The following is a 57671-nucleotide window of genomic DNA, read 5'->3' as shown; positions in this document are numbered from 1 at the left end:
AGAAAAATACGACATCAAGCGCGAAGACATTGATGAATTTGCTTCGAATAGTCATGTGAAGGCATTAAAAGCAGCAGAGAGCGGACGTTTTGCAGAAGAAATTGTGCCATATACAGTGAAAAACAGAAAAGGAGACGTTATTATAGAAAAAGATGAGCATCCAAGACATACCCCGGTCGATGTATTATCCAATCTTCCGCCGCGATTTAGAAAAGATGGTGTAGTGACCGCTGGAAATGCAAGCGGTATCAATGACGGAGCAGCTTCATTAATCGTAACTTCTAGTCATTATGCAGAAAAACGAAATATCAAACCACTGGCAAGACTTGTCTCCTACGGCATTGTCGGGGTAGATCCTAAACACATGGGAATCGGGCCGGCCCCGGCGATACGGCAGGCACTGAAGAAAGCTAATATGACAGTATCAGATTTAGATCTGATTGAAATTAACGAAGCATTTGCGGCGCAGTATCTTGCTTGCCAGAAAGAACTTGATTTTGATCCGGAGAAAGGGAATATAAATGGTGGTGCAGTGGCGCTGGGACACCCGTTAGGGGCAAGTGGAGCACGCATCAGTCTTTCTCTGTTGTATGAACTCAAGCGGCAAAACAAACGATACGGAGCGTCTGCACTTTGTATCGGAGGCGGTCAAGGCATCGCTGCAATATGGGAAGCGCTCTAAATGATGAACATATAATACTAGTATCATAACTGTCTTGTAAACACAGTGATGGAAAGAATGGGCTGTATCCTTGTTAAGATGCAAGATACAGCCTCCTCTTATTTGGTACATCAGCAATGTGTATCGCTGTGAAGGGAGAGGAGAACAAAGCGGCTTCTGTCTAGAGACTTGGCACCAGCGAAATCTTGTTAGAGCAATTGAACGTGAATACATTAAGCTGAAGTGATTGAATGCTTGTTCTTTGTAATAATATTACTCATATAATGCTGATGCAGCAAAAAATGCATTCTTACCGCACAAAGGCAGGTTATGATGGAGCCTTAACAAAAGCGAAAGCATTTCATTTTTATATAACGAATGCTATGTCTTATGATCAGTCCTTGTAAATAGCCAGCATGTGAAAGATTAAGATGGCATTTTATGCTATTATACTATCAGACAGTGCGTTCATCGGCCTATCCGCTGGATGGCGCTTAAAAATGAATAGAATGATAGTGAGGAGAAGACAATTGGAGGATAAGAGTCGTGTTACGTTTACATATGAAATAAAAAGTAAGTCAAAAACAGGCCTGAAAGTGCTGGCTGGAGTGTTTTTGCTCATTGCTGCTGCTTTCTTTGTTTTTGGCTTATCTATGCTGTTTTCCGATGTGCCGGGTCTTTTCTTTTTATTTCTTTTTGTTGCCGTTGTTCTACTGGCACTAGCGAGGTACACATGTGTGCATGCAAATTCCATGCAGGCGATGAAACAGCTTCTGGTGTTTAAAGAGGAGACGATTCATTATTTCTATGAAAATAAAGCAGCGGACAAGAAAATCGATGTTCATATTCCTTATAGTCAAGTGACATCTCTATACCTGGCTCGAGGACACCGTTTATATTCAGCTGAATTTTTTAAAAACATTATGGTGTATCCGATATTAATTGTCGAGTGGAAAAATGAAGCAGATAAAGATTATATTGCTCAAGGAATGAACGTGAAAAAATTAGGGGAAGTCTTGAATCTTGTTCCTAAATCAATCCCGCTGAAAGCGATGAAGTACGATTTAACGTTCTGCCCGATGGTCTTGATGCCTCAAGTTATAGCAACATCCGAGTTAATCGAGGCGGACAGGGAGCGGCCGCTGGATCTTCCTTTTCGGATGGCGGGAAGGTTTTATGAAAGTCCTCCTGCATGGGAGCCTCCGGAACAGAAGGAAAAGAAACGAAAACGAGAGCGGCAGAATAAGTGGTTAAAAAACGGTGTAGTTGGTTTTCTGGCAGCTTTTTCATTTTTTGTATCGCTGTTTATGATGCCCAATTGGGAAATTGTAGACGGCAGTTTTCGTTTTGAAGATACGTTTGCTATTGACGTTACATATATAATCGTGCTGCTTCTGTTTGTTTATTTACGCTATACCATCATCCATAGGGATATCTATCCGATGAAGCGTGTACTGCTCCCCATTGGGCTGATTGGCGGTATTTTCTTGATTGGGGGAGTTCTTGCAAACGTACTGATGACCGTTTCGGACGGATTTATGGATGCTGTGTTCATTCAAGTTTTTATGTCTGCTGTGCTGGTGGGAGTTACGTATATTATTTACGTGATGGGATGGTTTGTGTGGCTGCTGCTGTATATGTTAGGTATCATAAAGTAAAACATGTCACATGTGTTCTTCTGTGTTACGAATCCACTTCACTAAAAAGGTGAGGTGGATTTTTGCTGCAGCAGCTGTTGAATGAATTGGACTAACGGACAGGCTGGGACGAATAGGATGGTAAAAAGACATCATCTGTGAGGTGTTCGCTGCTGTGCAAATTCATGTCGTGGCACCTGGTGACACATTATGGACGGTATCACAGCGTTATCGCAGTGATATCCATCAAATCATTTTAGTAAACCAGCTTACCAACCCAGATGTGTTGGCAGCAGGGCAAGCCCTGGTGATTCCTGAACCTGGCCGTGAGTATGTTGTACAATCCGGGGACACGTTGTGGAACATTTCTCAGCGTTTTGGTATCTCTGTTTCCGCACTGGCATCTGTTAATCAAATCATGAATCCAGCTCTTATTTATGCTGGACAAATGCTTGTTCTGCCTTTTTTTCCTCATGTCGTTCAGCCAGGAGAAAGTTTATGGGTATTATCCCGGCGCTACGGGGTATCGGCGGAGGAAATCATGCAAGCCAATCAGATTCCCAATCCGTCGATGATATTCATTGGACAAACGCTGTATATTCCGCGCAGGTCGAGGCCTGTCAAAGACATCATGGCCTACATTACGAATCTAGGAGAAGCAGGCAGACGAGAAGTGTTAGAAGTTGGAAGGAACTTGACGTATCTTGCTCCTTTTTCTTACTCCATCAAAGAAGATGGGAGTCTTACGGCATTGCAGGACGAGGCTGTTCTGCAAGCCGCCAGAGCGAATAATGCAAGCTCTCTGCTTGTTGTGACGAATTTGTATGAAGGAAGCTTTAACTCTGATCGAATTGCTGCGATACTGCGAGGTACGAACCTTCAAGAAACATTGATTACAAACATTTTGCAACTTATGCAGGCAAAAGGGTATACAGGCGTTCATTTCGATTTGGAGTATATTTATCCAGAAGACAGGGAGAATTACAACCAGTTTTTGCGCCGCGTTGTTTCCAGACTGCGGCCGCAAGGGTATTCCGTTTCGACGGCGCTTGCGCCAAAAGACAGCGCCGAACAAACGGGTTTATTATATGAAGCGCATGATTATAGAGCTCATGGAGAAATCGTTGATTTTGTGGTGCTGATGACATATGAGTGGGGATGGGCTGGCGGCAGGCCGCTTGCAATCGCTCCGATTCACGAGGTAAAAGAAGTGCTGGACTATGCAGTAACGGTCATACCGCGTGAAAAAATACTCATGGGTATCCCGCTTTATGGAAGAGACTGGCGCATCCCTTGGGTGGAAGGTACATTTGCACGCACGGTAAGCCCGCAAGAAGCGGTTCAGTTAGCACAGCAATATGGGGCCTCCATTCAGTATGATGAAACGTATCAATCCCCTTACTTTCGTTATAGAGATGAAACAGGACAGGAACATGAAGTTTGGTTTGAAGATGCACGCAGTATCCAGGCGAAATACAAAACGATCGAAGAGTACGGATTAAGAGGCGGGAGTTTTTGGGTGCTTGGCGTGCCGTTTCCGCAAAGCTGGCCTGTATTGCGCGGCCAGTTTACCGTTCGAAAAAGATAGATGGTGTTCTTACAAGCACCCCGGATGTTTTCTAGGGTGCTTATTTTATTTGTTTTGTAAACAAAGAAAGAGCGGATAAGACAAAAGAGGAGGGATAGGAAACACGTTTTATAATCAGCGCGGTGATGCTATGATAGATATGCATACTGGTATCAAGCTGGTTTCAAAACAAACAGGACTGCCCGAAAGTTGTCCAATCACACGTTTTAAAAAGGCAGGGGGATGACAAATGATCAACATGGCGGTGATAGGAACAAATGTTATTAGTGAACGGTTTATGAATGCAGCCAGACTGGTGAAAGATGTACATATATATGCTGTTTACTCACGAAGCGAAGAGACCGGCAGCCGCTTTGCCAAGCAGTGTGATATTCCGAAAGTCTTTACTCACTTAGAGGAAATGGCCCGGGATGAAATGATCGATGCGGTGTATATTGCAAGCCCTAATGCACTGCATGCTTCACAAGCTATTACATTGATGAATCATAAAAAACATGTGTTATGTGAAAAACCAATCGCATCCAATGCTCGGGAAGTACAGGAAATGATCAATGCCTCCGTGAACAATAAGGTTGCGCTGATGGAAGCGGTAAAGAACACGCTGGTGCCAAATTTCAAACAGATACAAGAGAACCTGCATAAAATTGGGACGATCAGGCGTTATGTTGCGAATTACTGCCAATATTCTTCCCGGTATGATGCATACAAAGAAGGTACGGTATTAAACGCATTTAACCCTTCCTTGTCTAACGGAGCGTTAATGGATATCGGTATATACTGTATTTATCCGATGGTTGTGTTATTTGGCATGCCATCATCACTAAAGGCTCACGGGCACTTGCTCGAAGCGAATGTAGATGGAGAAGGCAGTATTCTTTTTGATTATGAAGAGATGGAAGGCGTGGTGATGTATTCAAAAATCACCAATTCTCATATGCCATCTGAAATTCAAGGCGAAAAAGGCAGTATGATTATTGACGCGATGAATGTCCCAAGCTGCGTGGTCATTCATTATAATGACGGAACGAAAGAAGAGATCACTGCTGTTCAGGAGGATAGAGACATGTATTATGAAATAGAAGAATTTCGTCATATTATCAAAAATAAGTCACTGGAATCATCTATCAATTCGCACACCACTTCCCTGTATACAGCGAAGATTATGGAAAAGGCAAGAAAGCAAATAGATGTAACGTATCCAGCTGATCGTTATGATTAAATGAATGGGAGTTGGATTCTAAGGGCTGCCTCAAGGTCGTTTAACGTATGGGAGGTTATCTAGCAGCTGGAATATGCGGGGCTTCTTCGGGAAAAGCGGCAGGGTGAAGCCCCTCCTGCAATGAGCGGTTTTTGCTTGCGGAAGGGCTGAATAGCCGCCTGTGGAAAGCGGATATATTCCAGCTGCATTTACTTTATCTGTAAGTCTCCGGCAAGAAGCAATACTTGAATCGCTACATGGACATCAAAGAAACCGTCACTGGTGGATAGGTCAACCCCGCCGATATCTTGCAGACGGTTTAAACGATAACGGGTGGCACCAAGCGACATTTGCATCGTTTGTGCCGTATTTTTTAAATGGCCGTTACTCTGCACGTAATGGTACAGAGTTGCAGCCAAATCAGCATTGTATTTCTTATCATAGGAAATGATGTCGCCCAGTAGCTCCCAAGCAAATTGCTCTAGTTCAGGAAAGTTATCGAATCCAATGAATTTTCCAAGCGCACCTAGTTCGTGATAAGACTTCACGCTGCCTTGGTTTTTACTTACTGCTAGAATGTTTAGCACTTTTTCCGCTTCATTGACCCCTTTTTTTAAATGGTGGGTTCGACTGCATAATGTGCTGATGCCAAGTTTGACATCGATATCGTTTTTATCAGCAAAGGTTTCGTTTATTAACCATGTTCCGCAGTTCACTTCTGAAACAAAGTGCTGTGTGAAGGCTTTGGGTATAACAGCAATGATTTGCTGCAATTTGGTCATAATCACACAAGCAGTGTTTTTTTCTTCTATCAATTTATAAATCTTTTCCACACACGCTGTTTTTACATCGATAAATGATTCATCTAATCGTCGTGTATGATGCTGGTTATTATTTAGTTGAAAAACAAAGACATATTGAGGCTGTTCAATGTTGTATCCCATAAGCGACAGACGATAGATAATATCTTTATTATTGAATTCCCCTTCGAGAACTCCATTTAAGAGTTCTTCTTTTACACGCTGTTCGTGTTCAAATGCCGTTGTTTCGTTTAGTATTTGAATGCCGCATATCGAAGAAGCTCTTTCAATCGTTAAATAATCTAATTCGGAAAAATCCTTTGACTGCTCTATAAATGATAGAAAGCCAAATAGCTTATTTCTCACAAAAATGGGGGAAATTAACCGTTTATTTTCTTGGTGCTGATCGTTTGGTATGTCTAAGACCATCGTCTTTTTTTGATAAGCGGCAGAATCGACCATGTGTTTCCATTCATTTTTTATAAATGATGAGCTTATGTGATGCGGTTGTACGGAAGGACTGGCTGCAAAATGGAGGCTGTAAATATCTTCAAGAACGACAGGACGGTTGATTTCCTTTTCTGTTAGTGTGATAAGCTCTTGTAAGTTGCTGCCGTGCAAGACAGCGTTGGATAACCTTTCGCTGATCTGTAACGTTTGTTTAAATACGGTTTTTTGTTCCTCGATGCGTTTTACAGCGTTATCCAATTCTTTTCCAATATGTTCTTCCTTATAATAGGCCAGCTCTTCTTTGATATCCTCTCCCCAATCTTCTATCGGTTTAGCTACCCAATGGCAATGGGGGTCTCCTTTACCTCGGCATTCGATTTCTTTGAAAATAACTTCCCTGCCGAGAATGCAGCTGACATACCCACCCGCATATCCTGTTAGAGTAAAGCAAACAGCTTCGTCTGATAGGCCAAAATGGTGAATATGCTGCTCCGCTTCTTGTGAATATTTCCAAAAACCTTCAGAATAATAGTCTTTTGTAACGGGGTCAATGTGCAAATCGGTGACAGAAATGTCTAAATCTGCAGTGCTGCCGTGAACGTGTGCGCCTACACGAAACAAATCCTCCAAGGACAGCGAATCATAGGCATCCTTATGTTTTATGTGGTTGGCAAAGTTTTCGCCGCAGCTCCATCCATAGCGAAGTAAAAAGCCTCTAGCACGGTTCACGCCCAGAACAGAGAGCAGATGGTTTCGTAACGTACTTAAGATTTGTCCTGACTCTGGTAAGTATTGTTTGATTTCTTCTGGTTGAAATACTTGTTCCAAGGCTTATCACCACCTTCTTTAGTTTTGAAACATTTATTAAAAATAGATAGAATTTTAACAATAATTTTACTATTTACAACAACAAAAAGGAAGTAATATAAAGTCAACCCATCTAAATAAGACACTTTTGTAAGCGTTATCAAAAAGAGTCAAGTATCTATGCGAAAAAGGAGGAGTTTCTATTGAGTAAATTTAGAGAACAAATTGCAACATGCACACAGCCAATCGCTGACTTGTTAGAGAAGACAACGAATCCTCTTCATATTGCTATTTTAGAAAATTTCCGCCGCCATATTCATTTAGAAGGTGCAGGTGAGTTTGAAGAAATTGTTTCCCCGGATATGACCGTTGATGATCCGACATACCGGATTACGTGGGGAAAAGAACCACAAGTTGTGGATGGTAAAGATGGAGTTGTTGGGTTTTACAACGTGGCATCGGAATCGGTTCTGTGGCATTCAGATGATTTATTGGCTGTAGCGGATTGGGGTATTGCTGATGAGCTGACGTTCCATCAATTAATCAAGGGCCAAGGGTTGTTGGATCTTGGGTTTGACGTGGATGACTCAGAGAAAATTTATCATTATTCCAGCCGTCAAGTGTTTTTGTGGCCGTATGATCCAGAAACCGCTCGTTTAAAAGGTGAACATTTATATGAAGACAAAAGCACGGTCGTAATCGAAGAGGTAGCCGAAGAAGATATTATTACGCCAGAAGAAGTAGCTCAAATCCACCGGGAGGTATTAGAGAGGCTGGAAGCAGGACGTCCGGATAAATATTGGACGCTTGATGTTGTAAAGCAGCAGCTGGCAAATAAAGTGTAAGTAAGTCTAAACATATGCTTTTAACTTATTATTTAAGGAGGCAGCAAAATATGACGACCGCTCATAACTATATTGCAGTAGAAAAACAGTTAGATGTAAGACGAGATGCTTTCGCGGTGGAAGAGGGGTATCTTCATTCGTCAGAGGAAGTATCTCCATGGGTTCCATTTCCAGGCAACGATAAAGTATTTATTCGTCACTTATCTTTTGATATTCGCAGCAATTCCGCAGTGAATATTCTGCGAGTAGACGCTGGCGGTTCTCTTGGCAAACATCGTCACCGTGGTCCGGTAACAGGATACACGTTAGAGGGAAGCTGGTATTATAAGGAATATGACTGGGTGGCAAGGCCTGGGGATTTTATTCGGGAAAGTCCGGGAAGAACACACACGCTCATGTCTGATAACGGAATGAAAGCATTGTTCCACTTAAATGGTTCCGAAGAGTTTCTCGACGAAGATGACCGTATTTTGTTTACGGTAGATGTGTTTTGGTTTATTGATCATTACATGAGTTATTGTGAAGAAAACAACATTCCTATTAATGAAAAGTTGTTCCTGTAAGAGACGTTCTTTTATGAAGACTTGGCTGGGTTTGGTGTTAACAAATAACTATCTTCAGTCGCCGCTTTGCATCAGAAGCGGCGGCTTTTATTTTTGGAAGAAGATATGTAAATTCTTCTTTTCCTAAATAAAAAAGTATTTGTATCCACTTGCACGTTTAAGCCTGCAGCTGCATATGCTGCAGTAAAGCTGCTTGTTGTCAGCAGGTGAAAAAAGGAATTGACAATGTACTTGTTTTGCTATTATTCTAAATTTAAACATCAATACTATGCGGATGATAATTATGGGAGAGCGCAGGACGACTGCCACCGAAGGAGCAAGTTCCAAAAATGACCCTTGGAGCTAATCTCTCAGGTTTCTGTACCATAATTGGACGCATCTCTGGAGAGACCGTTGTTTGAAACGGCACCCAAGGGGAACGCTTGTAAGCAAGCTAAACTCTCAGGTAAAAGGACAGAGAAAGGGATATTCCTTCCCTTGCTCTGTCCTTTTTATATTTTTAGGCAGGTATAACGCTGTACAAGAAAGAGTGCAGCGAAAATCCGTGTACGTACAAAGCGGGACCGCAGTCTGCATGTAAAGGACATTGGCGTTCACCGCGCTTTCTCTAGACAACGCAACAGGTTCGAAAGTATGGAAGGGGAGGACATTCGTCCATCCGAAAAAATGGACGCTATATCGAAGCAGCGTGGAGCGTTGTTTTGATGAACGAAAGAATACATACATAACACATGCATAACGGAGGGGATTTAGTTTGGGTACGAAGACGAATTTACAGCGCACACCGTTATTTCCTGTCTATGAAAAATACGGAGCGAAAGTGATTGATTTTGGCGGCTGGGAAATGCCGGTACAGTTTTCAGGAATTATGGAGGAGCACAACGCGGTACGTCAGCAAGCTGGTCTGTTTGATGTTTCTCACATGGGAGAGGTGATTGTAAAAGGCAGAGATGCTACGCAATATCTGAATTATCTCGTTACAAATGATATATCGTCATTACGTGTCCATCAAGCGCAATATACCGCGATGTGTTATCCAGATGGCGGCACCGTAGATGATTTAGTAATTTACAGGCTCGAAGAAGAAGCATATTTGCTTGTACTGAATGCGGCTAATATAGAAAAAGATGTGGACTGGATAAAAAAGAATGCAAAAGGCGAAGTGGACATTGAAAATGTGTCAGATGAGACAGCACTTATTGCTATTCAGGGACCAAACGCTGAATCCATTTTGCAAGCCCTCACAGATACTGATTTATCAAGCATTCGATTTTTTCACTTTTTACCACAAGCAGCAATCAGCGATATCGGCCATGTGCTTGTATCCCGAACAGGTTATACCGGAGAAGATGGATTTGAACTGTACGTGAAAGCAGATAAAGCTGCAGATTTATGGGAGAAAATCTTGCAAGCAGGAGAAGGCAAAGGGCTTGTGCCGTGCGGACTTGGCGCACGTGATACGCTTCGTTTAGAGGCTTGTCTGTTATTGTATGGTCAAGACCTTTCCCCAGATATCAGCCCAGTCGAAGCAGGAATTGGTTTTGTTGTCAAAACCAATAAAGACAATGATTTTATTGGAAAAGACAGCTTAACCCAACAAAAGGACCAAGGAGCAGCCAAGAAACTGGCTGGCATTGAAGTAACTGGGAAAGGAATTCCAAGACAAGGGTATCAAGTGTTCTCCGAAGATGAGAAAGAAATTGGGTACATCACATCTGGTACGCATTCCCCAACCTTCAAAAAAGGAATTGGGCTGGCACTCATTGAGGCGGACTACGCGAAACCAGGAACGGTGTTGAAGGTAAAAGTGCGAAAAAAGTTCGTAGAAACAGTCGTTGTGAAAAAGCCGTTTTATAAACGTAAATCCTAACCAATCCAGCAGAATATTAAAAATATCTAGAAGAGGTGTCCAATCATATGTCTAACACATACCGTTATCTGCCTGATACAAAGCAGGATCAAGATGATATGCTGCAGGCGCTGCATCTGTCCTCAATTGATGATTTATTTCATGATATTCCTTCTGAGATACGGCTGAAGGAGCCATTAAATATTCCAGAAGCGATGGATGAACTATCTTTAACAAAAACAATGAAAAAACTCGCTTCAAAAAACAAGCATGCAAATGATTATTCTGTCTTTCTCGGGGCAGGAACGTATGATCATTACATTCCGTCCGTTGTTCATCATATGACATCGCGTTCGGAATTCTACACCGCTTATACTCCTTACCAGCCGGAGATCAGTCAAGGAGAGCTGCAAGGCATTTTTGAATTTCAAACAATGGTTTGCGAGCTGACAGGAATGGACGTGAGCAATTCATCGATGTATGACGGTTTTACGGCACTTGCTGAAGCAGCTTCTCTAGCCGTAAATGTTTCGAAAAAACGATCCAGCGTTCTTGTTTCTCAATCCGTACATCCAGAATCACGATCCATATTAAACACGATTGCCAAAGGGCAAGGCTACACCGTGGAAGAAGCACCGCTTGATGGAGACATCACAGATATCAGTCAATTAAAAAAACAAATAGATGATGATACGGCTGCTGTCATTGTCCAATACCCGAACTTTTTTGGCTCTGTCGAAGATATACAAGAAATAAATAAAATTGCTGAAGAAGCAGGTGCTCTGCTTATTGTTAGTGCAAATCCGCTGGCGCTTGCGTTATTAGAGGCTCCGGGTAACCTTGGGGCAGATATCGTTGTTGGCGATATGCAGCCATTTGGTATCCCGATGGCATATGGAGGACCGCACTGCGGGTATTTTGCGGTGCGTAAAAAGTTTATGCGTAAAGTGCCAGGGCGGATTGTCGGCCAAACGACAGATGATTATGGCAACCGGGGATTTGTTTTGACGCTGCAAGCACGTGAGCAGCATATCCGCCGGGATAAAGCGACATCAAATATTTGTTCCAATCAAGCATTAAACGCACTCGCAGCGTCTGTCAGCCTTTCATCTTTAGGGAAACAGGGCATACGCGATATGGCACAATTAAATATCGAAAAAGCAGACTACATGGCAAAACAGCTCCAAGCAAAGGGATGTAAGGTGGTAAACAAATCTCCTTTCTTTAATGAGTTTGTGCTTGAAGTACCAGGAACGGCAGATCAAGTGAACAGGAAACTGCTCGAGCATGGCATCATTGGAGGCTATCACTTAGAAAAAGACTACGGATGGAACAATCGTTTGTTGATTGCAGCCACAGAAAAACGAACGAAAGCAGAAATCGATGAATTTGTAGATGTATTGGAGGCGATGTTGTAATGACGACGGAATATCATGATTTAATTTTTGAAAGAAGCCAGCCTGGACGTACTGGTGCCAGCCTGCCTGACAGTGATGTAGATGCCGTTGATGTGCAGAAGAAATTTGCTGGTCATCTGCTTCGTGATCAGCCAGCAGAGCTGCCGGAAGTGGATGAATTGCAAGTAGTTCGTCATTACACCGCGCTGTCTCGCAAAAACCACGGGATAGACAACGGCTTTTATCCGCTTGGTTCATGCACGATGAAATATAATCCGAAAATCAATGAAGACATGGCGAATTTAGACGGGTTTCAGTTTGTTCACCCATATCAGCCAGAAGAAACGGTACAAGGATCGCTTCAGTTAATGCATGAATTACAAGAAGATTTAGCAGAAATAACAGGTATGGATGAAGTGACGCTGCAGCCATCAGCCGGGGCGCAAGGGGAGTGGACCGGATTAATGATGGTGAAAGCCTACCACGAACAAAAGGGAGAGAGCCGAAAGAAAGTCCTTATTCCTGATTCCGCTCATGGAACCAACCCTGCCAGTGCTACGGTTGCTGGTTTTGAGACGGTGACGATTCCATCCAATGAAGAAGGGTTAGTGTACGTCGAAGAATTAAAAAAATATGTCGATGATGATACCGCTGCTCTCATGTTGACTAATCCAAATACGCTCGGGTTATTTGAAAAAGATATCGTAGAAATTGCCTCTATCATTCATGAAGCGGGAGGTTTATTGTATTACGATGGTGCCAACGCGAATGCGATATTGGGAAAAACAACTCCGGGGAAAATGGGATTTGACATTGTGCACTTGAATCTGCATAAAACATTCACCACGCCGCACGGGGGAGGCGGACCGGGAGCTGGTCCAGTTGGTGTAAAAGAGAAGCTGATTCCATATTTGCCAGTTCCTCGTATTGAAAAACAAGGAGAGACATACGTTTTCAACAGTGAGTATCCACAATCGATTGGCCGTGTCAAAGGATATTATGGCAACTTTGGTATGTTTGTCCGCGCGTATACCTACATTCGCACGATGGGAGCGGAAGGGTTAAGTGAAGTGTCAGAAAGTGCTGTGTTACACGCAAACTATTTGTTAAAGAAATTAGAACCTTATTTTGATGTTCCGTATCAGCAGGTATGCAAACATGAATTTGTGATCTCTGGAGCTAGACAGAAAAAACTTGGTGTACGTACGCTTGATATAGCAAAACGCCTGCTTGATTTCGGTTATCATCCGCCAACGATTTATTTTCCATTAAATGTAGAAGAATGCATGATGGTGGAGCCGACAGAAACGGAATCAAAAGAGACCATCGATGCGTTCGCCCATGTACTAGGGGAAATTGCAAGAGAAGTAGAGGAAGAGCCGGAAAAAGTATTAGAAGCGCCGCATACGACCGTTGTCGGCCGGCTCGATGAAGTGCAAGCTGCAAGAAAACCCGTTCTTCGTTATATGTCCGATAAAACGCAAGAGAGCTAATCGTTTTACGGGTGGAATTTAAGGGATGAACTAGTGAAAGAGGTGAAAACGTGGCGATTACGTTCAGCGAGACTGCACGAGAGAAGCTTCGTGATTTGACGTTGGCTGAAGGTCACGTATTGCGAATCGATGCAGACATGGCAGGGGGATGTGGAATATCAATGTCGTGTACGTTAAAACAAGATGAACCAAGGCGAATGGATAAAGTACTAGAATGCGATGGAATCAGCATACACATCGATTCTTTCACGGAACGTTATTTGGACAGCGACACACACATTGATTACACAGAAGAAGGATTGATTATCGAGGGGCAGGATTTCTCGAGCAGCTGCTCTTTCGATATGTAGATTTGATAACAGGGGAGTATTTGGAAATGACAATAAAATATTGTGCGGATGATTATTGTGGGAGAGACTAAACGTATCGTTTAGCACCGAAGGAGCAATTCTCTGCGGCAAGGGAATAATCTCTCAGGTAAAAGGACTGCAATAGGACGCATCTCTGGAGAGCGCGTGATGAACAAACACGCCACCAAAGGGGACGACTCTTTTTATAGATAGAGTGAAACTCTCAGGTACAAGGACAGAGGAGGATCAAGCATGTGCTATCCTTCTCTGTCTTTTTTTCAGCAGGATGGAAAGTAACAAAATGCTGTGCTTTTATCTCCAGTCCAAGTACTCAGCCGCTCACGTACACACGGTTTTTTCAGGAAGCTTGTGTTTGTCTTCGCATATATGTTAGCGGTGCACACAGGCTGGCAGTCTATATTTCGAGGTGTTCTTACAACCCTTCAAACACTGTTGCAAAGGTTGTTTTAGTTATATGAAGGAGGGATTTCTATGAGTATAAAACACAATGATCCTATTGTGTTTGAAGCGCTGGAGAACGAAAAAAATCGTCAGCGTTACACATTAGAACTGATAGCGTCAGAAAATTTCGTCAGTTCGGACGTTTTGGCAGCAATGGGAAGCGAGGCAACAAATAAATACGCAGAGGGATATCCAGGGAAACGCTACTATGGCGGATGTGAATTTGTTGATGTGATAGAACAAGAAGCATTACACCGACTGACAAAACTGTTTGGTGCAGCGTATGGAAATGTACAGCCTCATTCCGGAGCACAAGCCAATCTTGCCGTGTTTTACTCTTTATTAGAGCCTGGAGACAAAATAATGGGGATGGATCTTTCTCATGGTGGACACTTAACGCATGGGAGTCCGGTAAGTATATCAGGTAAATGGTTTGATGTAGTGTCGTACAAGGTGAGAAAAGATAATCATCTCATTGATTATGACGAGCTTGAAAGGCTGGCGCTAGAAGAGAAACCTAAATTGATTATTGCTGGAATCAGTGCGTATCCGAGAGTCATTGATTTTGCAAGGTTTAAAGACATTGCTGATAAAGCAGGAGCAAAGCTGATGGTAGACATGGCACATATTGCTGGCCTTGTTGCAGCGGGAGAGCATCCCTCTCCGTTTCCGCATGCCGATGTAGTAACCAGCACAACGCACAAAACATTACGAGGCCCTCGCGGCGGTATTATTTTAACAAACGACGAGGAAATAAGTAAGCGAATCAACAAAGCTGTTTTTCCCGGCATTCAAGGCGGGCCGCATATGCATATTATTGCAGCCAAAGCCGTTGCTTTTCAAGAAGCATTACAGCCAAGCTTTAAAGAATACACCAAACAGACTGTCGAAAACGCCAAAACACTTGGAATGGAACTGCAAAGAAAGGGAGCTGCCCTTGTATCTGGCGGTACTGACAATCACTTAGTGCTGATGGATGTACGCCCGTGGGATTTAACCGGCAAAGAAGCAGAACAATTGCTGGAACAGGCAGGCATTACGGCAAATAAAAATACGATTCCTTATGATCCTCAAAGTCCATTTGTTACAAGCGGCATTCGAATGGGAACACCAGCACTGACAACGCGTGGAATGAAAGAAGCGGACATGATTGATATTGCTCAAATTATTGCTGATGTTCTAAAAAGCAAGGGAGACAGAATGGTTCTTGAACATGCGAAAAAAGCGGTCAAGACAATTTGTGAAAAGTATCCGTTGTTTCAACCATCTATTTATGCGTAAGAAAGGAGCAGCCTCTTATGGAGTTTCGAAGTTGTTTTGATATTATCGGCCCAGTTATGGTTGGTCCCTCAAGTTCTCATACAGCAGGTGTCGTCTCGATTGGTACGTTTATCTATGAATGGCTTAGAGGGTCCCCTGAACGAGCGGATATTATTTTCTATCATTCTTTTGCTGAAACGTACCAAGGACATGGAACAGAAAAAGCTCTATTAGGCGGGTTGTTAGGAATGGATATGGCAGACTTGCAGGTGAAACAGGCAATCGAAATAGCAGAACAAGAAGGAGTCCATTATACACTCCAGTTTGAAGAGAGTTGTCCTTATTATGATCATCCAAATACAGTTGTTGTCCGCGCTAGGCGCAAAAAGCATGTTGTCACAGCTGGCGGTGTGTCGCTGGGAGGTGGATTATCGAAGATTTTCATGCTCAATGGAGAAATGGTGGATATTTACTTGCGTACAAGTGATGACATCTCTAAAGTTGCTGCACAGTATTGCCGTGATGAAGAAAGAGCAATGGAAGGTGGTGTATGATGGAGCTGAGTTCCATGAACGAACTGATAGAGGTGTGTACAAAAGAAAAGAAGAACATCGGTGAAGTGATGCTGAAGATGGAAGAGGAAAACTCAGCAAAAGACAAAGACACTATCGTTCAATTGATGGAAAAACGACTGAAACAAATGGAAGAAACAATACGCCGCGGACAAACGAGCACTGATTTGGCATCGAGTGGTATTTCAGGCGGCGATACGCGGAAAATGAATAATTATCTAAAACACCAGCAGCCGTTATCAGGAGACTACATTAGTGATGCAATGACCTTTGCTCTTGCCACATCGGAAAGCAATGCACAAATGGGAGTTATTGTAGCTACTCCTACTGCTGGAGCAGCTGGTGTGCTGCCGGGAGTATTGTTTTCCCTCCAGCGACATGCAGGTACTTCCTATAAAGACTTAGTGATGGGATTATTTACAGCCAGTGCACTTGGATATGTCATTGCGAACCGTGCGTTTGTTTCAGGTGCTGCTGGCGGATGTCAGGCCGAAATTGGGTCAGCCACAGCGATAGCAGCTGGGACCATTGTCGAATTAAAAGGCGGCACTCCTGAACAGGCAGTACATGCAGCGGCCATTGCCATGAAATCATTACTTGGCCTCGTTTGTGACCCGGTAGCCGGACTTGTTGAAGTGCCTTGCATTAAAAGAAATGTAATCGGAACGTCTATTGCTTTCTCATCGGCTGACTTGGCACTTGCCGGCATTGAAAGCCGTATTCCTTGCGATGAAGTGATTCAAGCCATGTATAATATTGGCAAAGATATGCCGTCTGCTCTTAGAGAAACAGCGCTTGGGGGGCTGGCAGCAACAGATACAGGCAAGCAAGTAAAAGAGCGTTTATTTGGCCAGAAATCGTCATGCCGGGTAAACAACAAGCCCAGAGACATGTGATGATGAACATGTTTAGGAAATATATGAAAAAGTCAGCTGAACTCATTCTAGTTTCGGCTGACTTTTTCCGCTGACAGCTGGACAGTCGTTTCGATTCATTGCTGGAATGTTTGAAAGAGATAGACTGCTAATTGAATGCTTAAATAATCTTCATAATGATCAAAGTTCATATGAAGCAGGTTCTCTGCTTTTTTTATACGATGGTAAAGCGTATTGGTGTGAATATGAAGCTCTTTAGCTGTTGTACTCATGGAACGATTATTTTTCACATAAGCCATGAGCGTATAAAGCAGGTCGTTATTTTTCTCTTTATCCAGCCATAACGTGCCAAAAACTTCTTGAAGGAAGGTATCGATTTCTTCTGTGGAATGGTGGATGAATAAACGGCTGATTCCAATATCCCGATAATGCAGACACCCCTTTTTCATTTGCTTTTTCAAATGCAGCAGGGCTTGTTCGGCTTTGTCCTGATTTTCCTGTGCCTGCCCGGGCCGATAGTGTCCTGAACTGATGCCGGCTCTGGCTGTTGCAGGATAACGTTCATTCCACCAGGTAATACTTGCTTGTATCATGTCGCTTATATGTTTTTCATCAACAGAAGCAGGACTTGATGCGAAAAACGTAATCTTATTGTTGTAGCTGAACAATAAGGTGTTATGCGCAGCCACTCTTTTTTTTAAGTGTGCGAGCAAAAGCAGTGCATCATTTTCAAGAGAATGCGCGTTCACATCTCCTTCGAGTTCAATGATAGCGGTTTGAAGAAAAGGGTAATGGTAAATACCTAAATCTCGAGCAAGCAGTTCCGCTTGTTTATGATTCTTTGTTTTTAAAAATTGTTGATACTGTTCATATGTTTTTTTATATCTAATTTCTGTCTGTGAGCGTTTTTTCATGATTTCAAGAGATAGAATAGGAGCCCCTTGTTCAAGAACAATGTGATCGAGTTCTGAAAGTGTGCTGTTTTCTTCTGTTATCAGACAACCTAAAAAGGTTGAGCCGGAATGCAGAGGATACACGTAGTATTCGCCGCGGTGTTCCTTGTTAATCCAAACATACGCCGGGTTGGTTCTATGTTGAAACAGAAGAAAGAGGTCATCCAAGTATTCTATGACTGGATCTTGCATCGGTGAAGACAGCTTCCCTTCCAGGTAATCTGCATAATAGATGTTCTTTTCCATAAGGTGGTTCATTTTTGAAAGAATGACATCCAAGCCTTTGTTTTGGATCGATAAACGCGTGAGCAGATTATGTGTCTCTGTTCGTTTGGCCAACAATGAGTTGACTTCTTTTAATTTTTCAGAAAGGCTGGTGATTTCTTCTAGGTTTGTTTGGACTTCAGCATGCATCTGTGCGTTATGTATAGCAATCGCAGCTTGGCTTGTAAAGCTTTGCAGAAGCAGAAGGTCGGTTTTGCTGTGTCCTTTTTCGTTATCGAAACAGTGCAGCGTCATCACACCAATTCTTTTGGAGCCAAAGGAAACAGGAACAGACATTAGCGATTTAATAGTCTGATTTAAACATTGGGCTTTTTCAATAAAAAATGCATTTTCTTCACTCAAGTCAAGCATATTGGCGTTGATTTCTTTCTCTGTATAAAGAAGTTTGACAGCTCCATCTCTGAACACTTTACCGGTAATAGATTCGCCTGCGTTTACCCGAAAGTGTTTAATATGCTCGTTAAACCCTGTATAAGCTTTTACAACTAATTGATGTGATTTTTCATCATACAGCTGAATATATCCTGCATTGGCTGTTTTAAATATACTTAACGCGTAACGCATGATTTTTTTAAGAACTTCTTCAAGGTTTAACGTCGAACTGATGACACGGAAACTTTCCATTAAATTTGTTAGGTCGTGCTGTGTTTTTTGATAGTCTGTTTTTTTATAGTGAGACACACGATTTTGCTGGCTCATCATCTTCCTCCCTTTTGTGTAATGCAACAATAAACTTCAATAATATTGTAGCTGTACACATTGAATGATTTGTCTGAATTATATAACATTTTATAAAACATGAAAATAAATAACACTCACTTGATGTTTGCTGGTGAGGTGTAAGAAGAGGGGGACAACATGGAAAGTGTTATGCAATTGGCTAATAGCACAGTGCTATGGATTTTTGCGCTGTTAGTAGCTGGAGTTGTCATTTTTCAAGCCATTACATTTATACGGCTTGCTGCAAAAACCAGTCCATCGGTTGGGTTAAGCCATGCAGAGGTACGAGCAGTAGTCCGAACGGGAGCTATAAGCTCACTAGGTCCTTCATTGGCGATCGTATTTGTTGTTCTTTCTTTAATGACGTTAATAGGAGACCCTCTGACATTGATGCGTATTGGCATTATTGGATCAGCCGCTATTGAAACAGTGGGGGCAAGTCTTGGGTCAGAAGCAGCTGGTGCTGATTTAGGATCTTCACAGTTTAACGAGCAAGCATTTACTAATGCCGTCTGGGTCATGTGTTTAGGTGGAATGGGATGGCTGTTGTTTACAGCATTGTTTACGAAATCATTGGGAAAAGCACAACAGAAATCAGCTGCAAAAAGCAAAAATGTAAACGCTTTAAAAGGGATATCTACTGCAGCGTTAATCGGCGCGTTTAGTTATCTCGGAGGCAGTGAAATGGTAAAAGGTGTCAGTGAATCAATTGTTTTAATTGCTGCTTTTATTATCATGCCGGTTATTCTTTGGACAGCGAACAGACCTGGGATGAAGTGGTTAAGGGAATGGTCATTAGGCTTAGTTGTAGTGATTGGAGTATTCGTAGGGTACTTTATATCGTAAAACAGAAAGGAGGACACAGATGGAGACGGAAAGTGTAGAGAAAACAGTGAATAGTAAAGGGACAGCCGGTTCTCAAGAATTAACGGATAACTCCCTGCTGAGCTTTGAGAAATTTCATGAAAAATCTCATTTTTGGGGCCGTTTAACGATATGGACCGCTATATTACTAACGTTAATGGTGCCCATGTATTTATCATTTGTGCTGGACCTGCATCCTGGTTGGACAGCCATTATATCAGGGTTTGCTGCCTATGCTTCTATCATCGCGTTTGTCTGGGTTATTGAACCAATCAGCTATTACCCGGTCTTAGGAGTATCTGGAACGTATTTAGCTTTCTTAACTGGAAATATAGGGAATATGTGTCTTCCTTGTGCCTCCGTTGCACAAAATGTTGTCGGGGCACAACCTGGAACGAAAAAAGGGGAAATTACTGCTACACTCGCCATGGCCACCGCTTCTTTAGTTAATATTTTTATTATTATGTTTGTTATTTTTGGTGGTTCATATCTGCTGAACTATCTGCCGGAATCGTTGACAGATGCCTTTCGGTTTGTCCTTCCAGCCATATTTGGCGGAGCCATTGCACAATTTGCTATTCAAAGGCCTTTATGGGGCGCTGTTGGAATTGCTTTTGGTTTGTTTGTAAATCTTGGGCCGGTGCCGCGCGCTCTGCAGACATTCTTATGTATACTTGGCACTGTCATTGTCTGTATGGCTCTCGATAGAATCAAGAAACAAAATAAATAAGTTCAAAACATCTTTGAAAACATTTTTTTTGCTTGCTTGGAGGAATCAATTGATGCATAAACAAAAGATAATAGAATGTTTGAATCGCAGCGAAACGGAATTTTCCGATATGGCTCAAAAGATATGGGAGCACCCGCAAATTGCTTATGAAGAAACGTTTGCCTGTCATTTGCAGAGTACCACACTCAAGGAAAGAGGATTTCAAATATCCGCGATAGATGGCATGGACACGGCATTTATTGCTGAATATGGAAAAGGCACACCGATTATTGGCATACTGGGTGAGTATGATGCACTGCAAGGACTCTCGCAAAAAGTAAGTCCTGTAAAAGAAGAAGTTACTCCCGATGGTTTCGGGCATGGGTGCGGCCACAACTTATTGGGGACTGCCGGGGTAGAAGCTGTCTTGGCATTAAAAGAGGTCATGGAAAAAGAAAATCTCGAAGGAACGATTCGTTATTATGGTTGTCCGGCAGAAGAAGTCCTTTCAGGAAAAACGTTTATGGCAAGAGCCGGAGTGTTTGATGATCTTGATTGTGCTTTAACGTGGCATCCGGGAACGTCGAACGAAGCAATGAATAAAAGTTTGCAAGCTCTAGTATCGGTCAAGTTTCACTTTCAAGGGATACCAGCACACGCAGCGGCAGCGCCTCATGCCGGCAGAAGTGCGCTGGATGCGGCAGAGCTGATGAATACCGGGGCAAATTATTTACGAGAACACGTGTTGGATGGGTCTCGCATTCATTATACGATTACTAATGGAGGAGATGCGCCAAACATTGTTCCGGAAAAGGCCAGTGTGTGGTATTTTTTACGAGCAGCGAACAAAAAAGAAGTAGATCATATGCTTGAGCGATTAAAAAAAATAGCTCAAGGAGCAGCACTAATGACAGAAACCGAAGTTTCTTCAGACATTCTAGCTTCTTCCTATGAAACACTGCCAAATGCTGCGTTAAATGACGTTATGTTTCAGAATATGAAAGAATGGAATCACATGAATTTTTCCGATGAAGAACAACGTTTTGCTCAGGCGTTAGTACAATCCATTCGTTCAGAGCGAGAAGCTGAGAAAGAAAATGTACTGTCTGTAGAATGCATCAATGATAAATCGGAAAAAGGGCAGTCGTTTCCAGCTTCGACGGATGTAGGAGATGTCTCGTGGATTACACCAACAGGTTCTGTATTTACAACTTGTGCTCCGGCAGGAGTTCAGCTCCACTCTTGGCAGGCAACTGCGTCATTTGGATCTACTATTGGATTTAAAGGTATGCACCTGGCGGCGAGAACGATGGCGTTATCTGCATACGATTTACTGCAAAATGAAGACATTGTAGCTGAGGCAAAAAAAGAGTTTCAAATCAGTACGAAAGGTCAGTCCTATGTACCTGGGATTCCAAATGACGTAAAACCTCCTGCACTACATGTGTAATATCCATTATTCCCGAATAAGACCACAGGAAAAAGGTCTTGTTCGGGTTTTTGTCGTTATGAGTCGAAAAAGTTTCGCTTCAAACAGACTACACGGATGTTAAATGGAAGCAGCGCAGGCGAAGTTATATTGTATGGGTGACTGCGGATTATTTCCTGGGAAAACAAGCATACGAATACCTGGACTTTTGAAGCTGCGAAAATATGGCTGTCCATTCCTTTTCAAGCCTAACGTTCAATTGTAGCAGATTCATAACTTTGCTATTCTTTATAAAGAAGCTCCATGTTAGAAAGGAAAGTTGATATTGAAAAAGCTCTACTTTTTTCTAACGATAACTGCCGTATTCACTGTTTTAGGAGGGATCTTTTTCATGTACACTGTATCAAGCAACCGTACAGAACAAGGTCAAACGTTGCCGGAAGATCACACATCAAAATTGGATGATGAACCAGTTTTAATGGGATATGTGCAAGATTTTAGAGACCCGGATTCGATTGATTACTCCAGCTTATCACATGTTGTTTTTTCATTTGCTCATCCTGAAAAAGATGGAAGTCTTACGATAAATGATGAGATGATGGTACATCTTCGAAAAACGGTGCAACATGCTAAGCAGGAAGATACGAAGGTACTGCTTGCTGTAGGTGGTGCCATTCATGTAAAAGGCGGGTCTTCTTATGAATATTTTAAAACTGCTATTAAAAACCCAGATTCTCGTTTGAAGCTGATAGAGGAGATTATTACTACTATAGAAAAAGAAAATTTAGATGGAGTGGATATTGATTTTGAACATCCCCGTTCAAAAGAGGATGCACATTATTTAGCTGCCTTTACGCAGGCCCTCGGAGAACAGCTTCAATCAAATGACAAAGAGTTATCGATTGCTGTACATGCCAAGGTTCATAGTGAAACAGGAGATGAAGTGAAAGAGGTGGTGTATGACTCATCCATGTTTCAGCATGTGGATTATGTTAATATAATGGCCTATGACGGCCAATGGGACAGCGGATATAACGCTGAAAATTTATCACCATATCCATTTGCTGAAAATGTTGTAAACTACTGGTCCAGCTTGTTTGATAAACATGGAATATCAAAAAGCAAGCTGGTATTAGGAGTGCCTTCCTATGCTCAGCCAGAAAATGAAAACGATCAGCAAATATCATATAATGCTGTCATTGAGAATGGATCTGCATATGCTGAGCGAGACAGCATAAGAGTGAATGGGACAACCTACCATTATAATGGAAAAGAAACAGTAAGGAAGAAAACAAATCTTGCGCTTGACAGCGGGTTTGGTGGAATGATGCTGTGGGAGATAGGACATGATGCTGAAGGTACACACAGTTTAACCAGTATTATTCACAGGGAGCAGAGAAATCGAATGGCTGATTAGTTTAAACAACAAAAAGTAAAAAATAACCATAAAACCATGTGTTTTCTACGCAAAAAGGCGGTTCATCTCCCCTTTATTTTTGGGCTGCACCCTGCATAAAATAGAAGAGGGAGTCTTCTCGCCTAAGATGATACAAGCCATAAGGGAGGGGAAAAGTGGTGAACTTTTCGGTATCTGCGTTGATGGAAGGCTTCGAAGAGTTGTTTCCGAAAGAAACCTCTTTTGCCGTTGCTGACTCTAAGCGTTTTATCTACTATAAACCCAGCAGCAAAATAGATTTGCAAATTAAACCTGGTGATGAAATTAAAGAAGATACAGTCACCTATAAGGCATTATCGGTTCAGCAGAAAATATCAGAACACATTCATAGTAAAGTGTTTGGTATTCCGTATTATGGTACATCTGTTCCTATTTTAAATAATGGAAATCCTCAAGGCTGCATCACAGCTATTTTATCTACAGAACAGCTGCGGTTTCTTGCTGATTATCTGACAGTGCGGATAGGAGAGTGCTGGAAGCCGGTTCCTCACAAAGAAATTATGTTTCTAGAAGCGCAAAACAGAAAGACGTGGGTGCAGTCGGAGAGAGGAACGGGAACGAATAAATTTAAATTGAGCGAGCTGGAGTATATTCTGCCGAATGATTTGTTTTTCCGCTGTCATCGTTCGTATATCATCAATATTAACTATATCGCTGAAATACAGCCGGATTCTCATTCTACTTTTTTATTAATTATGAAAGATAAAAGCAAAGTGCCGGTCAGTCAAACTTACGCCAAACATTTCCGTAAACTCCTCGCTTTTTAATATGCTGTTTTATGTTTTTCATATGCTGGCTCACGTCATTTTTAAGCCTTTTCAGTCAAAAAGACGTGAGAAGCAGCGTGAGCGCTGATAGAATTATTAGAAAATTAGAAGTGAGGGGATTACTATGAATGAAAACATTCAAAACCTTTTACGTGATCAGCGCTTACAAGACCGTATTGTGACAGAAGAAACAGCAGCAGCTTGGATAAAAGACGGAATGACACTCGGGTTAAGTGGATTTACTCGGGCTGGAGATGCCAAAGCTGTTCCTTCTGCACTAGTAGAAAGAGCAAAAAATGAACACTTGAAGGTGAATGTGTATACAGGAGCTTCCCTTGGTTCTGATATTGACAGAATCATGGCTGATGCCGGAATCATTCACAAACGTCTTCCTTTCCAAGCAGATGGAACAATGCGGAAAAAGATTAATGAGGGAGATATGTATTTTATCGACCAGCATTTGTCCCATACAGCGGAATTCCTGCGTAATGACGTATTGAGCTCGATTGATTTTGCAATTGTGGAAGCGGTTTCTATCACAGAGGATGGATTGATTGTGCCTTCTACGTCAGTAGGGAATTCTTCCATTTTTGTAGAAAGGGCAGAATCTGTCATTGTAGAATTAAATCTTGCCCAGCCCCAAGCTTTCGAAGGCCTGCACGATATTTACGAGTTAAACAAACAAGGAGAGCGACAGCCGATTCCGTTGATGAATGTGGATGACAGGATGGGTTCTATTGGTATTCCTGTTGACAGCAAAAAAATCAAGGGAATTGTCGTGACTAATCAGCCAGACTCTCCATCTCCTATTACGCCGCCCGATGAAGAAACAGCTGTGATGGCCAATCACTTAATTGATTTTTTGAAAAAAGAGAATGAGCTTGGACGTTTGCCAGATAACCTTGCTCCATTACAATCCGGAATTGGCACCGTCGCAAATGCCGTGTTTCACGGGTTGTTAGATTCTGGTTTCACAGACCTTGAAGTATATTCAGAAGTACTGCAGGATGCAGTGTTTGATTTGCTGGATGCTGGAAAAGTCCGGTTTGCTTCAGGCTGTTCCATTACCCTGTCGCAATCTAAATTGGACGAGGTCTTTTCCAATCTGGAACGTTATAAAGACCGGCTCGTATTGCGTCCGCAAGAGATCTCCAACCATCCTGAGGTTATCCGCCGATTAGGCTTGATTTCTATCAACACAGCATTAGAGGCCGACATCTATGGAAATGTCAATTCCACTCATATTCAAGGAACAAAGATGATGAATGGCATTGGCGGATCCGGCGATTTTGCCAGAAACTCCAGGTTAGCTATTTTTGTAACGAAATCGATTGCCAAAAATGGTGATATCTCTAGCATCGTGCCGTTTGTGCCTCATGTCGACCATACAGAACATGACGTGGACGTGCTTGTCACAGAACAAGGTTATGCCGATCTTCGCGGCCTTGCTCCGAAAGAACGGGTGCCGGTGATTATCGAGAATTGTGCTCATCCATTGTATCGTGAGCAGTTGTATACATACTTTGAAGAGGCTTGTGAAAAAGGAGGACAAACTCCGCACGTATTAGAAAAAGCATTGTCGTGGCATACAGGATTTTCTGAAAACGGTACGATGCGCCAGCCTGTGTTAGAGCAGTCATGAAGCAATATAACCCTCAAGGCTTGTAAGCTTTGAGGGTTTTTCCTTTATGAAACATCTAGCTGCAGTAAACGTCGGTACGATCTTTTATTTCAATATCTTGCTTGGTGTAGAAAAACTCCCATTCATTCCCATCAGGGTCTGTAATCCAAAATTTGTCCTGCAGTGCATAACAGCATTGAGTGTTTTGTTCCTCTCGTGTGAAAAAGCCAAGCTTTTCAAGGCGCTGTTTGTGAAAGTCAATGTCGCGCTGGCTGCCGACTTGAATGCCAAAGTGATTGACTTGATTGCCGGATACGTTAGAATGAACGTTTAACGTAAAGTGTAAGTCAAATTGTTTGGGTTCATATTTGGCATAGTCGTCTTTGACCTTTACAGGTTTTTCTCCAAAAATTTTTGTGTAAAAATCAATCGAGCGCTCCAAGTCAGCAACATTTAATCCAACATGTGCTTTCATCTCATTTCCTCCTTTTATTGTGGTAAGAAAATATAGAATGTCAGCATGGGTCGGTTATCGACGCAGGCAGCATGTTAAGGACATCAGTATAAGATCGGCTAGACAATCCGCGGACTCTCAGGGCGGGAATCAGTTCGGTATTGTCACAGGACGTGCTTCCACAGGAGGTGATGGCTTCTGTGTTGCAAACAGAACGTTCGCGAACGCAGCAGAAGTTCTTTGACCTTAGCTGAACTTCCTTCTTTCAAGGCGCTAGCCAAGTTTTCTTCATCAAAAAAAATTGATGTAAAAGACAAAAATTAATCGCTGCGGAACAAACAGCAAAGCTCTTCCGAAAGCAAATGATTCATTTGCTGGTGATTTAATGTATAGTAGCTCCACGTTCCCCTTGTTTCTTTTTCAATGAGAGCCGCATCCATTAAAATTTTTAAATGATAGGAGAGTTTTGATTGCGGTAATTGCAGTTTTTCTGAAAGATCACATACACAGACTTCGCCGTGCTTCGTAATTTCTTGCAAGATATGGAGCCTTTTCTGATCAGCCAGTGCTTTAAACTTTTTTTCATATGTCGAAAACGTATGTGTGAAAGAGACATCTGTCAACGGCAGCTCCTTTTGCAAATGATATCCTCCTTTTATCAATTTTTTTTGATGTATAAAAAGTATAGCGAAGAATGATGAAAAGCACAAGGAAGGCGCCAAAATAATTTAGTGTTATAAAGAGGAGGAAAGTTATTGACAGACAAAGAAAAGTGGCGAAGTATAAATAGTGACTCCTTTAAATAAAGGAAAGGAGAGGGTGTGTATGTACAATAAAGAAACACAGATTATCGATGAAATCATGCAGCTGATGGTTAATAAAGCGTTAACGTCAGGGCAAAAACTGCCTTCTGAAAACGCACTGGCAAAGAAGCACAATGTACCTCGCATGACCGTAAGGAATGCACTTACCACATTAGAAGAGCGGGGCTATATTTATTCTGTGCAGGGAAAAGGGCGTTTTGTCAAAGAGAAATCCATGCAAATTGAGTTGCATCTAACAGGAAAAAAGAGTTTTACAGATAAGATGGAACAGTTAGGGTATGATTTAACGACAAAAAATATTTGCTGTGAGAAGATAAACTATGATGAAAAAATGTACCGCCGTTTACAAGCAGACAAAGATGATAGTGTCTATAAGATTGGCCGGCTGCGCTGGATTGACGATGAGCCGATGGCAATTCATTATTCGTTTGTTCATGCGGCTAGGTTTCCGAGCATTGCTGGGGATGGTCCGAATATCACATCTATGTTTGCTTACTACCGCAAACAGGGATACCACGATTTTACGAGTCAAAAAAACGTACTCAGCGTTACATTTCCAACGGAATATGAACAAAAGCTGTTGTCTTGTAAGCGCATGGTGCCGCTGATTTTAGTGGAAAGCGATTGTTTGGATGCAGACTCTAAGCAGGTGTTAGAGCACACAAAAATCTTATACCGCAGTGATACATTTAAATATGACATTTCAATGGATGCATGATACATAAAACAGGCTCGAAAGCTTTAATGGCTTTCGAGTCTGTTTTTTTAATGATAAGAACGGGTCATAGCTGGCGTTTTTCTTTATGTTTACATTTTTAAGAAAGTTTACAAACACTTAAGGATAGCTTCACACACAACAACTTGGCGACAAGTTACGATGAGTATGTAAAAAAAGGAGGTTGGACATTTCAATGAACAGACGCCGAAGAACAAAAATTCTCATTGATGGCGATTGGTGTTTGGCAAAAGGTATGGCAGACGAGGTTACACAACGCTACAACTGCCAAAATATTATTGCTCCGCGTCAAGGTTTGACGATGGTCCGTATGAGAGAATCCGCAAAGAAATCATTATTTTACATAGGAGAAGTACTTGTCACAGAGGCAAAGGTGGAACTGAATCAATGCATTGGCATTGGAATTGTCGTTGGCATCCATGAAGAGATGGCCAGACAGCTTGCGGTTATTGATGCTGCGTATAAAGCAGAACTTCCAGAAACAAAAAAATGGGAAGACCGTTTGTTAAAAGCGGAACAGCTCATTAAAAAAGAAAAATCGAAACAGCAGACAGAGTTGTTCGAAACTACCGTTAATTTCGAAACGATGGACGTGTAAAAGAAGCGATAAAACAAAACAAGGGGGAGATAAAAGATGATGGTTGACCAAATTCATGATACACAGCACGTTTACCGAAAGCTGCTGCACAGCATGTCACGGCCAGGCACAATTTCATCGGTTCAAAAGGCGGCTTCACATGTTCATAAACGACAGCTGTGTTTTGACAGTACCTTCCTTAGTGCATTAACGCTGCTTGATGGAGAAGTGACGTTTCATGTTCTTTCCGATTATTCTCAGCAAGCCTTTGCTGCAGCTATTGCAGAATACACACTAGCGAAATTTGCATCCATCGAACAGGCAGATTATATTTTTGTGCTGGATGATGCTAGTGAAGCCAGTCTTTTAACGGCGGTGAATCACTGTAAAAATGGCTATCTCATTAATCCTCAGTTCTCCGCCACGCTCATTATAGAGAGTTCTCCTGTCACACATGATCATCAACTTTTGTTAACAGGTCCCGGGATCAAAAACGAAGCAACACTGCAAACTGGATGCTCCCCATCCTTTTGGGAAGCAAGAAATGTTCGCACGAAAGAATATCCTTTAGGAATTGATGTCATTTTCACAGATGAAACAGATCAAGTGGTCTGTATTCCCCGAACGACATCAGTCGCGTATGCGGAGGTGGAATAATGGGTTATGTAGCAGTAAAAGGCGGTACGAAAGCGATTGAAGCATCGAAAAAGCGTTTGAAATATGAACGTTTAAAAGATGGTGAGATTATAGAAATAAAAACGATTCTTTCGTCCATGAAGGCATTAGTCGATCAAGTTATGTCAGAGGCCAGCTTCTATTCACCGTTTTTAGCCGCTTTGGCTATTAAACAAGCAGAAGGAAGTATGGAAGAAGCTGTGTTTTTAATGAGAGCACACCGCTCGACGCTGCCGCGTCTTTATTACAGCCAAACCGTAGAGACAGAATCGATGTTTGTAAAGCGACGGATTTCTGCAAGTTTTAAAGATATTCCCGGAGGCCAAATGTTAGGCGCCACCTATGATTACACGCACCGTTTGCTTGATTTTGAATTAGCAAAAGAAAACACCGTCGATAACCACCAATGGTTACAAGCATACAAACAGGAATTACAAGATGTTTCAAGAGAGGACGACATACAGTATTTTCCAAAAGTTGTAGATTATTTGAGAGAAGAAGGTTTGTTTGAAGAATACGAAGATGACAATACTTCTCCCATGGATATAACCAAAGAGAGCATTCAATTTCCAACACCTCGAAGCGCTCGGCTGCAAACTTTAACCCGCGGTCAAACGGGAGCTGTTACATCACTTGGATATGCGTCATTGCGTGGGTATGGACAAGTTCACCCAACAGTTGGCGAAGTGCGGGTGGGGGATTTGCCTATTTATGTAGACCATCCGACTGAAAACAACGAAAACGCTGAAGACAATGACTTTTACATCGGGGAGATAACAGTGAGCGAAGTAGAATCTTTCGTGCCTGTTTCGATTAAAAACGATCGGCATGATGAAGAGCTGGAATTTGAAATAGGGTATGGCGTGTGCTACGGCCAAAATGAAACGAAAGCCATTGCGATGAGTATTCTCGATCAATGTTTAGAACATCCTGAATTTGATTTTCCAACGCACAGTGAAGAATTTGTGTTGCTGCACATTGATTCGGTGGAATCAACTGGATTTATTTCTCACTTGAAACTGCCTCACTACGTAACGTTCCAATCAAAACTCGATAGTATACGCCAAGTCAAGAAAGGGGCGACAAGTAATGAAAGCTGACACCCATTTTGCTTTTTTTGATGAAGGATCGAAAAAAGAGATACGTCGTGCTGTGCTGCATGCTGTGGCTATTCCGGGATACCAGGTGCCATTTGCATCAAGAGAAATGCCGATTGCCCGCGGCTGGGGAACAGGAGGATTGCAAATCACTCTCTCTATTATCGGAAGAGAAGATGTGTTAAAAGTGATTGATCAAGGAGCGGATGAGTCGGTTAACGCGGTCAGCATAAAAAAACTCGTGCAAGACACAACCGGTGTTCTCACCACCGAAAGCACACAAGACGCATCTGTTATTCAGTCTCGCCACCGTATTCCAGAAGTACCGCTGACAAAAGAGCAGATTCTTGTGCTGCAAGTGCCAATGCCAGAGCCGCTCCGACCGGTAGAAGCAAGTGAATACCAGACAAAACGCCTTCATGCAGAAGACGAATACAGCGGGGCATGGCTTTTGTTGTTCGAACAAATCATGAAATATGGAAGAACCGCTACGGATGCGGATCATCCTGTCGTAGTCAATGACCGCTATCTGATGGCGCCCAGCCCTATTCCACGATTTGATAATCCAAAAATGCACCAGTCCGAAGCATTAATATTACTTGGTGCAGGCAGAGAAAAGAAAATTTATGCAGTGCCTCCTTACACCGATGTCACTTCTTTAGCATTTGACGATTATCCGTTTACAGTGGAGTCGTTTGAAGGCAAGCGCTGCCGTCTTTGTGGGGCGGAGGATGTCTTTATGGATGAGCTGATTGATGAAGAAAACGGTGAAACCGTATATCAGTGCAATGACACAAGTTATTGTCTGGAGAGATTGAATCAACAAGCGAAAGCCGAGGTGGAAAAAGAACATGTTTGAAGAAGCACTGCTGCACGTTTGTAACTTAAATAAACAATTCGGGTCTGGCTGCAGTCAATGCAGCAATCCATCGTCGAGAATGTTAGAGAAAAATTACTGTCCAGCATGCGGAACAGTATACGCATGTCAAGATATCTCTTTTGATTTATTTCCAGGCGAAATTCTCGGTATTGTCGGTGAGAGCGGCAGCGGAAAATCGACGATGATGCAGTGCATGTATTTTGATGAAGAGGTGACATCAGGCGAGGCATTTATAAATGATACAACTCTTGAGGGAGAGAATGTGTTTGCACTGTCATCTCAGAAAAAGCGCTATATTCGCAACAATAAATATGGAATGGTGTATCAAAATCCTGTCCACGGATTGAAAATGAATTTTTCATCGGTTGGCAATATAGCAGAAAAGTTAATTGCAGCGGGAAACCGTCATGTAGCCGATATGGAACAGACGAGCAGGGAGCTGTTAGAAAGTGTCCATATCCCGCTCTTTCGCATGAAAGAAGAGCCGCAGTACTTCTCGGGCGGGATGCAGCAGCGTGTGCAAATTGCTAAAGCTCTCTCGAATAATCCGCCGGTTTTATTTCTGGATGAAGTAACGACGGGACTGGATTTATCCGTCCAAGCAAACGTATTGGATTTAATTAAGAACATTCAACGAGAGTCTGGCATCAGCATGATTGTTGTTTCTCATGATCTTGCGGTCATTCGGATGCTGGCCGACCGAACTATTGTGATGTTGAATGGTTCCATTATTGAAGAAGGTTTAACAGATCAAATATTAGAAGACCCGCAGCACGCTTATACGCAGCAATTAGTTTATTCACTTTTATAGGGGGCAGGCCACTGTGTATGTCATTCATAATGGGAGAGTTGTAACCGAAGAATCGATTCTAGAAAAACATGCGGTAGTTGTAGAGAAGGACATGATTCAAGCTGTTATTCCAGAGGAAGATATAAATAAATATCCGCATGCACAACACATTGACGCCAATGGAGGGTATATTTCCCCAGGATTTATTGATATTCATTCTGATTATATTGAAACGATTGCTTCGCCGCGGCCAACAAGTATGATGGATTTTCATATCAGTTTAAGAGAAGCGGAAAAGACATTGATTAATTGTGGGATAACAACTATGTTTCATTCGCTCTCGTTCTATCGTGAAGATGTTTTTACACAAAAACCGATGCGTCATCCTGAAAATGTGCAGCGCATGGTTGACGCAATTGAAGATACTCATCACCGTCTGCACCTCATTCGCCACCGCTTGCATGCGCGTTTTGAAATTGACAATGTGCACGAGACAGATCGTCTTATCCAAAACTTAGAAGATGATCGGATTCATTTATTATCATTTATGGACCATACACCAGGGCAAGGTCAGTATAGAGACCTCGAAGTGTATCGGAAAACGCTGAAAGGATACCGTCAGCTGTCGGATGATGATGTACAGACAATCATTGTGGAACAGCAGCAAAGTGAATGTTTAACAGCAGAGCAGATGAAGGAAATTGCTGATATTGCCATTGCTAAAGGAATTGCTGTCGCTTCTCATGACGACGATAACACCGATAAGGTTGAATTGGTATCATCGTTTAAAACGACCATCAGTGAGTTTCCTATAACGTTAGAGGTTGCTAAAAAAGCCAAAGAAATAGGGCTTCAAACGATTGTCGGCGCCCCGAATGTGCTGTTAGGCGGATCTCATTCCGGGAACCTTTCAGCAGCGGAGGCGATTGCTCATGGCTGTGCTGATATTTTGTGCAGTGATTATTACCCAGCAGCGCTATTGCATTCTGTTTTTGAACTAAGTGAGCAGCACGGGAACGACTTGCACCAGATGTTTATGATGGTGACATTGAATCCGGCCAAAGCGGTACGAATGGATGATGAGCTGGGATCCATTGCGCCAGGAAAAAAGGCCGATATACTGGTCATTGAGCGAATGGGGGACGGCTATCCTATGCTAACAAATACCATGGTGGATGGTTCTCTCGTTACGACGACAAATTACCGTACTTCGTAAGAGAAAGGGAGGTCTCAGAATGGCACTGTTAAAAATGAGCGATTTTGGCAAACGTTTTACCATTCATTATTTAGGTAAAACGATGCCCGCGGTAGAAGATATTAATTTTTCATTAGAAGCCGGCGAGTTTATCGGTATTGTCGGAAGAAGCGGCAGCGGAAAATCGACGATTCTCAAAAGCATCTATCGCACATATTTACCAGACACGGGGAGCATTCTCTATGATTCCGAGCGTTTCGGTTTAATTGACTTAGCACAGGCTGCAGAGAGAGAAGTGCTGTATTTGCGCAAATATGAAATTGGTTATGTGTCACAGTTTTTAAATGTTATGCCGCGGACAACAACGAGAGAATTAGTAGAAAAAGCGCTGCTTGAAATGGATGAGCCCCATGAAACTGCATGTCTTAAAGCAGAAAAAGCGTTAGAGCATTTTGAATTAGATCCCAAACTGTGGGATGCATATCCGAATACGTTTTCTGGAGGGGAGAAACTGCGCCTAAATATTGCAATGGCAACGGTTAAAAAGCCGCGTTTGCTGTTGCTTGATGAACCAACCGCAAGTTTGGACCAGCATTCCAAAGAAAAAGTGCGTGAGGTTATTCAAGCATTAAAAGCAAGCGGAACAACGCTGGTGGGGATTTTTCACGATATTGAATTTATGGAAGAATTATGCGACAGCGTGTTTTACATGCAGACGCAGGAATTAGCGAAAAAAGCTCAGGCTGGTGTCGGTTATGAAAGCTGATTTGCATGTTCATAGTCACTATTCGGATGGGGCAGAGTCAATGGAACAAGTTATTCGCCGCGCCAAACAGAATGGTGTATCCCAGCTGAGCTTTGTTGATCACGATACTCCGGCAGACGGTGAGGTTCTTTCATCTTTACACAAAAGATACGGCATCGAGATTATTCCAGGGATTGAAATGTCTGCGTATGATTTTAAACGAGATCGTAAAGTCCATGTGCTTGGCTATAACTATCACGTGGAGGCAAAACATATTAAAGAGGTTTGTGAGCCGGTTCGTGCACGCAGGCACGCCCATTCTCTCTGGCAAATCGAACAGATTCAGTCAGCCGGTTATGAGCTGGATAAAACAGCGGTTATAGAATCGGCAAAGCCAAGCGCTGCTATTTATAAACAGCATATTATGAAGCAGATTACACAAGCTGATTACACATCACCAGAATATAAGCGGTTGTATCAATCATTGTTTAAAGGCGGTGGTGCAGCGGCGGGAGATATAGAATATATGGATGCGTTTGATGCTGTTAAAGCCATTGCTGCAGATGGCGGGATTGCTGTTGTCGCACATCCTGGACAGCTCAATTCTTATGACATTATTCCGGAATTAGTCGACGCAGGATTAAAAGGTGTGGAGTGCTGCCACCCCGACCATACGCGAGAAGACCGCCAAAAAGTCAAAGCACTGGCTAGTAATTATCACTTAATTATGACGGGAGGAACAGATTTTCATGGTTCCTTTGGAGAAGCAGTGGACGTAGGGAGTGTGTGGAGTCCATATTCTTTTCCAGTGTATATGAATCAGGAGTAAAGCTTCTATTACTTTTGTTTATTGTTAGTAAACAGTCTTAAGAAAAGTAAAAATAATGTAAATTGTCGTGACTTTTTTATCGTTTCTGGTTCAATAGAATCAGGTAATAAAATGACGGGAAGGAGGAGAGGTTTAATATCGGAATGCTAGTCATCTGATGAAAGTCTAATAAGAGAGGTTAATAGGAGAGGAGAAACAGAATGAGAAAAATTACTTTATCATTATTGGCGGCAGCATGTACGGCATTTTTAGCTGCGTGTTCGGCAGGCAGTACGGCTGACGGAAATTCAGATGGCGTCATCGACGTGGTTTGGTATCCCAATGAATCCGGAGAAGACTTAAAATCCTCACGTGAAGCAATTGGAAATGCTATTGAAGAAGCAACGGGAAAAGATGTGGAGCATCACTTAACAACGGACTATGCGATTGCGATTGAAACATTAGTCAATGAAAACGCGGATATGGCTTATCTAGGAGCGCAAGGGTATGTAGAAGCCAACGCCCAAAATGATGCCATTCAGCCAATGGTTGTGCCAAGCGGTTCATCGGGAACATTAGATGACGCGATGTATCACAGCTGGCTGGCTGTCAATCAAGAGGATCAAAAGAATTACCAAGCCGACGGCGAATTCTCACTTGATGCGATTGCTGATACATCGTTTTCTTTTGTATCGACTAGTTCAACTTCTGGATTTAAGGTTCCATCATCTACCATTATTGAACACTTCACTGAAAAAGATGAATATGCTGATTTAACAGAGGAAGATTTGATGGAGAGCGGACCGCTGTTTTCTCAAGTGCTGTTTGGAAATTCCCATCAAGGATCTGCAGTAAACTTGTTAAATGACAGTGCTGAGGTGGCTGCCTTTTGTGACACATGTGTAGACAACTACGTAGAGGTAGCTGAAGGAGAAGAAAATACGGCCGGCTCGACGTATAGAGTCAAGGATGATGCCGCGGAACCATTTAATACAGTGACAGGCAGTGAATTTGTACTTATGAGTGTTACTCCTGTGCTGAACGCTCCGATTGTTGCGAACACGAATACAATGACAGAGGAAGAATTCAATGCGGTTCATGACATGTTTACATCTGATGAAGTCGCCAATAATGAAAACATTTTTGTGCCTGAAGACTCGGAGGAGTCAGCTCTCTTTACAAAGTCTGATCAAGAACGTTTTGTGTCGGTAGAAGATTCATGGTTTGATCCTATTCGTGAACTTTCCGAATAAGAGGAAAAAGAGTATGCACGTTCCATTGTGCATACTCTCCTGCCAAACTATATGTATAAAGGAGAGTAAATGCCATGTCACTGTTGCAAGTGAAAAGACTTGGAAAATCATATGATTTAGAAACAAAAGTATTGAAAGATATCAGCTTTGATGTAGAGGCTGGCGAGTTTGTTTCCATTATCGGTCCGTCCGGCGCTGGGAAATCAACGCTTTTGCGTAGTATTAATAGAATGGTGGAAATTAACGAAGGACATGTCATTTTTGATAACAATGATGTAGGAAGCCTGAAGAAAAAAGAGCTGCGTCAGTTGAGAACGGATATCGGTATGATTTTTCAGCACTATAACCTTGTTCCGCGTTTGTCTGTCATTGAGAACGTACTGCATGGCCGTTTTGGATATAAAACAACGATTCAAGGCATACTCGGCAGGTTTACTGAAGACGAAAAAGAACGTGCATTTTATCTCTTGGACAAGCTTGGCATTGGCGAACACGCATACAAGCGCTGCGATCAATTAAGCGGCGGGCAGCAGCAGCGTGTGGGAATTGCTCGGGCACTGATTCAAGATCCGAAGCTGGTGCTTTGTGATGAACCAATTGCTTCTCTTGACCCAAATACGTCCAAAATTATCATGGATCACTTACAATCAATTGTTTCCGAATTAAATATTACGTGTATCGTAAATTTGCATCAAGTTGAAGTGGCTCAGACGTATTCAGATAGAATTATTGGTTTAAAAGCCGGTGAAATTGTTTTTGATGGTCCAACGCCATGGCTTACTGATGATCGCATTCATCACATTTATGGAACAGAGACACGAGAGCTCATTACAGGATAAGGAGTAATTGAATGTGAAACGTGAAAAAGAAATGAAAAGAAAGCGATGGCAAACGACGATACTGTTAGCTGTGATTATTGTGGTAACTTACGTGTCAATCGCCATAACAGAATTTAATGTGCTAACGGGCATAACAGCAATTCCTCAAGCAATAGGATGGATGTTTTCTCATCTGTTGATTACGCAAGAGTCGCTTGCGAAGCTGCCGTCTATTTTAGAGAAATTAAATGAAACAATTTTTATGTCGATTGCGGCTACAACAACGGCAGCTGCGGTGTCTATTTTTCTAGGGTTAATGGGATCGAAAACAACGAGAGTCAGTAACGTGTTAAGTGTGCTGGCGCGTTTCATTGCTTCCTTTTCCAGAAATATACCTGTAGTGGCATGGGCATTGATTTTGCTGCTTTCATTTGGACAAAACTCGATGACAGGGTACTTGGCACTATTTGTAGGAACGGTAGGTTTTTTAACGAGAGCGTTTATTGAGTCCATCGATGAAGTAAGCGGGAGCGCGGTTGAAGCACTAACCGCGACTGGAGCCACTTATTTTCAGATTGTGAACAAAGCAGTGATTCCCCAAAGTTTGCCGCAAATGATTAGCTGGATTTTATTTATGATAGAAACCAATATTCGAAGCGCTACATTAGTTGGGATTTTAACAGGCACAGGAATTGGGTATATTTTCGACTTATACTACAAAACAATGGATTACAATACGGTAGCACTCGTGACCTTTACTATTGTTATCACCGTCATTGCTATAGAGATGGCATCGAATTATATACGGAAGGTGATTTTATAATGGAAGCTGCATCACAATCCACATACATAAAGCGAAAACGAGACGGCCGGATTCGTATTAAGTCAGGAAATAAAGCAGAACGTGTGATGCAAGGAACAATTCTTTCGTTTATCATATTGACAGCCATCGCATTTATTATTTTTGATTATTCGGGGCTTCATCTAATAAGTGCGGTGCAAGAGACGATGTACAACCTGTACGTAATGTTTCTACAGCCTGGGCTCAGCCATTTTGGCTGGGGTGAAGCATTGTTTCAAGTTAGCATGACACTGGGCTTGGCAGTTTTATCTACAGTGTTTGGTGCGGTGATAGCTCTGTTCTTAGCGTTAATGGCGGCAACGAACTTGTCTAATAAAGGCTTAACGAAAACGGTTCGCATTATTGTTGCTTTCATTCGTGCAGTGCCGACCGTACTATGGGTATTAATTTTTGCGATTGCTGCCGGACTGGGAAGTGAGGCAGCCGTTCTTGGTATGTTGTTTCACTCGGTTGCTTACTTGGTAAAAGCTTTTTCGGAAGCGTTTGAAGAAGTGGACCCAGGGATCATTGAAGCATTGCGGGCCACTGGGTCGAGCTGGTGGCATATTGTTACACATGCGGTCATTCCTTCTACATTTACGTATTTATTGTCCTGGACATTTTTGCGGTTTGAAATTAACTTTACGGTAGCGGTTGCTATGGGAGCTGCAGCCGGTGCCGGTGGTATTGGATTTGAGTTGTTTATGGCATCTGGATTTTATTTTGACCTTCGTGAAGTAGGGTTTATCACTTATGCCATCTTAGTAGTAGCTATTTTGCTAGAAATCATCTCCACTCAACTGAAAAACCGCCTTTTTCCAGCTGCAGCGACACAATAAATAAGACAGTTTTCAAGGGAGAACTGCCCGGGAAATATATGATGTGGAAATGAGGAAAGAATAAATCACTGAAACAAGGGACGGTATCAAAAGCCACTAATTAGATAACTCTATGGGAAGATAAAGCTGGTTCGCAGTATACTCTTGGAAATGACCTTTTGGCTGTTCATGAAAAATCGCCTGCTTTCGTTCATGTAGTGTTTGGGTACCTTCATTATACGAAAAGCGGCGATTTTTTTGTGTTTACGATGAACGATTTACATACTGGTAGTTTTTCACTCTAGTGCTTCTTGTATTTTAACACTGCAGCTGAGGTGTTATCCTAATATATAATCAAACTTTCTGTCTTAATAAAAGAATAAAGCACCATTTTAGGTTTGAATGTGTAAGCTGTAAACAGAATAGGGGGATAACATGCAAACGGTAACATCCAGCTTGCGAAATGAGAGTTACTCGTATCAGCAGATTATAAATGATATTGACAGCGGCTATATTAAATTGCCTTTGTTTCAGCGCGAGTATGTATGGACAGTGAATGAAGCAGCAAGTTTGCTAGATTCGATTATCAAAGGATACCCCATTGGCGGATTTGTATTTTGGGAAACAGAGGATTATTTAGGGTCCATCCGCAATATTGGCGGCATCGATTTACCGGCTGATAACAAGGGGAAGACGAACTATGTATTAGATGGACAGCAGCGTATCACGAGTTTTTATGCGAGTTTAAAAGGAGAAAAGGTGAAAAAAGGCAGTCAGATTCAAGATTTTTCCCAGCTTTATATTGATTTTACCGCCGATGCAGAAACCGAAGATATTGTTGTCACGGATGTAGAAGGTTTAGGTGAGTATGAATATATTTCTATAAGAGGGTTAATGGACAGCAATGCGAATGCGCAGTTTCTGCGTTCTTGCCCGGATGATGTGTTTCAAAAGTTAAATACGTACAAAGAAAAAATCATGCAGTATCCATTTTCTATCATTATTATTTCCCATGTCCCTCTCTACACAGCTACGGATGTATTTACGCGTATCAATAACTCGGGAAAATCGCTTAGCATTGAAGAAATTATGCGTGCTAGAACATATAATGCCGAGCGGAATTTTGATTTATTTGAGCAATTTGATAAAGTATCTGCACGTTTGGATGCGGTCGGGTATGGAACGGTAAAGCTGCGGACTATTCTTCAGTTAACGGCTGTTATTTTGAAAGAAAACAGCTTAGGACGCACGATTTTATCACTGGAACGAGATGCTTTTATTGATGCTTGGTATGAAGCTGTTGATGCACTGGAGCTTGCTATTGATTATTTGAAGCGTAAAAATAACGTTCGAGTATCTAATCTCCTTCCGACTTCTGCCATATTAATTGCATATGCGTATTTCTTTTATCTTCACCATGAGCCAAAGCCAACAGAAACACAAAGCAAGTATTTAGAGGATTTCTTTTGGAGAGTATCACTGACTGGCAGGTACTCGAGTGCATCGGCTGCAAAAATCAGTCAAGATGTAAAGCGCATCAGAGAAATTTATGAGGACAAGCAGCCAAATTATAAAGAATATGAGCCGCTTGGTGAGTTAACCGTGGAGGAGATGATTGCAAAGGGCCGCTTTAATGCTAACCGAGGGTTTGTCAAAGCTATTCTTTGCCTGTATAGTTCGTTTCAGCCGCGTGCGTTTGATGACAATTCACTTGTAACATTAGATAATGACTGGTTAAAAATCGCGACAAGCAAAAACTATCATCATTTTTTCCCGAAAAGCTTTATGAAAGGCAAAGTCGATGAATCGCGCTATGATAATGTGTTTAACATTACATTAGTCGATGACTTTTTAAATAAATCCCGGATTGGCCGTCAAGCTCCCGCTGATTATATGACGAAATTCAAAAGAGAAAATAGTCAATTAGAAAAAACGATGACCTCCCATTTAATTGACCTTCACCATGACGGCATTTTTGAAAACGATTTTGAAACGTTTATCCAGAACCGTACGGAATGTGTGATAAAAGAAATACAAAAACGAATTATAGAGGCGTAGTTAACTCTAGGCTGTTTAAAAAATTTTCAGAGCTGAAATACATGTCGTCTGCCTGGGGAAACGTTTCAGCCTATTGGAGGAACATCACCTCCGATAAACATTCACCTGCTGCTTTTCTTGCAGAAGTTTATATGTATTTCAGCGGATGTTCATTAAAAATAAAGCTAACTCAGCTTATCAGTTAAATCCATTTTTAATATAAACAACAGCCAGACGCCTTGTTTTTCTGCAAGGCGTCTGCGTTTTTTTATATCAATGAAAGTGAAAGGTTGTTCGCAATGGAATGTAGTGGCGCTTGTTTGTCTGATGGTGTTATATCAAAAGGCGTGCCGATAATCGTTCGTCTAACTGGTATAGTAATGCAGGAAATTCGATACGGTGCACATTGATAAGTAAGTTGCAATAATAAAACAGCAAGGCCCTTCACATTCCGCTGTTACGTACAGCGCACTAATGTTTCCATCGGAAAATAGGGGGATAATCGAAGCGGCTGGGTGGTTGAAAGAAAAAATGTTGTTACAAATTTCTGTTTTGCGGGAATACGACATATAGAAAATAAGACACAATTCTACAAAAAGTTCGACAATATGTGATAGTATAGAATATATTTATTCAGTAAAGGAGTGATTCTTTTGACTGCTATTAGTACTAGTTTGAAAGAATTACGGGAACAGCACGGATTAACGTCGGAAGAATTAGCGAAAGATGTGAATTTTACGAAAAGTATTATATGGAGCTATGAATTAGGCAAAAAAGAACCAAGTATTAGTCATCTTATGAAATTGGCGGATTATTTTCAAGTGAGTATAGACTATTTAGTCCGTAAAGAAGAAACCGACAAATCAATCGATTTAGACAATTCACACACTCTGGAATATTATCAGCTGCGGGTAGATGAAAAGGAATTAAACCAAGAAGAATTGGTTGATCTGATTGCATTTATTAAAGCAAAACGAGTGGTGAAACAAGAACAGCACTAAAGCACATAAGAAGTCGAAGCTGTGTTATTTACATATCTGCTGTTTGTAATGAGAAGCAGCGGGACGGATGCAAGCATTATAGAGCAGATGGGCAGCAAGCTGCTTTTCTTCGTATTATTTAAGGGCAAAGTGAATATCGTTAAAGAAAGCGCCATCCCGGGACGAGCACCCGGGATTTTTTCTAGCAAGGCAGTTCAGCGGTTTTAAGTCCCTGTGGTAAAATCATCAATAAATGTCCAAAAAATTGTAATAAAAGTGTAGCAGGATATGGGGCCAATAAGCACGAAAGTGAAGTAGACTAAAATTAAAACATATGTACTAGTTAGAAAAGGAGGACGACAGTGCCTGTTATACCAAAGCCAGCTTCAACGGTGATGTTGTTAAATGATAAAGGGGAAGTATATTTGACGAAAAGGCCTGCCACCATGAAAGTGTTAGCAGGGTTTTATGTGTTTCCGGGTGGGTCGGTGGAAAAGGGGGATTCCTTTATGGAAGACACCTATATGATGTTTTCTAATCATACCATTGATCGAACCTTTTATATAGCAGCAGCAAGAGAGCTGTTTGAAGAAACAGGTGTATTATTATGTCGTCATCAAAATAATGGCGTGCTGCCGTTGTCAGCTGAAAAGAAAACAACATACCGCCGCCAGCTGCTAGAAAAGCACATCACGTTTTTGCAGCTATTGCAGCAGGAGAATTTATATTTAGACTGCCGCCAGCTTATGTATGTGGGGCAGCGTATTACACCACCTTATCGTCCTTATCGTTTTGATACGCGTTATTTTATAGCGAAACTCCCTGTAAAAGAAAAGCCTGATCCGCTCGAACAAGAAGTGGCAGACGCCTGCTGGCTGACACCAGAGGAAGCTATCTCTTTGGAAAGAAGGGGATCGATTCCAGTGGCTTCTCCTACGATTTCCTATTTAAAAAAATTAAAAGCATATCAACAGAGCAGCTGATAAATGCAGAAAGAACTTTCACCACCTTCGTCGATGACGAAGGTTTTTTATGCAAAGCAGGAAGTAAGGATGCATATTTGGCGGTTTCACTGTCTAGCACAAGCATCTGCCCGCTTAGGCACGCACGACGTGGGATTCGTTCAGGTTGCCGCAGATTGTAGCGACTTTCTCTGAACGGTTCTCTGTTTTTCCTTTTGTCTCTGAGGCACAGGCAGCTCTGCGCATGTTTAAAATTGTCACCTGCATGCCTTATATCTGTACTCTGCAGAACTTGCCGCTTGTGAGCAAAGCGTTTGTTTTTTACAGGTAAAATGAAGTGTTTTATTTTCTCGTATTTGTGGAAAAGAAAAAAAGAATGACAAAAGTGAAGTCTATTGTTTGTCATAATTAAATAAATAAGTTAAACTAACTTACGAAAAGTAATTTAACAGCAAAAGGAGGAATTCTCATTTTAATCAGCTGTGTATGAGTAAATGAAGCATTATGCATACTACAATACGTAGCAGCAGACAATAAAACATACAATAGGTGGGAGTCCAATGGGATTATTGGATAAATTATTTGGAGATAAAAAGGAGACGAAAAAAATGGAAAATGTAAAACTAGCCGTTATTTATTACAGCTCAACAGGAACGAATTACCAAATGGCTCAATGGGCTGAAGAAGGAGCGACAGAAGCGGGAGCAGAAACAAAACTGTTGAAGGTGCCAGAAATCGCCCCGCAAGCAGCAATTGACTCCAACCCAGCTTGGAAAGAACATTTGGAAGCAACAAAAAATGTGCCGGAAGTATCCTTGGATGACTTGGAATGGGCAGATGCGATTATCTTCAGCATGCCGACTCGTTTTGGTAACTTGCCGGCCCAAATGAAACAGTTCTTGGATACAACAGGCGGCCTTTGGTTTGAAGGCAAGTTGGCTAATAAAGTGGTAAGCGGTATGGCTTCTGCCAATAATCCACATGGAGGACAAGAAGCAACAGTGAAAAACTTGTATACCACGATGATGCACTGGGGTGCTATTGTTGCAGCACCAGGTTATACAGACGAAGTAGCCTTCACATCAGGCGGTAACCCATATGGTACCAGTGTTACAGTAGACCAAGATGGTAACATGGTAGAAAATAATATTGATAAAGCTGTAAAACATCAGGCAAAACGTACAGCAACGATTGCTTCTTGGGTAAAACAAGGATTGCAGCAATAACATTGATAAAGAAGGGGCTGTCTTCAAAAGGTTGTTCATCATAACCTTTTAGACGGCCCTTTTTTATCGTTCTATACCCTTTGCCGGTTGGATGACTCTTTCAGCTCGTTTGCTGTGGGCAGCCGCGTTTTCGTTCTAAAGAAATCCATGTTAAAGTGAAAGGAAGCCAATACATAAACAGAAGGGCTCACAAATGCATGAAAGGAGAGAGGGCATGGGGTTCTTTAAAAGAGCAGGCAATAGGAAAAAGCACGCGGAAGAAGCGGAACAATTTCTCTTTGAAGGAGAGAAGCTGCAGTCAACATACGGATTGCTTGTTGACTTTGTTGCGTTCACTTCTCACCGGATTTTGTTTGTCGACAAGTCTGTGCTTTCTAAGTCCAAATCAGTTGTTGTCAGCATACCATACGGTAAGATTGAAGAAATTGCGATTGAAAAAACGGGTTTCTTTTCTGTTTCCAATAACATTGAAATAACAACGAAAAAAGAGACGCATTCTTTAACCTTCTTAAAAGACACGAATGTAATGGAAGTATACCGAGATTTAGCGAAACGTATTTGTTAGCTGTAGGAGGAAAACCAGTCATGACACCAACAACGATGATGAAATGGATTACCGGTTCGCTTGAGTTGTTTCTAGGCATCCCGATTCTTGGCGGCTCTATTATAATAGGGCTGTCATGGTCTCCGCTGTTTGTGATGCTGATTTTGCACATTATTACACTGATACTTGCAAGCCGTTCGGTAGCTAACCGGCACGGTTCAATCCTGGGCATTGTCACATCTTGTTTGGCCTGGATTCCATTTGTCGGCTGGGCGATGCATGTAGTGACCGGGATTATCCTAATGATTGATGCAGCAAAAAATAAATGAAAAACGATCCGTTTTGTTGATCAACAAAACGGATCGTTTTTTTGCATGTCTATGATGCGGTTTCAGCTGCATAGCGTTGATGAAATGTTTTATCTTTTCTGCCATGAATCCAAAAGTAACAGATGGCGCCAAACAATATAATAATGACGGTTGTCAGATATAAACCGCGGTAGCCTGTAAACGGAACAAGCAGTCCTAGCAGAAATGGACCGATACCTAAGCCGAAGTCCAGAAACACGTAATACGTAGAAATGGCCAGACTCATACGCTCAGACGACGTTCTTTTAATAGCAATGGTCTGCGTGATGGGTTGGAAATTACCATACCCTAATCCGATACAAAAGGCTGCCAGAAGCATCATCCAACTGTACTGTGCTTGGCTTAATAAAAGCATGCCTCCAGCAAAAAACACGAGAGAGGGATAGATAATGATGTTCGCACCCTTTTTATCCGTAAGACGTCCTGAAAAGGGACGTGTACTTAGAACAGTAATCGAGTACACAAGGTAGAAGAAGGTAGCAGCTGTTACAAGGTTAATGGCTTCTGCGTACACCGTTAATAACGACAATACACTTGAGTAAGCTAATCCAACGACCATCGCCACAAGAGCAATAGGCAGCGACCCTTTTTCAAAGTAGTTCGATAAAGAAAATGGCTGCTGCGCGGTGTCTTTCGTATTAACAGCCGGCTGTACATCTCGCGTTTGGATAGAGATGACAAGGCTGATAACACCTAACAGCAATGACAAGAGAAAAACGGCATTGTAGTGGACATACTGTGTTAAAAGGATAGCCACTAATGGACCAACTGCTGTTGGAAGCACCATGCTCAGTGTAAAAAAGCTTATGCCTTCCCCTTTGCGGCTTGCAGGAACCATTTGTGCTACCATCGTGGAAGCAGCAGTGGTTGCTAAACCGACACCAATGCCGTGAATGACTCGAACAGCAATTAAAGCAGGCAGGCTGATCGCCGCAAAGTAGAGAAGGGTTGTGACAATATAAAGAACAAGACCGAACATTAATATTTTTTTATTGCCGGTTTTTGTAATAGCCCGCCCAGCAAATAACCGGCCGCATAATACCCCAATAATAAAAATGCTGGCGCTAAGCCCAGCAATACTCGAAGATGCTTGAAATGTTTCGGTTGCATAAGGGGCCATCGTCACCAATAAGAGAAACACCGCAAACATCATGAAAAAATTAACGACAGATGTAATGATAAAGTCTTTTGTCCATAGTTGCTCCTTTTCCATACTCTACTCTCCTCATTGTAATAAGTTCTCCCGCACTTTCATTAAAATACGGCTGGCTATCAGCTGCTCATCTTCACTGATGCCTTGAAGTGCTTCTTTTTGGAATTCTTCAATCGTCAGCAGCACATCTTCACAAACACTCTCTCCTGCTTTTGTCAGTTGTATCTTTTTTTCGCGTTTATCCTTGCCGGGCGTGGTTTCAATGTAGTCGAGTTCTTTTAAACGTTGAATCATCCGAGTGACAGTTGGTTTTTCTACATTTTGATACTCAGCGATGTCACCAATCGTATGAGGCCCTTCATTTAAAAGAAGGTGCAAAATCGCCCATTGTGAACTGTATAAGTTATGTCTGGATAAGTAGATGTTTAATTTTTTAATAAAAGGCCGGTACATTTTTCGGTATTGATAAAAAAATTGCTGGTGTGGTTTCATGTAGCTGCTCCTTGTACAAAAAGTTAGTTAGGGTACCTAACTATTAATAATATAATATAAAATGCAGTCATTGTCTAGCTGATAACATGGGAAAGCTAGCTGCTCCACAGACGGAAAGAGAGGGCAATAAGCAGGAAATGGGCAATTGACAGTTGTTCTGGGCAAGGATATAATTTTTATAGTGTAAAAATTCAGAAAAATATTAAACTGAAAATGTGCACTTAATTAATGTATCTGGTATGAAAGGATGACATTTTAAGTAATGGGGGAATGGATATGGCAGGTAATCATCATGCGGCAGCAAGTAATAAAGTACAAGTTACTATCGAAGAAGGACTTGCAATCGTTACAATAAACAATCCGCCGGTTAATTCACTGACTCAAGAAGTGATGAATGAGTTTCATAGAGCAATCGATCTGCTTGCAAAAAATGAACATATACAAGCAGTGATTATAACTGGTGCAGGTGAAAAAGCGTTTGTAGCAGGTGCTGATATTAAACAGTTTTTGTCATTGGATGAACAAGACGGCAGGCAGTTGTCTTTAGATGGGCAGTTAGTTTTTGAAAAAATGGAACAGCTGCCCGTTCCTGTCATTTGTGCGGTAAATGGGGCTGCTTTAGGTGGCGGCTTTGAGTTAGCGCTGGCTTGTGATATTCGTATTGCTGCGGAAAATGCAAAACTGGGACTTCCGGAAGTAGGACTCGGTCTTATTCCTGGCTATGGCGGCACGCAGCGGCTCACTCGCTTAATTGGATTAGGAAAAGCAAAAGAGATTATTTTTACGGGGAAACCGCTCTCTGCTCAAGAAGCGCACCAAATTGGTCTCGTTGAAAAAGCCGTGCCTGAAAAAAACGCATTAGAAGCTGCTAAAGATATGGCGGCTCACATGATGAAAAACAGCCCGCAAGCTATCAGCAAAGCAAAAATGGCACTGCATAAAGCGTTGGAGACACATTTGCAAGATGGTTTAGAAATAGAAGCCCATTTGTTTGGAAAAGCGATGGCAACAAAAGACTGCAAAGAAGGAGCGGCAGCCTTTCTTGAAAAACGTCCCCCGCATTTTCAACGACATTAATGTTATGCAGTGACATGAAGCTGCCTCTTGTTTTTGTCCCGCTGCGGCGGGATTTTTTACTGTCGGAACATATAATGTTGTGAAACGCCATTTTGCTGCGGCAAGTCGCATTTCCTTTATAGAGCAAGACAAGAAAGGATAAACATTCAAACTTTTCAATCAGCCCCAGCGTCTGAACATTCAGTAATACACGATGCCGCTTGGGACAGCATTTGCCAAGACTTCAGTGACTGCTAAAACGCGTTTGCCAGTGCAGCGGACATTCCTTCACGTTAGACGTTAGTACGTTGTTTTTCTGTATCTTTTGGCAGCGTTAAGACGTTCTATAGAAACAGCTCAACACATAGTATACATTAAACAAAACAGAATAGTTATTATTTACAAATCGTAATCATTACGGTATAATCCCTTTAAATCGTAAAAATTACGATTTAAAGGAGGTACATACAGTGATAAAAAAATGCTGGCTGATGGCCGTGGTGCTTTTATGTGCGGTGACAGCAATTGGCTGTGCAGCTGAAGAATCTGTTGAAGAAGCAGGGGGCGAAGAAGTAAATAATGGGGAGGATGCACCGCTGCACATTTATACAACATTATTTGTCTGGGAAGACTTCACAAAGAAAATCGGAGGCGATGAGGTTCAAGTGCAAAATATTGTACCAGCAGGAGGAGACCCGCACACATTTGAACCAACCGCACAAACGATGATTGATATTGCTGAGGCGGATGCGTTTATTTTTAATGGCGGAGGAATGGAAGGTTTTGCAGAACAAATCAATGCTGCTGTCCAAGAAGAAGGTGTAACATCTGTTGAAGTAACCAAAGGCATGGAGCTGCGGCAGTTGAATGATGATCATGCTCACAGTCATGGACACAATGACCATGCGCACGAGCATGGTGAAGCAGATCCGCACGTTTGGTTAGATCCGATATTAGCGATGGAAGCAGTCGATTATATTAAAGAAGCATTAATAGAGATGAGACCTGAAAAAGAAGACGTTTTTCACGAGAATGCTAAAATGCTGCAACGAGAGTTACAAGAGGTAGATGAGCGGTTTTCTGACATAGCTGCGTCATCAGAAAGCAACCAATTTGTCGTATCTCACGCAGCCTATGGATATTGGGAAGACCGGTACGGCTTAGAACAGATTGGGATAACTGGTCTGTCACCATCTGATGAGCCATCGCAAAAAGAATTACAAGCAATTATTGATATGATTGAAGAACAAGAGGTTGAATATGTCATGTTTGAAAGAAACATTTCGTCTAAAGTTACCGAAGTTGTTCAAGATGAATCTGGTACACAAGCATTACACTTGCACAACCTAGAATCTGTCAGTGAAGAAGAGCGAGAGGCAGGGAAAGATTATCTGCAAATAATGGAAGAAAATATAAAAAATCTTCAGCAAGCACTAAGCTATGAAGGGAATCATGAAAACAATCATGATCATCAGTATGATGAACACGAGCATGACCATCATAATTAACAAACACTGTCATATAAACATTGGTGACAGATTACTATTTTAAAAAAGAACATTCATACTCCGGTAGTAAAAACACCCCAAAGCATATAGACAGCAGCTTTGGGGTGTATCTTTTTATAAGATTAGAAAGTAAAGAAGCGGACTTGTGTTTTTTATTGAAAGTCTCGTGGAATATCGGTTTCCCATGTTTTTTGAAATATTTCTTGTCCGTTTTCATAAGCAGTTATTTGGTTTGTTAAATAAAAATTGTGTTCGTCACTTGTCATTTTGCTGTATGTTCTAAGTTCAATCTCCCAGTCACTGCGTCCAAGTGTCAATGTCCATTCGGATTCCGTTTGAGCAGAAAGCGGATTGTTTTTTGTAATGCTGAAGGTGTTTTTATTCTGGCTGCCGTGGCGAATGCCATTGTGCACTAAACGACGCTCGCCTTCATCGGAAAAGTCTTCGAGTTTCCATGTATCATGGATAGTGTCATGGATGACACGACGTGTTCGGTTTTCTTTTCGAAGAATTTCTTTTTCAATTATTTGAGCGGTTTCAGGGATATCAAAGTTTCCCCAGGATTGATCATCTGTTTGCGGCGTTCGGACAGGAAGTTCCATATAGGTATCCGTACCGCTGTAAAGCGTGAGTGTCACTGGCTTTGGTGAAGGCCAGGCTTGCGGGAAGTAGGTTGGTGACACAGCAACTTCCAGCTGGTGTCCTTTTGGAATCTTTTGACCGAGTGCGTCAAGTTTTATGGCTGTTTGATATTTTTTGCCTGGTTCAAGTGGTTGTGGAAACTCGTGGGATTCCAAATGGTTCAAGTTCAGCATTCCCCAGCTGATTAAAGTGGATTCACCAGTCGGCGCTTTATCGTTTAGCCGTACAGCAATCAACGCATTTTCTTGATTCGAAGAAAATGAGGCATGAAAAATAGGTTGTCCGAGCAGTTCCGTGTCTTCTTCAAATGGCTGTGACGTAAACACAACTGATTTTTCATTTTCATAACGCTGATCTGACGGCAAATCACCTGGCTGGCCAAATGGACAGAACACTCCAGCATAAAAGCCGTGTTCCTGCATGCCAGTGATGGTAATATCATGTTCATCAGGAGCCTTTTGTGTTAATGCATCAGAAGTGACATACAGCGGTGTGCCAGTAACATTTTCAGACGGCCATGTATCATCGGCTACCCACTTGCCAGGGCGTTCTTCATACGTGGTTTGCGGCCGTTCACTTTCCTGAATCCATGAAATCAGCTTGGGCTCGTCCATGATTCCAGTGTCTTTCCCTTTTAACCAATGGTCCCACCAGCGCAGACATTCTTGTAAAAACCCGATAGCAGGATCAGGTGTAGCCACTTCTGGGTATTCATGTGCCCAAGGACCAACAAGGCCTTTGCTTTCATTTGGCAAATGTTCAAGCATACGGAATACAGCGTTAGTATAGCCATCCTGCCAGCCGCTGACTGCAAACACCGGGATCGTAACAGCAGAATAATCTTCGTTGACAGAGCCGTGTTTCCAGTAACTGTCTCTGCGTTGGTGGCGCATCCACTCTTCCACAAAAGGAGGTGCGTTTTCAAGACGCTCCAGCCAGTTCTCTTTCCAGCTTTCCCCAACGATATCTGGATCTTGAGGCCTGGCGTTGTAGGCAAACATCGTAGAGGACCACCAGACCATATCAGAGGCGAGAATATTACCGCCGCGGTAATGAACATCATCGGCAAAGCGGTCATCGGTCGAACAAAGGGTGATAATTGTTTTTAGAGCTGGATGGTTTCTAGCTGCTACTTGTAACGAATTAAAACCACCCCATGATTTTCCAATCATGCCAACACCACCGGTAAACCATGGCTGCTTTTGGATCCAATTTAAAACCTCTAGAGCATCGTCATGCTCTTGCTTTAAATACTCATCTTTCAAATAGCCATCGGAATTACCGGAGCCGCGTATATCTACACGAATAGAAGCATAACCATGGCCGGCAAAATAAGGGTGGCGGATGGAGTCGCGAATCGCAGTGAAGTCGCTTTTCCGGTAAGGGATATATTCTAAAATCGCAGGTACCGGATGCTCATCCGCGTCTTCAGGCAGCCAAATGTCGGCTGCAAGTCTCGCACCATCAGACATTGGAATCCATATGTCTTTTATTTCATTTACTTTCCGCGGGAATTCGGTAATAGTTCTTCGTTGTTTAGAGTCTTTAATATTAAATACCAATCAGCTCATCCTTTCGTTATCATGTTTTGATTGTCGGCTGGAAAACAATGTGATGTTGTTGAGATGACGGCACCACTTTAATCACACTCTCATACACGTACGCTAATGTTTTTTCAATCGCTTCATCAGTCGTATAGTCTCTGCGCCGGTTCATAAAAGAACTCATCATGCCTTTCCATATAAATAAGGTGATGTCAGCAATATATTCCACATCTTTTTCTGCTAAAAGGCCTTCCTGTACGGCATTTTCAATATACAACGCACTTCTTTTAGCAAAGGAGTGTTCCATCACAAACGATTTTATCTGTTCTGGCAGCCCGATTAATTCTTCCGGATATATTTTATAGTAATGCTCTAAAAATTCCTCCGGTGACCCACCGAGACTATCAATGAAAAGGACCGAGTAAACCTGGGGCTGGCGAAAGGAGTGCTTGCAAAAACACTCCCAGGAATACAACCATTTTTCTAACGTGTTTGTCCCTTTTTCCAAGTAAACAGGCAATTCTTCAATATACGGTTTAGTAAAACGCATGCTTGCAAAAAACTTCAAATGAGATAAATCCTTGAAGTAATTGTAGGCAGTCGAGCTGGTGAATCCAGCTTTGTCAGCAATTTTACGAATGGTCACTCTTTCCATGCCTTCGTTTTCAATTACTTCCGTCGCGGCGTTAAGAAAATATCCCCACATTCGCTTCCGTTGTATTTCTTTTCTGCCAGCTTTCATGACAACACTTCCTTTTTACGCTTATTTCTTCACATAATGATGGTATGGTTCATCTTGTTTCAGCCATCTTAAAAGAGAGATGGCTAACAGCACGTACATAATTAAAATCGGTACGGAGACAAGGACAGAAGATGTTTGCACAACACCAAGACCGCCGACGATGGTAAGACTAATTGCCAGTGCTGATAAGAGGATACCCCAAAGCAGGCGGTGCCAGCGAGCTGGCTCTGCATCCTTTTTCATCTCCGCAGAGGCAATGCTAGCAATAACATAACTTGCAGAGTCCAGTGACGTGGCCAAAAACACAAATCCTAAGATGACAAAGAAGCTGGACACGATGACAGATAAAGGCAGGGAATCAAGCACAGCTACGATGACTGCTTGTTCACTTTCACCCGTTAAAATGCCAGTCAAGTCTACTTGATTGGTTAGTTCTAAGTTCATGGCATATCCGCCGAACACACCAAAATATAACCAGCTTCCAAGAGTTCCCCACATCAGTACGTGAAAGACAAGTTCTCGGATGCTTCGTCCTTTGGAAATACGTGCTACAAAAATCCCGATAAAAGGAGCTGTGGCTGCAAACCAAGCCCAGTAGAACACAGTCCAAGCTTGCGGGAATCCACCTTCTGAAATAGGATCGGTGTATAAACTCATCCGCATAAAATTATCAAGCATTAAGCCTAAGCTGTCTGTGAAATAGGAAAGCAGAAACAGCGTAGGACCGACAATGATAACAAATAACGCAAGGCCAAGTGCCATGTAAACGTTCCAGTCACTTAATTTCCGTATTCCTTTGTACAAGCCAAAATAAGCACTAGAGCTAAAAATAAACGTCCATATAATAATAATCACAATGTCTAACAAAAGAGTTGGCTCCACACCTAAAAGATTGCTTAGTACAGCAGAAACCATTGGAACTCCAAGGCCCAGCGACGTCCCTAATCCTCCAATTAAGCTCCAAATGACTAAAATATCAATGATTTTGCCAAGTAAACCGTCTGCATATTTGCCGAGCGCTCCGCTGCAGGCAGTACTAATTTTTAATGATGAATCTTTTCGAACATAAAAACTGTATGCCATAACAACAGCCGGCAGTGCATACAATGCCCAGGCAGAAATGCCCCAATGAAAGAGCCCGTAACTAATGGCAAATTCAGCAGACTCTGTGGAACTGCCTTCGATGCCAAAAGGAGGTCCTGTATAATAGTACAACGGTTCCACAATCGACCAGAACATAATACTTGTGCCCATACTAGCACAAAAGAGCATGCCGCCCCAGCTGAACTTAGAGAAATCCGGCGTATCTTCTGGGTCTCCCAGTTTGACACGTCCATATCGTCCAATCATGAGCCAGATTAAAATAATAAATAAACCAATTGTCAAAAATTCAAAAGCCCAGTCCAGCCGAAATGTAATAGCGGTCATGGCCCCTTCAATGACAGGGCCGGCCGTATCGCGGAAAATCACTAATAACACGGTTGCTAGTACAATAAAAATCAATGACGGCCAAAAAATAGATTTGTCTAATTTTGCATTCATAACTTGTTATTACCCCCAAAGATGTAAAAAGAATTATAATATCATGTCTTCTAACGAGCGTGGATACTGTGTCACGCTTTCGAAACCGTTATTTGTCACAATCACGGTATCGGAATGACGAAATCCACCAACTCCAGGCACGTAAATTCCTGGTTCAATGGTATATACCATTCCTTCTTCCAGCTGCAATTCATTATCAAAACGTAAGTAGGGCTCTTCGTGTTCAGTTAATCCCAAACCATGTCCTGTTCGGTGTTGAACGTGCTCACCATACCCATGTTTTTCAAATACATGATAAGCGGCCAAATCAATGTCTTTTGCACAGACACCAGGCTTTACCACCTGCATGGCTTGAGCTTGTGCTTCAATAGCCAATTCCAGGCAATATTTCTGTTCATTTGATGGACGGCCGATGAGAAAGGTTCGTTCATTTTCCGCGCGGTAATGATTGACCCATACTTGGCGGCTGTGCACGACAACGTCGTTTTTCTCCAGTTTCCTTGTGCTCGAGGCAAGATGCGGCATAAAGCTTCGCGTGATGCCTGAGCATGTCCAGTCTGCAAAGCCAATGAGCTGATCTGGAAACTGCTGCGATGCTGCTTCTAACAGTTTTTTGTCTCCAAACGAATCCAGCTCAAGTTCACTGATGCCTGGCTGCACATGATGCAAAGAAGATTCCAGCGCAAGGTCAGACAGCACACCGGCTTGTTTAATCCAGTGAATTTCTTCTTGGTCTTTTTTCATGCGCATTTCCATCAAATCGGGCCCCATATCTTTCACAATGAAATTTCGTTCATGCAGCATACAGTACAGTGCTGCAGGGAGGGTATCTACTTCGACACCGATAGTCGACGAGGCTGGTTGACGGTCCAGCAGGTGTTCAAGCGGCCGATGAAATTGAGTATCTTTTCCTCGGTGACAAGCAATTTCATGATAGACATACAATTCATCAGTCCGGGCAGACTGGCTGGCATGATCTTTTTCTAATTCCGGAAGGATGAATTGTAAGCTATTCAAATAAACGAGACAGATGATTGGCCGTGAATAGGATATGGCCCGAAAGCCGCTTACATAATATTGGTTATCTGGCTCAACAAGAAGAGCCATATCGATTTCCTTGTCTCTCATACGTTTGCGGAAGCCATCCAGGCGCCTTTTTAATGTTTCATCTGTGATGCCCATGCAAAATTCCCCTTTTATGAATTTGTTCTTTTTATGAACATGTTCATATTAACAGAAAAGTAGATATTGTCAACTTCGTCTTCAAGGAGAAAACAAACGAAAAATAGAGATGTTTCGTTCTTGTTATCTGTATAAGAGAATGATTAAGGCGTGTGAAGATACGTAAAGTGATATAAATGATGAAAGAATTTGAAGCTGTATTCATAGAAAGGTCTGCCTATTGTGAAATGATATGGCATTGGCAGAATAGAACAGAGCCTAAATTAATCAAATCTTCATATCTAGTTAAAATTTAGTTAATAATTTTCATGTATCTTGTGGAGGTGAACTAAATGAAGGGAGTTGGATAGAATGAAAACATATCTTAAGAGTGCAGCAGTTATCGGGCTTAGTACAGCTTTCATATTTTCGGCTGCAGCAGTGGATAGTAAAAAAGGCGAGCCCGGTCCTCCTGATCATGCAAATGGCAAAGGGCCAGGCCCGAATACAGAAGAAGTAGAAAATATTATCTTTATGATTCCAGACGGGTTCTCAGCAAGCTATGCTACAAACTATCGAATTTATAAGGAAGGGGAAGAACCAGTCTGGGATGACATGCTGACAGGCATGATTAAGACAGATTCAGCAAATAATTATGTCACTGATTCCGCAGCAGCGGGCACCGCTATGGCTACAGGTGAAAAAACGAACAATGACATGATCAGCATGACCCCTGGCGGTGAACCACTCGAGAGCATTCTTCAAAAAGCAGGTGATGAAGGCAAGGCGACAGGACTGGTGGCCACTTCTACTATCACGCACGCCACACCAGCTGTATTTGGCGCAAGTGTAGAAGCGCGTGACAATGAAACAGCGATAGCACCGCAGCTGTTAAATAATGTTGACGTACTTCTTGGCGGCGGACGTGATAACTTTTTGCCGGAAAATCAAGGGGGAAATCAGAAAAATGATAATCTCATAGAAAAAGCTGAACAGGATGGATTTGAATACATAAAAACAAAAGAAGAGCTTGAAAAAGCAGAGTCGGAAAAGCTGCTCGGTTTGTTTGCAGAAGACGCAATGGCACCGGATATGGAACGGCCGAAGGAGCAGCCTAGTCTTGCTGATATGACAGAAGGAGCTATTGATAACTTGGAGCAAGATGACGATGGATTTTTCCTTATGGTAGAAGGCAGTCAGATTGACTGGGCAGGGCATGCGCATGATGCTGCATGGGCAATGAGTGAAACAGAAGCATTCGAAAAGGCTGTAAAAGAAGCAGTTGAATTCGCAGAAGAAGACGGAGAAACTCTTGTTGTAATTGCAGGGGATCATGAAACAGGCGGCATGAGTGTAGGAGGAAATGATGAATACAAAGCCAATCCGGAAATTCTCCGTAATGTAACTGCTACTGGAGATACAATGGCAGAAGCATTAAATAATGACCGCAGTAATGCAGCGGACGTGTTAAAAGAATATGCAGGTATTTCACCAAGTGAGGAAGAAATAGCACGTATTCAAGCAGCGGAGGATCCGGCATTTGCCATGAATACTATTGTAAGTGAACATGCTTATGTAGGCTGGACAACGGATGCTCACACTGGCACTGATGTACAGCTTTATGCCTATGGTCCTTCCTCTGACTTGTTTCATGGTTTACTAGATAACACAGATTTGCCAAAAAAAATGGCAGAAGCTATGGATATTGAATGGGAAAAATAAATATTTGCTCTATTGAGACTGGGGCAAATCTAAGGTAAGTGATTCAAAAGCCAAACAATAAGGGATGAACGTATAGGTTAAGTGTCGTCAACATACGGAGATTTCAACGGAAACGGCACGAGCTGACGATTCACTTGGTAAAGAGGCCGAATCAGCTGGGGTCGTGCTTATGGAACGCGAAGAGTGTTGACGGAGCAATGATAGAAATGACCGTTATAAACAAACAATCTGAGCTGATTTTCGTGAGACACTCGTATTGTTCTACAGCTCTTATGCTTTTGCCCCAGCCTATGCAGTTTCCAAGTGTTTTGGCATCAGAGACTGCACAATTGATGACATCAACTCTTACCATGGGTTGATCAAAACCAGGACGGAAATAAAACTGGTTAATCACCATCTCAGTAAAACCCCCAAGAAACTTGTTTGTTTCTTGGGGGTTTTTGCATATAGACGAGAAGGTGGGGAAAGAACAGAAAAATAAGGGAAGATGATTCTCTTGTAAATGACTGCAGCGATTTTGTTTTTTGTTTACTGATGCATCATTTCTTGCAGACGTCTTTCATGTTCAAGAAATTCATAAAAAGTCTGGTAACATTTTGCTGGATCGCTGACGACTTTTTTCAAGTACTGTTCTTTGGCTTCGTGAGATAACACATAACTGTTTTTAATACGGTGATGAACATATTCAACACTTTGTTTCTGAATGTTTTTGCTTTGATGAATTGATTCTTTAAATAGTGCCATACCAACCGCACCAAGCAATGCTAATCCACCGAATAAAAGGGCGGTATCGGCGGTTAATGACGTGCCGGCAAGGAGAAAGAACAAGTTCCACAGCGAAAATGTAACAAGCGGCATGGCAATAAATCCGTAAACCATGCTTTTTTTCACTAATGGAGCAAGCCGCTCCTGCATTTTGTCGAACTCTTCTTTCACATGGACCGGAGCATTTTTTAAAAAGCTGGGGTTCATGTATCATCTCTCCTTCTTTATTTGTCTGCAGGGAAATAAGAAAAGAAAGCTTGTTGCATATATTTTTCCAGTCGCTATTTATTATAAAATTGACTTTATAGTCACAAAGTTGACTAATTGGTCACATGTTTATTTTAAATGGCATGAAAACGAATTTCAAATATGTGAGACGGAGTCGCAGTGACAGTTTTGTGGCTTTTTTACGTATGTTTGAAAGGAAGAAGCATATTGAAAAGACAACCACAAAAACTGAAACAATGTATCGGAATATTAACCTCATTTTGCAGTTTCAATTAGTGGTGTAAAATTACATAATAAAATTATCAATTGAAAGCGCTTTAAAACTAGTAGCTGCAAGTTTAAGGAGGATGCTGTATGATTGAACAAAAAACGAAACGACCTTTAACAGGGAAAGAATACTTAGAAAGTTTAAAAGATAATAGAGAGGTATGGATTAATGGAGAACGAGTGAAAGATGTTACAACACATCCAGCGTTTCGAAACGCCGCCCGCTCGATTGCAAGACAATATGATGCCCTTCACGATGAAAAAACAAAAGATATCTTAACAAAACCGACCGATACAGGAAATGGCGGCTATACGCAAAAATTCTTCCAATATGCTGAATCCGCCCAGGACCTGCTCGAATCAAGAGATGCGATTGCGGAATGGGCAAAGATTACGTACGGGCAAATGGGCAGATCTCCGGATTACAAAGCATCGTTCTTAGCAACACTTGGTGCTGACCCGGATTACTATGCACCATATTCTGATAATGCACGCTATTGGTACAAAGAAGCCCAAGAGAAAAACTGGTTCTTTAACCATGCGATTATTAACCCTCCAGTAGACCGCAACAAACCAATGGAAGCTGTCAATGACGTATTCGTCCGCGCAG

53 protein-coding genes and 4 riboswitches (1 of these 57 running past the window's edge) are annotated in these 57671 nt (G+C 42.0%); of the genes, 42 read left to right on the top strand and 11 right to left on the bottom strand.

Translation table 11 applies throughout. The annotated features are described in order from the left end of the window. The 4 genes from BLT18_RS12785 to BLT18_RS12770 form a co-directional block, all read left to right on the top strand. Positions 1 to 682 carry the 3' portion of an acetyl-CoA C-acetyltransferase gene (locus BLT18_RS12785; protein ID WP_091274737.1) on the top strand. 497 nt of this gene lie to the left of the window's left edge, so 682 of the gene's 1179 nt are visible here — the last part of the coding sequence; its start codon lies off the left edge, out of view; its stop codon occupies positions 680 to 682. Between the two features lie 509 nt (positions 683 to 1191). After that, positions 1192 to 2319 carry a phage holin family protein gene (locus BLT18_RS12780; RefSeq protein ID WP_091274736.1) on the top strand — a complete coding sequence of 376 codons (1128 nt, stop codon included), beginning with the start codon at positions 1192 to 1194 and terminating at the stop codon, positions 2317 to 2319. A 154-nt stretch (positions 2320 to 2473) separates the two neighbouring features. Continuing rightward, the gene (locus BLT18_RS12775; RefSeq protein WP_091274733.1) at positions 2474 to 3886 is read left to right on the top strand and encodes a LysM peptidoglycan-binding domain-containing protein; all 1413 of its coding nucleotides are present in this window, start codon (positions 2474 to 2476) and stop codon (positions 3884 to 3886) included. A gap of 229 nt (positions 3887 to 4115) precedes the next feature. Further along, on the top strand, positions 4116 to 5105 hold the full coding sequence (locus tag BLT18_RS12770; protein WP_091274732.1) for a Gfo/Idh/MocA family protein: 990 nt from the start codon (positions 4116 to 4118) through the stop codon (positions 5103 to 5105). Positions 5106 to 5293: 188 nt separating this feature from the next. Here BLT18_RS12770 and BLT18_RS12765 read toward each other — a convergent pair whose 3' ends face one another. Then, a complete protein-coding gene (locus tag BLT18_RS12765; RefSeq protein ID WP_091274729.1) occupies positions 5294 to 7162 on the bottom strand; it encodes a helix-turn-helix domain-containing protein in 1869 nt (622 codons plus the stop codon). A 182-nt stretch (positions 7163 to 7344) separates the two neighbouring features. Between BLT18_RS12765 and BLT18_RS12760 the strand changes: the two genes are divergently transcribed. The 9 genes from BLT18_RS12760 (at position 7345) to sdaAA (ending at position 16828) form a co-directional block, all read left to right on the top strand. Beyond that, a complete protein-coding gene (locus BLT18_RS12760; RefSeq protein ID WP_091274726.1) occupies positions 7345 to 7986 on the top strand; it encodes a hypothetical protein in 642 nt (213 codons plus the stop codon). Positions 7987 to 8036: 50 nt separating this feature from the next. After that, positions 8037 to 8549, top strand: a complete 513-nt coding sequence (locus BLT18_RS12755; protein WP_091274723.1) for a 2,4'-dihydroxyacetophenone dioxygenase family protein — start codon at positions 8037 to 8039, stop codon at positions 8547 to 8549. Positions 8550 to 8823: 274 nt separating this feature from the next. After that, positions 8824 to 8925, top strand: a riboswitch (glycine riboswitch). Positions 8926 to 8927: 2 nt separating this feature from the next. Then, positions 8928 to 9009, top strand: a riboswitch (glycine riboswitch). Between the two features lie 294 nt (positions 9010 to 9303). Further along, a complete protein-coding gene (gene gcvT / locus BLT18_RS12750; RefSeq protein ID WP_091274720.1) occupies positions 9304 to 10419 on the top strand; it encodes a glycine cleavage system aminomethyltransferase GcvT in 1116 nt (371 codons plus the stop codon). A 47-nt stretch (positions 10420 to 10466) separates the two neighbouring features. Next, positions 10467 to 11816 (top strand): aminomethyl-transferring glycine dehydrogenase subunit GcvPA, encoded by a 1350-nt coding sequence (gene gcvPA, locus BLT18_RS12745; RefSeq protein ID WP_091274719.1) that lies wholly within the window; start codon positions 10467 to 10469, stop codon positions 11814 to 11816. After that, the gene (gene gcvPB / locus BLT18_RS12740; RefSeq protein ID WP_091274716.1) at positions 11816 to 13288 is read left to right on the top strand and encodes an aminomethyl-transferring glycine dehydrogenase subunit GcvPB; all 1473 of its coding nucleotides are present in this window, start codon (positions 11816 to 11818) and stop codon (positions 13286 to 13288) included. Before gcvPA ends, gcvPB begins: the two co-directional genes overlap by 1 nt. Before the next feature lie 50 nt (positions 13289 to 13338). Next, positions 13339 to 13638 carry an iron-sulfur cluster biosynthesis family protein gene (locus BLT18_RS12735; RefSeq protein WP_091274713.1) on the top strand — a complete coding sequence of 100 codons (300 nt, stop codon included), beginning with the start codon at positions 13339 to 13341 and terminating at the stop codon, positions 13636 to 13638. 48 nt (positions 13639 to 13686) lie between these two features. Next, positions 13687 to 13787: riboswitch (glycine riboswitch) on the top strand. Then, a riboswitch (glycine riboswitch) is annotated at positions 13788 to 13884 on the top strand. 246 nt (positions 13885 to 14130) lie between these two features. Beyond that, positions 14131 to 15381, top strand: a complete 1251-nt coding sequence (gene glyA / locus BLT18_RS12730; RefSeq protein WP_091274710.1) for a serine hydroxymethyltransferase — start codon at positions 14131 to 14133, stop codon at positions 15379 to 15381. Between the two features lie 17 nt (positions 15382 to 15398). Beyond that, on the top strand, positions 15399 to 15914 hold the full coding sequence (locus BLT18_RS12725) for a serine dehydratase beta chain (RefSeq protein WP_091274707.1): 516 nt from the start codon (positions 15399 to 15401) through the stop codon (positions 15912 to 15914). Next, positions 15914 to 16828 carry an L-serine ammonia-lyase, iron-sulfur-dependent, subunit alpha gene (gene sdaAA / locus BLT18_RS12720; RefSeq protein WP_091274704.1) on the top strand — a complete coding sequence of 305 codons (915 nt, stop codon included), beginning with the start codon at positions 15914 to 15916 and terminating at the stop codon, positions 16826 to 16828. The genes BLT18_RS12725 and sdaAA overlap by 1 nt, the downstream gene beginning before the upstream one ends. Before the next feature lie 95 nt (positions 16829 to 16923). Here the strand turns inward: sdaAA and BLT18_RS12715 are convergent, their stop codons facing one another. Then, a complete protein-coding gene (locus BLT18_RS12715) occupies positions 16924 to 18744 on the bottom strand; it encodes a helix-turn-helix domain-containing protein (protein ID WP_245705267.1) in 1821 nt (606 codons plus the stop codon). A 159-nt stretch (positions 18745 to 18903) separates the two neighbouring features. On the opposite strand from BLT18_RS12715, the gene BLT18_RS12710 reads away from it, so the two are divergent. The 6 genes from BLT18_RS12710 to BLT18_RS12685 all read left to right on the top strand — a co-directional run bounded on the left by BLT18_RS12710 (position 18904) and on the right by BLT18_RS12685 (position 25632). After that, complete coding sequence (locus BLT18_RS12710) at positions 18904 to 19611, top strand: DUF5058 family protein (protein WP_091274698.1); 708 nt, start codon at positions 18904 to 18906, stop codon at positions 19609 to 19611. A 19-nt stretch (positions 19612 to 19630) separates the two neighbouring features. Beyond that, entirely contained in the window at positions 19631 to 20359 is a 729-nt protein-coding gene (locus BLT18_RS12705; RefSeq protein WP_245705266.1) for a small-conductance mechanosensitive channel, read from the top strand. 52 nt (positions 20360 to 20411) lie between these two features. After that, a complete protein-coding gene (locus BLT18_RS12700; RefSeq protein ID WP_091274695.1) occupies positions 20412 to 21788 on the top strand; it encodes an amidohydrolase in 1377 nt (458 codons plus the stop codon). A 370-nt stretch (positions 21789 to 22158) separates the two neighbouring features. Continuing rightward, positions 22159 to 23184, top strand: coding sequence for a glycoside hydrolase family 18 protein (locus BLT18_RS12695; RefSeq protein WP_091274691.1), 1026 nt, complete (start codon positions 22159 to 22161; stop codon positions 23182 to 23184). Positions 23185 to 23339: 155 nt separating this feature from the next. Further along, entirely contained in the window at positions 23340 to 23990 is a 651-nt protein-coding gene (locus BLT18_RS12690; protein ID WP_091274688.1) for a LytTR family DNA-binding domain-containing protein, read from the top strand. A 124-nt stretch (positions 23991 to 24114) separates the two neighbouring features. Beyond that, entirely contained in the window at positions 24115 to 25632 is a 1518-nt protein-coding gene (locus BLT18_RS12685; protein WP_091274687.1) for an acetyl-CoA hydrolase/transferase family protein, read from the top strand. Positions 25633 to 25687: 55 nt separating this feature from the next. Here the strand turns inward: BLT18_RS12685 and BLT18_RS12680 are convergent, their stop codons facing one another. Both BLT18_RS12680 and BLT18_RS12675 read right to left on the bottom strand, forming a co-directional pair. Next, positions 25688 to 26086, bottom strand: coding sequence for an ArsI/CadI family heavy metal resistance metalloenzyme (locus BLT18_RS12680; protein WP_091274684.1), 399 nt, complete (start codon positions 26084 to 26086; stop codon positions 25688 to 25690). 299 nt (positions 26087 to 26385) lie between these two features. Next, positions 26386 to 26706 (bottom strand): ArsR/SmtB family transcription factor, encoded by a 321-nt coding sequence (locus tag BLT18_RS12675; RefSeq protein ID WP_091274681.1) that lies wholly within the window; start codon positions 26704 to 26706, stop codon positions 26386 to 26388. A gap of 184 nt (positions 26707 to 26890) precedes the next feature. Here BLT18_RS12675 and BLT18_RS12670 point away from each other — a divergent pair, with 184 nt between their 5' ends. The 19 genes from BLT18_RS12670 (at position 26891) to BLT18_RS12575 (ending at position 44200) form a co-directional block, all read left to right on the top strand. Further along, positions 26891 to 27607 carry a GntR family transcriptional regulator gene (locus BLT18_RS12670; RefSeq protein WP_091274678.1) on the top strand — a complete coding sequence of 239 codons (717 nt, stop codon included), beginning with the start codon at positions 26891 to 26893 and terminating at the stop codon, positions 27605 to 27607. 193 nt (positions 27608 to 27800) lie between these two features. Continuing rightward, positions 27801 to 28223 carry a phosphonate C-P lyase system protein PhnG gene (gene phnG / locus BLT18_RS12665; RefSeq protein WP_091274675.1) on the top strand — a complete coding sequence of 141 codons (423 nt, stop codon included), beginning with the start codon at positions 27801 to 27803 and terminating at the stop codon, positions 28221 to 28223. Between the two features lie 36 nt (positions 28224 to 28259). Beyond that, positions 28260 to 28859 (top strand): phosphonate C-P lyase system protein PhnH, encoded by a 600-nt coding sequence (phnH, locus tag BLT18_RS12660; RefSeq protein ID WP_091274672.1) that lies wholly within the window; start codon positions 28260 to 28262, stop codon positions 28857 to 28859. Then, positions 28859 to 29977, top strand: coding sequence for a carbon-phosphorus lyase complex subunit PhnI (locus BLT18_RS12655; RefSeq protein WP_091274669.1), 1119 nt, complete (start codon positions 28859 to 28861; stop codon positions 29975 to 29977). The genes phnH and BLT18_RS12655 overlap by 1 nt, the downstream gene beginning before the upstream one ends. After that, complete coding sequence (locus BLT18_RS12650; protein WP_091274666.1) at positions 29967 to 30833, top strand: alpha-D-ribose 1-methylphosphonate 5-phosphate C-P-lyase PhnJ; 867 nt, start codon at positions 29967 to 29969, stop codon at positions 30831 to 30833. The genes BLT18_RS12655 and BLT18_RS12650 overlap by 11 nt, the downstream gene beginning before the upstream one ends. After that, complete coding sequence (locus BLT18_RS12645; protein ID WP_091274663.1) at positions 30826 to 31665, top strand: ATP-binding cassette domain-containing protein; 840 nt, start codon at positions 30826 to 30828, stop codon at positions 31663 to 31665. Before BLT18_RS12650 ends, BLT18_RS12645 begins: the two co-directional genes overlap by 8 nt. Before the next feature lie 13 nt (positions 31666 to 31678). Beyond that, complete coding sequence (gene phnM, locus BLT18_RS12640; protein WP_091274660.1) at positions 31679 to 32860, top strand: phosphonate metabolism protein PhnM; 1182 nt, start codon at positions 31679 to 31681, stop codon at positions 32858 to 32860. A 19-nt stretch (positions 32861 to 32879) separates the two neighbouring features. Beyond that, entirely contained in the window at positions 32880 to 33605 is a 726-nt protein-coding gene (gene phnL, locus BLT18_RS12635; RefSeq protein ID WP_091274657.1) for a phosphonate C-P lyase system protein PhnL, read from the top strand. Beyond that, positions 33595 to 34413, top strand: a complete 819-nt coding sequence (locus BLT18_RS12630) for a PHP domain-containing protein (protein WP_091274654.1) — start codon at positions 33595 to 33597, stop codon at positions 34411 to 34413. Before phnL ends, BLT18_RS12630 begins: the two co-directional genes overlap by 11 nt. A 200-nt stretch (positions 34414 to 34613) precedes the next feature. Next, positions 34614 to 35645: a PhnD/SsuA/transferrin family substrate-binding protein gene (locus tag BLT18_RS12625; RefSeq protein WP_091274652.1), complete on the top strand. Its 1032-nt coding sequence runs from the start codon at positions 34614 to 34616 to the stop codon at positions 35643 to 35645. A 74-nt stretch (positions 35646 to 35719) separates the two neighbouring features. Then, a complete protein-coding gene (gene phnC, locus BLT18_RS12620) occupies positions 35720 to 36484 on the top strand; it encodes a phosphonate ABC transporter ATP-binding protein (RefSeq protein WP_091274649.1) in 765 nt (254 codons plus the stop codon). A 31-nt stretch (positions 36485 to 36515) separates the two neighbouring features. Next, positions 36516 to 37286: a phosphonate ABC transporter, permease protein PhnE gene (gene phnE / locus BLT18_RS12615; protein WP_091274771.1), complete on the top strand. Its 771-nt coding sequence runs from the start codon at positions 36516 to 36518 to the stop codon at positions 37284 to 37286. Further along, positions 37286 to 38143, top strand: coding sequence for an ABC transporter permease subunit (locus BLT18_RS12610; protein WP_091274647.1), 858 nt, complete (start codon positions 37286 to 37288; stop codon positions 38141 to 38143). Before phnE ends, BLT18_RS12610 begins: the two co-directional genes overlap by 1 nt. 414 nt (positions 38144 to 38557) lie before the next feature. Next, positions 38558 to 40180 (top strand): DUF262 domain-containing protein, encoded by a 1623-nt coding sequence (locus BLT18_RS12605; RefSeq protein WP_091274644.1) that lies wholly within the window; start codon positions 38558 to 38560, stop codon positions 40178 to 40180. Positions 40181 to 40812: 632 nt separating this feature from the next. Then, a complete protein-coding gene (locus BLT18_RS12600) occupies positions 40813 to 41160 on the top strand; it encodes a helix-turn-helix domain-containing protein (RefSeq protein ID WP_175487501.1) in 348 nt (115 codons plus the stop codon). A gap of 341 nt (positions 41161 to 41501) precedes the next feature. After that, entirely contained in the window at positions 41502 to 42122 is a 621-nt protein-coding gene (locus BLT18_RS12590) for an NUDIX hydrolase (RefSeq protein WP_091274638.1), read from the top strand. A gap of 539 nt (positions 42123 to 42661) precedes the next feature. Next, on the top strand, positions 42662 to 43327 hold the full coding sequence (gene wrbA / locus BLT18_RS12585) for an NAD(P)H:quinone oxidoreductase (RefSeq protein WP_091274636.1): 666 nt from the start codon (positions 42662 to 42664) through the stop codon (positions 43325 to 43327). 214 nt (positions 43328 to 43541) lie between these two features. Next, the gene (locus BLT18_RS12580) at positions 43542 to 43892 is read left to right on the top strand and encodes a PH domain-containing protein (protein ID WP_175487500.1); all 351 of its coding nucleotides are present in this window, start codon (positions 43542 to 43544) and stop codon (positions 43890 to 43892) included. A gap of 20 nt (positions 43893 to 43912) precedes the next feature. After that, positions 43913 to 44200 (top strand): hypothetical protein, encoded by a 288-nt coding sequence (locus tag BLT18_RS12575; protein ID WP_091274631.1) that lies wholly within the window; start codon positions 43913 to 43915, stop codon positions 44198 to 44200. A 49-nt stretch (positions 44201 to 44249) separates the two neighbouring features. Here BLT18_RS12575 and BLT18_RS12570 read toward each other — a convergent pair whose 3' ends face one another. Both BLT18_RS12570 and BLT18_RS12565 read right to left on the bottom strand, forming a co-directional pair. Further along, a complete protein-coding gene (locus BLT18_RS12570) occupies positions 44250 to 45452 on the bottom strand; it encodes an MFS transporter (protein ID WP_091274630.1) in 1203 nt (400 codons plus the stop codon). A gap of 12 nt (positions 45453 to 45464) precedes the next feature. Then, complete coding sequence (locus BLT18_RS12565; protein WP_091274627.1) at positions 45465 to 45884, bottom strand: MarR family winged helix-turn-helix transcriptional regulator; 420 nt, start codon at positions 45882 to 45884, stop codon at positions 45465 to 45467. A 276-nt stretch (positions 45885 to 46160) separates the two neighbouring features. On the opposite strand from BLT18_RS12565, the gene BLT18_RS12560 reads away from it, so the two are divergent. Both BLT18_RS12560 and BLT18_RS12555 read left to right on the top strand, forming a co-directional pair. Beyond that, entirely contained in the window at positions 46161 to 46961 is an 801-nt protein-coding gene (locus tag BLT18_RS12560) for an enoyl-CoA hydratase/isomerase family protein (protein WP_091274626.1), read from the top strand. 449 nt (positions 46962 to 47410) lie between these two features. Beyond that, positions 47411 to 48448 (top strand): metal ABC transporter solute-binding protein, Zn/Mn family, encoded by a 1038-nt coding sequence (locus tag BLT18_RS12555; RefSeq protein ID WP_091274623.1) that lies wholly within the window; start codon positions 47411 to 47413, stop codon positions 48446 to 48448. 152 nt (positions 48449 to 48600) lie between these two features. Here the strand turns inward: BLT18_RS12555 and BLT18_RS12550 are convergent, their stop codons facing one another. From BLT18_RS12550 to BLT18_RS12535, 4 genes are read right to left on the bottom strand one after another with little or no spacing between them, the layout of a single operon-like run. Continuing rightward, a complete protein-coding gene (locus BLT18_RS12550) occupies positions 48601 to 50652 on the bottom strand; it encodes a CocE/NonD family hydrolase (RefSeq protein ID WP_139184735.1) in 2052 nt (683 codons plus the stop codon). 19 nt (positions 50653 to 50671) lie between these two features. Continuing rightward, on the bottom strand, positions 50672 to 51376 hold the full coding sequence (locus BLT18_RS12545; protein WP_091274621.1) for a TetR/AcrR family transcriptional regulator: 705 nt from the start codon (positions 51374 to 51376) through the stop codon (positions 50672 to 50674). A 21-nt stretch (positions 51377 to 51397) separates the two neighbouring features. Continuing rightward, positions 51398 to 52918, bottom strand: coding sequence for a BCCT family transporter (locus BLT18_RS12540; RefSeq protein ID WP_091274619.1), 1521 nt, complete (start codon positions 52916 to 52918; stop codon positions 51398 to 51400). Positions 52919 to 52951: 33 nt separating this feature from the next. Further along, complete coding sequence (locus BLT18_RS12535) at positions 52952 to 54100, bottom strand: M24 family metallopeptidase (protein WP_091274616.1); 1149 nt, start codon at positions 54098 to 54100, stop codon at positions 52952 to 52954. A gap of 351 nt (positions 54101 to 54451) precedes the next feature. On the opposite strand from BLT18_RS12535, the gene BLT18_RS12530 reads away from it, so the two are divergent. Next, on the top strand, positions 54452 to 55801 hold the full coding sequence (locus BLT18_RS12530) for an alkaline phosphatase (protein ID WP_091274615.1): 1350 nt from the start codon (positions 54452 to 54454) through the stop codon (positions 55799 to 55801). A 528-nt stretch (positions 55802 to 56329) separates the two neighbouring features. On the opposite strand, the gene BLT18_RS12520 is transcribed toward BLT18_RS12530, so the two are convergent. Beyond that, positions 56330 to 56773 carry a DUF5392 family protein gene (locus tag BLT18_RS12520; protein WP_091274611.1) on the bottom strand — a complete coding sequence of 148 codons (444 nt, stop codon included), beginning with the start codon at positions 56771 to 56773 and terminating at the stop codon, positions 56330 to 56332. A 375-nt stretch (positions 56774 to 57148) separates the two neighbouring features. Here BLT18_RS12520 and BLT18_RS12515 point away from each other — a divergent pair. Beyond that, positions 57149 to 57671, top strand: a 523-nt coding sequence (locus BLT18_RS12515) for a 4-hydroxyphenylacetate 3-hydroxylase N-terminal domain-containing protein (protein WP_281242360.1), incomplete at its 3' end; no start/stop codon positions are given.

Source organism: Alteribacillus persepolensis (assembly GCF_900099605.1).
Lineage (GTDB): Bacteria > Bacillota > Bacilli > Bacillales > Marinococcaceae > Alteribacillus > Alteribacillus persepolensis.
This window is presented reverse-complemented; position numbering and strand designations above follow the sequence as displayed.

Excerpts from the sequence above, each read along its gene's own strand:
- BLT18_RS12680 (WP_091274684.1), bottom strand. The coding sequence starts at position 26,086 with ATGAAAGCACATGTTGGATTAAATGTTGCTGACTTGGAGCGCTCGATT.
- BLT18_RS12570 (WP_091274630.1), bottom strand. The coding sequence starts at position 45,452 with ATGGAAAAGGAGCAACTATGGACAAAAGACTTTATCATTACATCTGTC.
- phnG (WP_091274675.1), top strand. The coding sequence starts at position 27,801 with ATGAACAGACGCCGAAGAACAAAAATTCTCATTGATGGCGATTGGTGT.
- BLT18_RS12605 (WP_091274644.1), top strand. The coding sequence starts at position 38,558 with ATGCAAACGGTAACATCCAGCTTGCGAAATGAGAGTTACTCGTATCAG.
- BLT18_RS12625 (WP_091274652.1), top strand. The coding sequence starts at position 34,614 with ATGAGAAAAATTACTTTATCATTATTGGCGGCAGCATGTACGGCATTT.
- BLT18_RS12530 (WP_091274615.1), top strand. The coding sequence starts at position 54,452 with ATGAAAACATATCTTAAGAGTGCAGCAGTTATCGGGCTTAGTACAGCT.
- sdaAA (WP_091274704.1), top strand. The coding sequence starts at position 15,914 with ATGGAGCTGAGTTCCATGAACGAACTGATAGAGGTGTGTACAAAAGAA.
- wrbA (WP_091274636.1), top strand. The coding sequence starts at position 42,662 with ATGGGATTATTGGATAAATTATTTGGAGATAAAAAGGAGACGAAAAAA.
- BLT18_RS12545 (WP_091274621.1), bottom strand. The coding sequence starts at position 51,376 with ATGAAAGCTGGCAGAAAAGAAATACAACGGAAGCGAATGTGGGGATAT.
- gcvPA (WP_091274719.1), top strand. The coding sequence starts at position 10,467 with ATGTCTAACACATACCGTTATCTGCCTGATACAAAGCAGGATCAAGAT.
- BLT18_RS12575 (WP_091274631.1), top strand. The coding sequence starts at position 43,913 with ATGACACCAACAACGATGATGAAATGGATTACCGGTTCGCTTGAGTTG.
- BLT18_RS12710 (WP_091274698.1), top strand. The coding sequence starts at position 18,904 with ATGGAAAGTGTTATGCAATTGGCTAATAGCACAGTGCTATGGATTTTT.
- BLT18_RS12560 (WP_091274626.1), top strand. The coding sequence starts at position 46,161 with ATGGCAGGTAATCATCATGCGGCAGCAAGTAATAAAGTACAAGTTACT.
- phnH (WP_091274672.1), top strand. The coding sequence starts at position 28,260 with ATGATGGTTGACCAAATTCATGATACACAGCACGTTTACCGAAAGCTG.
- phnC (WP_091274649.1), top strand. The coding sequence starts at position 35,720 with ATGTCACTGTTGCAAGTGAAAAGACTTGGAAAATCATATGATTTAGAA.
- BLT18_RS12535 (WP_091274616.1), bottom strand. The coding sequence starts at position 54,100 with ATGGGCATCACAGATGAAACATTAAAAAGGCGCCTGGATGGCTTCCGC.
- phnL (WP_091274657.1), top strand. The coding sequence starts at position 32,880 with ATGGCACTGTTAAAAATGAGCGATTTTGGCAAACGTTTTACCATTCAT.
- BLT18_RS12670 (WP_091274678.1), top strand. The coding sequence starts at position 26,891 with ATGTACAATAAAGAAACACAGATTATCGATGAAATCATGCAGCTGATG.
- BLT18_RS12630 (WP_091274654.1), top strand. The coding sequence starts at position 33,595 with ATGAAAGCTGATTTGCATGTTCATAGTCACTATTCGGATGGGGCAGAG.
- phnE (WP_091274771.1), top strand. The coding sequence starts at position 36,516 with ATGAAAAGAAAGCGATGGCAAACGACGATACTGTTAGCTGTGATTATT.
- BLT18_RS12705 (WP_245705266.1), top strand. The coding sequence starts at position 19,631 with ATGGAGACGGAAAGTGTAGAGAAAACAGTGAATAGTAAAGGGACAGCC.
- BLT18_RS12520 (WP_091274611.1), bottom strand. The coding sequence starts at position 56,773 with ATGAACCCCAGCTTTTTAAAAAATGCTCCGGTCCATGTGAAAGAAGAG.
- gcvPB (WP_091274716.1), top strand. The coding sequence starts at position 11,816 with ATGACGACGGAATATCATGATTTAATTTTTGAAAGAAGCCAGCCTGGA.
- BLT18_RS12540 (WP_091274619.1), bottom strand. The coding sequence starts at position 52,918 with ATGAATGCAAAATTAGACAAATCTATTTTTTGGCCGTCATTGATTTTT.
- BLT18_RS12770 (WP_091274732.1), top strand. The coding sequence starts at position 4,116 with ATGATCAACATGGCGGTGATAGGAACAAATGTTATTAGTGAACGGTTT.
- BLT18_RS12645 (WP_091274663.1), top strand. The coding sequence starts at position 30,826 with ATGTTTGAAGAAGCACTGCTGCACGTTTGTAACTTAAATAAACAATTC.
- BLT18_RS12655 (WP_091274669.1), top strand. The coding sequence starts at position 28,859 with ATGGGTTATGTAGCAGTAAAAGGCGGTACGAAAGCGATTGAAGCATCG.
- BLT18_RS12580 (WP_175487500.1), top strand. The coding sequence starts at position 43,542 with ATGGGGTTCTTTAAAAGAGCAGGCAATAGGAAAAAGCACGCGGAAGAA.
- BLT18_RS12650 (WP_091274666.1), top strand. The coding sequence starts at position 29,967 with ATGAAAGCTGACACCCATTTTGCTTTTTTTGATGAAGGATCGAAAAAA.
- BLT18_RS12610 (WP_091274647.1), top strand. The coding sequence starts at position 37,286 with ATGGAAGCTGCATCACAATCCACATACATAAAGCGAAAACGAGACGGC.
- BLT18_RS12565 (WP_091274627.1), bottom strand. The coding sequence starts at position 45,884 with ATGAAACCACACCAGCAATTTTTTTATCAATACCGAAAAATGTACCGG.
- glyA (WP_091274710.1), top strand. The coding sequence starts at position 14,131 with ATGAGTATAAAACACAATGATCCTATTGTGTTTGAAGCGCTGGAGAAC.
- BLT18_RS12685 (WP_091274687.1), top strand. The coding sequence starts at position 24,115 with ATGAATGAAAACATTCAAAACCTTTTACGTGATCAGCGCTTACAAGAC.
- BLT18_RS12695 (WP_091274691.1), top strand. The coding sequence starts at position 22,159 with ATGTACACTGTATCAAGCAACCGTACAGAACAAGGTCAAACGTTGCCG.
- BLT18_RS12700 (WP_091274695.1), top strand. The coding sequence starts at position 20,412 with ATGCATAAACAAAAGATAATAGAATGTTTGAATCGCAGCGAAACGGAA.
- BLT18_RS12725 (WP_091274707.1), top strand. The coding sequence starts at position 15,399 with ATGGAGTTTCGAAGTTGTTTTGATATTATCGGCCCAGTTATGGTTGGT.
- BLT18_RS12715 (WP_245705267.1), bottom strand. The coding sequence starts at position 18,744 with ATGAGCCAGCAAAATCGTGTGTCTCACTATAAAAAAACAGACTATCAA.
- BLT18_RS12755 (WP_091274723.1), top strand. The coding sequence starts at position 8,037 with ATGACGACCGCTCATAACTATATTGCAGTAGAAAAACAGTTAGATGTA.